The 57062-nt window shown below is 73.5% G+C and carries 49 protein-coding genes (2 of these 49 running past the window's edge); 20 read left to right on the top strand and 29 right to left on the bottom strand.

Annotated elements, in window-relative coordinates; all coding sequences use genetic code 11:
• Positions 1–354, top strand: the 3' end of a protein-coding gene (locus ACFVXG_RS03350; RefSeq protein ID WP_387923796.1) for an MFS transporter. The gene continues 891 nt to the left of window position 1, outside the view; only the last 354 of its 1245 coding nucleotides appear in the window; its start codon lies off the left edge, out of view; its stop codon occupies positions 352–354.
• A gap of 54 nt (positions 355–408) precedes the next feature.
• Here ACFVXG_RS03350 and ACFVXG_RS03345 read toward each other — a convergent pair whose 3' ends face one another.
• The 3 genes from ACFVXG_RS03345 to ACFVXG_RS03335 form a co-directional block, all read right to left on the bottom strand.
• A complete protein-coding gene (locus tag ACFVXG_RS03345) occupies positions 409–1086 on the bottom strand; it encodes a DUF4232 domain-containing protein (RefSeq protein ID WP_387923794.1) in 678 nt (225 codons plus the stop codon).
• Between the two features lie 309 nt (positions 1087–1395).
• The gene (locus ACFVXG_RS03340) at positions 1396–1725 is read right to left on the bottom strand and encodes a hypothetical protein (RefSeq protein WP_387923793.1); all 330 of its coding nucleotides are present in this window, start codon (positions 1723–1725) and stop codon (positions 1396–1398) included.
• A 263-nt stretch (positions 1726–1988) separates the two neighbouring features.
• Entirely contained in the window at positions 1989–2822 is an 834-nt protein-coding gene (locus tag ACFVXG_RS03335; protein ID WP_387923791.1) for a helix-turn-helix domain-containing protein, read from the bottom strand.
• A gap of 138 nt (positions 2823–2960) precedes the next feature.
• Between ACFVXG_RS03335 and ACFVXG_RS03330 the strand changes: the two genes are divergently transcribed.
• Both ACFVXG_RS03330 and ACFVXG_RS03325 read left to right on the top strand, forming a co-directional pair.
• On the top strand, positions 2961–3704 hold the full coding sequence (locus ACFVXG_RS03330) for an SDR family oxidoreductase (protein WP_387923789.1): 744 nt from the start codon (positions 2961–2963) through the stop codon (positions 3702–3704).
• Positions 3705–3907: 203 nt separating this feature from the next.
• Positions 3908–4351, top strand: a complete 444-nt coding sequence (locus tag ACFVXG_RS03325) for a hypothetical protein (protein ID WP_387923787.1) — start codon at positions 3908–3910, stop codon at positions 4349–4351.
• A gap of 241 nt (positions 4352–4592) precedes the next feature.
• Here ACFVXG_RS03325 and ACFVXG_RS03320 read toward each other — a convergent pair whose 3' ends face one another.
• Entirely contained in the window at positions 4593–5240 is a 648-nt protein-coding gene (locus tag ACFVXG_RS03320) for a TetR/AcrR family transcriptional regulator (RefSeq protein ID WP_387923786.1), read from the bottom strand.
• Positions 5241–5368: 128 nt separating this feature from the next.
• On the opposite strand from ACFVXG_RS03320, the gene ACFVXG_RS03315 reads away from it, so the two are divergent.
• From ACFVXG_RS03315 to ACFVXG_RS03305, 3 genes are all read left to right on the top strand, one after another.
• Positions 5369–6817: an MDR family MFS transporter gene (locus ACFVXG_RS03315; protein WP_387923784.1), complete on the top strand. Its 1449-nt coding sequence runs from the start codon at positions 5369–5371 to the stop codon at positions 6815–6817.
• Positions 6818–6880: 63 nt separating this feature from the next.
• Positions 6881–7834 carry a mycothiol conjugate amidase Mca gene (mca, locus tag ACFVXG_RS03310; protein WP_387923782.1) on the top strand — a complete coding sequence of 318 codons (954 nt, stop codon included), beginning with the start codon at positions 6881–6883 and terminating at the stop codon, positions 7832–7834.
• Between the two features lie 115 nt (positions 7835–7949).
• Positions 7950–8516 carry a PaaI family thioesterase gene (locus ACFVXG_RS03305; protein WP_387923781.1) on the top strand — a complete coding sequence of 189 codons (567 nt, stop codon included), beginning with the start codon at positions 7950–7952 and terminating at the stop codon, positions 8514–8516.
• Positions 8517–8570: 54 nt separating this feature from the next.
• Here ACFVXG_RS03305 and ACFVXG_RS03300 read toward each other — a convergent pair whose 3' ends face one another.
• The 5 genes from ACFVXG_RS03300 to ACFVXG_RS03280 form a co-directional block, all read right to left on the bottom strand.
• A complete protein-coding gene (locus ACFVXG_RS03300) occupies positions 8571–9569 on the bottom strand; it encodes a YdcF family protein (protein WP_387923779.1) in 999 nt (332 codons plus the stop codon).
• A 116-nt stretch (positions 9570–9685) separates the two neighbouring features.
• Positions 9686–11080: an alpha/beta hydrolase gene (locus ACFVXG_RS03295; protein WP_387923778.1), complete on the bottom strand. Its 1395-nt coding sequence runs from the start codon at positions 11078–11080 to the stop codon at positions 9686–9688.
• A 182-nt stretch (positions 11081–11262) separates the two neighbouring features.
• On the bottom strand, positions 11263–12225 hold the full coding sequence (pip, locus tag ACFVXG_RS03290) for a prolyl aminopeptidase (protein WP_387923776.1): 963 nt from the start codon (positions 12223–12225) through the stop codon (positions 11263–11265).
• A 62-nt stretch (positions 12226–12287) separates the two neighbouring features.
• Positions 12288–12713 (bottom strand): hypothetical protein, encoded by a 426-nt coding sequence (locus tag ACFVXG_RS03285; RefSeq protein ID WP_387923775.1) that lies wholly within the window; start codon positions 12711–12713, stop codon positions 12288–12290.
• Positions 12714–12783: 70 nt separating this feature from the next.
• Positions 12784–13461, bottom strand: coding sequence for a TetR/AcrR family transcriptional regulator C-terminal domain-containing protein (locus tag ACFVXG_RS03280; protein WP_387923773.1), 678 nt, complete (start codon positions 13459–13461; stop codon positions 12784–12786).
• 179 nt (positions 13462–13640) lie between these two features.
• On the opposite strand from ACFVXG_RS03280, the gene ACFVXG_RS03275 reads away from it, so the two are divergent.
• Positions 13641–15209 (top strand): MFS transporter, encoded by a 1569-nt coding sequence (locus ACFVXG_RS03275; RefSeq protein WP_387923771.1) that lies wholly within the window; start codon positions 13641–13643, stop codon positions 15207–15209.
• Positions 15210–15347: 138 nt separating this feature from the next.
• Here the strand turns inward: ACFVXG_RS03275 and ACFVXG_RS03270 are convergent, their stop codons facing one another.
• From ACFVXG_RS03270 to ACFVXG_RS03220, 11 genes are all read right to left on the bottom strand, one after another.
• Positions 15348–16202: a lysophospholipid acyltransferase family protein gene (locus tag ACFVXG_RS03270; RefSeq protein WP_387923769.1), complete on the bottom strand. Its 855-nt coding sequence runs from the start codon at positions 16200–16202 to the stop codon at positions 15348–15350.
• The gene (locus ACFVXG_RS03265) at positions 16199–17035 is read right to left on the bottom strand and encodes a GNAT family N-acetyltransferase (RefSeq protein WP_387923768.1); all 837 of its coding nucleotides are present in this window, start codon (positions 17033–17035) and stop codon (positions 16199–16201) included. The genes ACFVXG_RS03270 and ACFVXG_RS03265 overlap by 4 nt, the downstream gene beginning before the upstream one ends.
• 315 nt (positions 17036–17350) lie before the next feature.
• The gene (locus ACFVXG_RS03260) at positions 17351–18730 is read right to left on the bottom strand and encodes a serine hydrolase domain-containing protein (protein ID WP_387923766.1); all 1380 of its coding nucleotides are present in this window, start codon (positions 18728–18730) and stop codon (positions 17351–17353) included.
• Positions 18731–18788: 58 nt separating this feature from the next.
• Entirely contained in the window at positions 18789–20285 is a 1497-nt protein-coding gene (locus tag ACFVXG_RS03255; RefSeq protein ID WP_387923764.1) for a M1 family metallopeptidase, read from the bottom strand.
• Between the two features lie 56 nt (positions 20286–20341).
• Positions 20342–24301 (bottom strand): Pls/PosA family non-ribosomal peptide synthetase, encoded by a 3960-nt coding sequence (locus tag ACFVXG_RS03250; protein ID WP_387923762.1) that lies wholly within the window; start codon positions 24299–24301, stop codon positions 20342–20344.
• 379 nt (positions 24302–24680) lie between these two features.
• A complete protein-coding gene (locus ACFVXG_RS03245; RefSeq protein WP_387923760.1) occupies positions 24681–25547 on the bottom strand; it encodes an NmrA family NAD(P)-binding protein in 867 nt (288 codons plus the stop codon).
• Positions 25544–26020 (bottom strand): hypothetical protein, encoded by a 477-nt coding sequence (locus ACFVXG_RS03240; RefSeq protein WP_387923758.1) that lies wholly within the window; start codon positions 26018–26020, stop codon positions 25544–25546. Before ACFVXG_RS03240 ends, ACFVXG_RS03245 begins: the two co-directional genes overlap by 4 nt.
• 172 nt (positions 26021–26192) lie before the next feature.
• Complete coding sequence (locus ACFVXG_RS03235) at positions 26193–26714, bottom strand: MarR family winged helix-turn-helix transcriptional regulator (RefSeq protein WP_387923757.1); 522 nt, start codon at positions 26712–26714, stop codon at positions 26193–26195.
• Between the two features lie 31 nt (positions 26715–26745).
• Positions 26746–27789 (bottom strand): nucleotidyl transferase AbiEii/AbiGii toxin family protein, encoded by a 1044-nt coding sequence (locus ACFVXG_RS03230; protein ID WP_387923755.1) that lies wholly within the window; start codon positions 27787–27789, stop codon positions 26746–26748.
• 431 nt (positions 27790–28220) lie between these two features.
• On the bottom strand, positions 28221–29915 hold the full coding sequence (locus ACFVXG_RS03225) for an LCP family protein (RefSeq protein WP_387923753.1): 1695 nt from the start codon (positions 29913–29915) through the stop codon (positions 28221–28223).
• Between the two features lie 146 nt (positions 29916–30061).
• Complete coding sequence (locus tag ACFVXG_RS03220; protein ID WP_387923752.1) at positions 30062–30553, bottom strand: YcxB family protein; 492 nt, start codon at positions 30551–30553, stop codon at positions 30062–30064.
• Between the two features lie 377 nt (positions 30554–30930).
• On the opposite strand from ACFVXG_RS03220, the gene ACFVXG_RS03215 reads away from it, so the two are divergent.
• Positions 30931–31617, top strand: coding sequence for an alpha/beta fold hydrolase (locus ACFVXG_RS03215; RefSeq protein WP_387923750.1), 687 nt, complete (start codon positions 30931–30933; stop codon positions 31615–31617).
• A 33-nt stretch (positions 31618–31650) separates the two neighbouring features.
• Here the strand turns inward: ACFVXG_RS03215 and ACFVXG_RS03210 are convergent, their stop codons facing one another.
• The gene (locus ACFVXG_RS03210) at positions 31651–32859 is read right to left on the bottom strand and encodes a response regulator (protein ID WP_387923748.1); all 1209 of its coding nucleotides are present in this window, start codon (positions 32857–32859) and stop codon (positions 31651–31653) included.
• Positions 32860–33005: 146 nt separating this feature from the next.
• Positions 33006–33221, bottom strand: coding sequence for a hypothetical protein (locus ACFVXG_RS03205; protein WP_387923746.1), 216 nt, complete (start codon positions 33219–33221; stop codon positions 33006–33008).
• 380 nt (positions 33222–33601) lie between these two features.
• On the opposite strand from ACFVXG_RS03205, the gene ACFVXG_RS03200 reads away from it, so the two are divergent.
• Both ACFVXG_RS03200 and ACFVXG_RS03195 read left to right on the top strand, forming a co-directional pair.
• Complete coding sequence (locus tag ACFVXG_RS03200; protein ID WP_387923744.1) at positions 33602–34315, top strand: DUF4232 domain-containing protein; 714 nt, start codon at positions 33602–33604, stop codon at positions 34313–34315.
• Between the two features lie 123 nt (positions 34316–34438).
• Positions 34439–34567 (top strand): hypothetical protein, encoded by a 129-nt coding sequence (locus ACFVXG_RS03195; RefSeq protein ID WP_387923742.1) that lies wholly within the window; start codon positions 34439–34441, stop codon positions 34565–34567.
• A gap of 108 nt (positions 34568–34675) precedes the next feature.
• On the opposite strand, the gene ACFVXG_RS03190 is transcribed toward ACFVXG_RS03195, so the two are convergent.
• Positions 34676–36166, bottom strand: coding sequence for a purine-cytosine permease family protein (locus tag ACFVXG_RS03190; protein WP_387923740.1), 1491 nt, complete (start codon positions 36164–36166; stop codon positions 34676–34678).
• 233 nt (positions 36167–36399) lie between these two features.
• Positions 36400–37581: an FAD-dependent monooxygenase gene (locus ACFVXG_RS03185; RefSeq protein WP_387923738.1), complete on the bottom strand. Its 1182-nt coding sequence runs from the start codon at positions 37579–37581 to the stop codon at positions 36400–36402.
• Between the two features lie 287 nt (positions 37582–37868).
• Between ACFVXG_RS03185 and ACFVXG_RS03180 the strand changes: the two genes are divergently transcribed.
• Positions 37869–38420, top strand: a complete 552-nt coding sequence (locus ACFVXG_RS03180; RefSeq protein ID WP_387923736.1) for a TetR/AcrR family transcriptional regulator — start codon at positions 37869–37871, stop codon at positions 38418–38420.
• 96 nt (positions 38421–38516) lie between these two features.
• A complete protein-coding gene (locus ACFVXG_RS03175) occupies positions 38517–39269 on the top strand; it encodes an aminoglycoside phosphotransferase family protein (RefSeq protein WP_387923734.1) in 753 nt (250 codons plus the stop codon).
• A 62-nt stretch (positions 39270–39331) separates the two neighbouring features.
• Here the strand turns inward: ACFVXG_RS03175 and ACFVXG_RS03170 are convergent, their stop codons facing one another.
• Positions 39332–39673 carry a TetR/AcrR family transcriptional regulator C-terminal domain-containing protein gene (locus ACFVXG_RS03170; RefSeq protein WP_387923732.1) on the bottom strand — a complete coding sequence of 114 codons (342 nt, stop codon included), beginning with the start codon at positions 39671–39673 and terminating at the stop codon, positions 39332–39334.
• Positions 39674–39826: 153 nt separating this feature from the next.
• On the opposite strand from ACFVXG_RS03170, the gene ACFVXG_RS03165 reads away from it, so the two are divergent.
• Positions 39827–41449 carry an alpha/beta hydrolase gene (locus tag ACFVXG_RS03165; protein ID WP_387923730.1) on the top strand — a complete coding sequence of 541 codons (1623 nt, stop codon included), beginning with the start codon at positions 39827–39829 and terminating at the stop codon, positions 41447–41449.
• Positions 41450–41804: 355 nt separating this feature from the next.
• Positions 41805–43325, top strand: a complete 1521-nt coding sequence (locus tag ACFVXG_RS03160) for an FAD-binding oxidoreductase (RefSeq protein WP_387923728.1) — start codon at positions 41805–41807, stop codon at positions 43323–43325.
• Between the two features lie 112 nt (positions 43326–43437).
• On the opposite strand, the gene ACFVXG_RS03155 is transcribed toward ACFVXG_RS03160, so the two are convergent.
• Positions 43438–44172 (bottom strand): ABC transporter ATP-binding protein, encoded by a 735-nt coding sequence (locus ACFVXG_RS03155; RefSeq protein WP_387923726.1) that lies wholly within the window; start codon positions 44170–44172, stop codon positions 43438–43440.
• Between the two features lie 405 nt (positions 44173–44577).
• Between ACFVXG_RS03155 and ACFVXG_RS03150 the strand changes: the two genes are divergently transcribed.
• The 3 genes from ACFVXG_RS03150 to ACFVXG_RS03140 all read left to right on the top strand — a co-directional run bounded on the left by ACFVXG_RS03150 (position 44578) and on the right by ACFVXG_RS03140 (position 51831).
• Positions 44578–47910, top strand: a complete 3333-nt coding sequence (locus ACFVXG_RS03150) for an FtsX-like permease family protein (protein ID WP_387923724.1) — start codon at positions 44578–44580, stop codon at positions 47908–47910.
• Positions 47907–50720: a hypothetical protein gene (locus ACFVXG_RS03145; protein WP_387923723.1), complete on the top strand. Its 2814-nt coding sequence runs from the start codon at positions 47907–47909 to the stop codon at positions 50718–50720. Before ACFVXG_RS03150 ends, ACFVXG_RS03145 begins: the two co-directional genes overlap by 4 nt.
• A gap of 121 nt (positions 50721–50841) precedes the next feature.
• Positions 50842–51831: an ABC transporter ATP-binding protein gene (locus ACFVXG_RS03140; RefSeq protein WP_387923722.1), complete on the top strand. Its 990-nt coding sequence runs from the start codon at positions 50842–50844 to the stop codon at positions 51829–51831.
• 41 nt (positions 51832–51872) lie between these two features.
• Here the strand turns inward: ACFVXG_RS03140 and ACFVXG_RS03135 are convergent, their stop codons facing one another.
• Both ACFVXG_RS03135 and ACFVXG_RS03130 read right to left on the bottom strand, forming a co-directional pair.
• Complete coding sequence (locus tag ACFVXG_RS03135) at positions 51873–52055, bottom strand: hypothetical protein (RefSeq protein WP_350507285.1); 183 nt, start codon at positions 52053–52055, stop codon at positions 51873–51875.
• A gap of 151 nt (positions 52056–52206) precedes the next feature.
• Complete coding sequence (locus tag ACFVXG_RS03130; protein WP_387923719.1) at positions 52207–53796, bottom strand: AMP-binding protein; 1590 nt, start codon at positions 53794–53796, stop codon at positions 52207–52209.
• Between the two features lie 178 nt (positions 53797–53974).
• Here ACFVXG_RS03130 and ACFVXG_RS03125 point away from each other — a divergent pair, with 178 nt between their 5' ends.
• Entirely contained in the window at positions 53975–54613 is a 639-nt protein-coding gene (locus tag ACFVXG_RS03125) for an AAA family ATPase (RefSeq protein WP_387923718.1), read from the top strand.
• A 357-nt stretch (positions 54614–54970) separates the two neighbouring features.
• Here the strand turns inward: ACFVXG_RS03125 and ACFVXG_RS03120 are convergent, their stop codons facing one another.
• Positions 54971–55975 carry a hypothetical protein gene (locus ACFVXG_RS03120; protein WP_387923716.1) on the bottom strand — a complete coding sequence of 335 codons (1005 nt, stop codon included), beginning with the start codon at positions 55973–55975 and terminating at the stop codon, positions 54971–54973.
• Positions 55976–56106: 131 nt separating this feature from the next.
• Here ACFVXG_RS03120 and ACFVXG_RS03115 point away from each other — a divergent pair, with 131 nt between their 5' ends.
• Together ACFVXG_RS03115 and ACFVXG_RS03110 are read left to right on the top strand one after the other, a co-directional pair.
• Positions 56107–56691: an O-methyltransferase gene (locus ACFVXG_RS03115; protein WP_387923714.1), complete on the top strand. Its 585-nt coding sequence runs from the start codon at positions 56107–56109 to the stop codon at positions 56689–56691.
• A 30-nt stretch (positions 56692–56721) separates the two neighbouring features.
• Positions 56722–57062, top strand: partial view of a GNAT family N-acetyltransferase gene (locus ACFVXG_RS03110; RefSeq protein ID WP_387923712.1) — the 5' portion only. Its footprint extends 205 nt past the window's final position; 341 of the gene's 546 nt are visible here — the first part of the coding sequence; its start codon is at positions 56722–56724; its stop codon lies off the right edge, out of view.

The raw sequence follows: 57062 nt of genomic DNA, 5'->3' as shown, positions 1-57062 counted from the left end.
CCCCGCACCTTCCTCGTCACCGGCTTCACGGCCTTCGCCCTGGCCTACCTCGCCCTGCTGCCGCAGGCCGGCTGGCTGTCCCTGCTGCTCTTCACGGTGCCGGCCACCCTCGCCGAGATGCTCATCGGACCGAGCCTGGACGAGCTGGCCGTCACCACCGCCCCCCACCACCGCACGGGCCGCGCCCTCGGCCTCCTCGGCCTGGCCGGCGCCATCGGCTCCCCCCTCGGTGCCGTTCTGGGCACCCGTCTGCTCCAGTCCCTGCAGGGCGGCCCCGGCGTCTGGCTCACCGTCACCGTCGCTGCAGCCCTGGCTGCTGCCGCCTGCCTCCTCCTCCCGCCCCAGCGCCGGTGACCGCGCCCCCGCCCGGGGGGTGCGGTCCCGAATCTCGACGGCTCTCAGCGGGTCTCAGCGGGCGAGTGGCGGGCTCATCCGGACTTCCTGGCCGCAGACGGTGACCTCCGCCGGCTTGCCGCCTTGGTCCACCACCGGAACCCGTACGGCAGCGCCCCCGCCCGGTGCGGTCACCTCGGCGGCACCGGCGGTGACCAGGGGGTTGCAGTTACCGCTGTCCGGCCCCTTGCCGTTCATCTCCGAGTAGCGCAGCGCGATCACCGCCCCCTTGCCCGGGCCCAGCGTCACCGCGGCGGGGCTGCCCTTCCCGACGCCAGTGGCCTGCGGGCCCTTGCCCTGGTGGAACTCCAGCTTCGGATAGCCGGCCAGGGTGCAGCCCCGGGAGCCGGAGTTGACGGCGACGAGCTCGGCGTTCGGCGCGTCGGCCGTGCCGTCCCCGCCTCCGGAGCCGAGCCGGGTGATGGTCCACTTCAGCTCCGTGGCACGGCACTTGGCGCTGCTCGAGCCGGCTGGGTCGGACGGCGCCCCGGAGGGCGAGGAGGTCGAGGAGATCGAGGAAGCGGACGGGTCGGAGGTCGGCGTGGTGGACCGGCCCGTAGTCGGCGCGGCGGACACCGTCGCCGACCCGGCGGCCTTCGGCGGGTCGGCCGAGTCGTCGGAACCGCAGGCCGTCAGGCCGAATCCGGCCAGCACCGCGGACACGGAAACCGTCAACAGGAAGCGCGAGCGCATGGATCCCCCCGGATCGTCAGGACAGCCGACGGGCCGCCCCTGCCGGCCCCGGCTGCGCATCGTCAGGGCTGAAGACACCGGGAATGACCGACCGGTTGCGCCGGAGCGACATGGGGATGTCCCACCGTGGTCCCCGAGCACGGATGCATCGCCCTCCTCGCCGCCGGGTCCGGCCTGACGGCGAGCGCCTTCAGTCGATCTGCCAATCGGCCAAGGCGAATTCCCCGGGAAGAACAGGTGGCGCGTGCAGCGGCTGTTCCCATCGAGACCCCACATGTCGCCGTGTGCTGTGCTCAGGTCGATGCACCATCAGATGCCGCACCCAAGGGTCACAAGTGGCAGGACGTGCGGCGGGCGGTCCACCTCGTAGTCGGGGTGTGGTGACGACACCTCCCGGTAGAGCAAGAGAAGGGATCTCTCGTCGCTGTACCACTTGCCCGTGTCGGTGAGAGAGACGATTCCGGAGCCAACTCCGAATCCACCGTTGGCGACTTCGCAGTAGATCCTTCGCGGCAGCGGCGGCATCGGGCACCCGACCGTGACTTCGAACTCGTCCGCGGCCTCGACGGGTGCGGGCAACTCGTTGCGGTCCGCGAACTCTCGGATCCTGGCTACGATCTCGTCGTCGGTCCAGGCCACAGCAGCTGTCGTGGTCGGAACGGTAGAGCACGCCGCCGACAGTTCGCGCCGAGTCATGGCTGGCTACGCGGAGCCGCACGGCGAGAGTTCCGGGAAGCCGCCGTGGTGATCTCCAGGTCGTCAGCAGGACACGCTTGCGGAGGAGGTCGAGCTCGGCGCGGCCGAATATCAGGGCGCCCGCGATCGCGTCCGCCGCTGCGGCGGGGGCGTCGACGGGAACGGCCGGTCCCCGGGTGGCACGCGCCGTCAGGCGTTGCGGCTGCTCAGGCGGGCGGCTGGGCGGGCCCGGCGTGTTGGGCGAGCCGGTTCAGGCGTCGGGCGTCGGGGCTGCCCGGCTCGGCCGTGCCGACCAGGAGGTGCTGACCGGGCGCGGCCTGGACGTCGAAGGTCTGGTAGCCGAGGGTCAGCTGCCCGACTCGTGGATGGCGGAAGGTCTTGCTCCGGCTCCCGAGCCGGCCGACGTCCTGGCGGCTCCACAGTGCCGCGAAGTCCTCGCTGTCCGCGCGCAGGCCGTCGACCAGGGTGGCGGTGCGAGGGTCCTGCCGGTCGTGGCCGTGGGCCAGTCGCAGCGCGGCGACGGTGTCGCGGGCCACGGCGGGCCAGTCGGCGAACAGGTCCCGGGCCGCCGGGTCGCAGAACAGGGAGCGGACCATGCCGCGCCGGTCCGCGAGCGGGGAGAGCAGGGCGTCGGCGAGTGCGTTCGAGGCGAGGACGTCCAGTCGCCGGTTGACCACGTACGCCACCGCCGACGGGAACGCGTCCATCAGGCGCAGCAGTTCAGGTGCGACCAACTCCTCGCCCGGGGTCTGGGCGGGGGCGCTCGGCACCAGCCCGGCGAGGCGGTAGGCGTGCCAGCAGGCGTCGGATCCGAGGTTCAGGGCCCGCGCGAGGGCGTCCACGACCTGGCCGGAGGGATGCCGCTCGCGGCCCTGCTCCAGCCGGGTGTAGTAGTCGGCGCTGACTCCCGCCAGGACGGCGACCTCCTCGCGCCGCAGTCCGCTCACCCGGCGGCCCCGGGAGGTCGGCAGCCCCACGTCGGCCGGGCTGAGCCGGGAGCGGCGCGCCAGGAGGAATTCGCCCAGTTCGTAGCGGCTCATCCCTTGATCGTACGTCGCCGGTTCCTGGGAGCGGCGCACCCAGGAAGACCCGTCCTGCCGCCTGCGCACGATCGGAAACATGCTGGTGGCACGGGCCGGCGCACCTCCGGTCCGCGCCGTCCCGAAGGGATCATCGCCATGCTCTGCCCGTCCACCGCGTCCGATTCGAAGGTGGTCCTGATCACCGGTGCCAGCAGCGGCATCGGCGAGGCCGCCGCCCGACTGCTCGCCGCCGACGGCCATCACGTCGTCCTCGGGGCGCGGCGCACCGAACAGCTCGCCGCCCTCGCCGAGTCCATCGAGGCCGGGGCGGGCAGCGCCCTCCCGCACCTGCTGGACGTGACCGACCCGGCAAGCGTGCAGTCCTTCGTCGAGGCTGCCCACGACCGTTACGGGCGGGTCGACGTCCTGGTCAACAACGCCGGCGTGATGCCGCTGTCGCGGCTGGACGCGCTGCGGATCGACGAGTGGAACCGCATGATCGACGTGAACCTGCGCGGGGTCCTGCACGGCATTGCGGCCGTTCTGCCGATCATGCGCGCCCAACGCGGCGGACACATCGTGAACATCGCCTCGGTGTCCGGTCTTCGGGTCGATCCGACCGCGGCCGTCTACAGCGCCACCAAGCACGCCGTCCGGGCCCTGTCGGAGGGGCTGCGCCAGGAGAGCCGGGAACTGCGGGTGACCGTGATCAGCCCGGGCCTGACCCGCAGCGAGCTGACCGGGTCCATCGGCGACAGCGCCGTCCGGGAGGCGGTGGAGGGACAGATGGGCATCGCGATCCCCGCCGCCGCGATCGCCGAGGCGATCCGTTACGCGATCGACCAGCCGGCCGAGGTGGACGTCAACGAACTCGTCGTCCGGCCCACGGCCCAGGGGTGAGGGGCCGGCGCACCGTCAGGTCCGAACGGCCTTGCCAGCGCTGGCACATGGGGGTTCGCGTGCTCATGGCGACTGTTACAGGACAGTGACGTTCCGCACACAACCGGTGGCGCCGAGTAGGACGTCCTTCAGATGACAGCATCCGAATCGCACCGACCGTGCCTTCGGACCGAACGACCACCTCCCCTGAAAGGGGTGCACCCGTGATCGTCTCCAAGCGGAACTCCATGCGCCTGGCCGCCGTCGCCACCCTCGGCACGCTGCTCCTCGGAGCGGCGGGCACCGCCATGGCCGCCACCCCGGCCGCCCCGGCCGTCGCCGCGACCCCGGTCGCCGCCTCCGCGCCCGCGCCCGCGCCTGCGCCTGCGGTCGCGTCCGCCTCCATCACCGCCAAGCCGTCGGTCGCCTCGGTCAACGCCTGGCAGCTGTTCCGGGTCACCGGCGCCACCAGCGGCCTCAAGGCCGGCAGCACGGTGACCCTCCAGCAGAAGCAGCACGGCAAGTGGGTCACCCTGCCGGCTTCCGTGCAGACCACCCGCAACGGCTCCTACTCGCTCGGCGTCAAGCTCGGCATCAAGGGCCTGAACGAGCTGCGGATCATCAGCGGGAACACCGCCTCGCCGGTGTTCACCGTGACCGTGCGCTGACCCGCGCTCCACTGAGCGGGTAAGCGCCGACGCTTGATCCGTGGCGCGGGGGCGGGGGCAGCCCGCCCGTACCGTGCGTCTCCCGGCGGCCCGCCGCGTGCAACCTCCTTGCACGCGGCGGGCCGCCGGCGTTCCCGGTGACGGCACCGTGCCTCGGCGGTGGCGGTGGCGGTGGCGGTGGCCGTGGCGGTCGGGCCGGCTGCGCATCCCGATCGCCTCCGCTGGTCCCGGGGGGCGCGTGTCAGTCCTCGCGGACGGCGTAGGAGCCGAGTGCGCCCTCCAGTCGGTCGAAGGCCCGGACGGCCGAGGGGTGTACGGCGGCGGCGATGGTGGGGTGGTCCTCGCCCGCCAGGGTGCGGCGGAAGATCTCGGCGAGCACGGCCCGGTCGACGGCGGCGAGCAGGGCGGCGGCGACCCTGCTCTCGAAGTCGACGGGTATCGCGTGCACGGCTTCGGCGAGGGCCTCGGCGAGTGCGGCCTCGCCCTGGTCGTTCAGCTCCCGGAGCCGGGCACCGAGGGCGGGGCTCTCGGCGATGGTCCGGGCGAAGTCCGGGCCGGAGAAGCCGAGTCGGGGGTCGTGGCGGTCGAGCCCGGCCAGGCATTCGCGGCGGAGCGCGGCGAGGGCGGACTCGCCGGGGGCGCGCTGGACGACGGCGCGGGCGAGCCGGTCGGCGAGTTCCTCGTGCAGGTCGAAGAAGAGGTCCTCCTTGCGCGGGAAGTGGTTGGTGACGGTCATCTTGGCGACCCCGGCGGCGGTCGCGACCTCGGCGATGGTCGTCCGGTCGAAGCCGCGCTCGATGAAGAGCCTGGTCGCGGCGTGCGAGATCGCCTCACGGGTGCGGCGCTTGTTGAGCTCGCGGAGGTTCGGAGCGGTCCCGGTGTCGGTCATGGCAGCGAGCCTAGCGCAGTTCGCTGGGTCGGTCACAGTAATTAGGCTTGACCTAATCAGTGGGTCCGTCCTAAGTTCTTCCCAGGCAGTCGGAGCGGCTGCCGGAGGAGCGAGCCAGGGGAGGGCACATGACCATCTCGGTCACGAAGAAGGGCGGGCCGGGGGCGGCCGGGGCGATGCGGCCGGAGCCGTTGCCGCCGGGCCTGATGAAGATGGGCGTGGTGCTCGCGCTGGGCCCGATCCTGGCCCTGCTGGACACCACGATCGTCAATGTCGGCATCGACGCCGTCACGCGTGACCTGCACAGCTCGATGGCGGCGGTGCAGTGGGTGGCGACGGGGTACTTGCTGGCGATATCCCTGACCATGCCGCTCTCGGGCTGGGCGGTCGGCCGGTTCGGGGCCCGGCGGGCCTGGCTGGCCTCGGTGGTGCTGTTCGTGCTCGGATCCGCGCTGTGCGGCCTGGCCTGGTCGACGGGCAGCCTGATCGCCTTCCGGGTGGTGCAGGGCATCGGCGGCGGGATGATCCAGCCGCTGGGGCAGGCGATCATGGTGCAGGCGGCCGGGCCGTCCCGGATCGGTCGGGTGATGGGCACCCTGCTGCTCCCGATCAGCCTGGCCCCGGTCCTGGGGCCGATCCTCGGCGGGCTGGTGCTGGAGCACCTGGACTGGCGCTGGATGTTCCTGCTGAACGTGCCGGTGGGGCTGTTGACGGTGCTGCTGGCAGCCCGGTGGCTCCCCGCCGCGGACCGGTCCGGACTCCCGGCGCCCCGGCTGGACGTGACGGGTCTGGCGCTGCTGTCGCCGGGGCTGACGGCTCTGGTCTACGGCCTCGCCACGATCGGTGCGGGCGGTGCGGCCGGTCCGGTGGCGGTCGCGGCGGGGGCGGTGCTGCTGGTGGCCTACGGGTGGCACGCGCTGCGGGTCGGGCGTCGCGAGGGTCGGGCGCCGCTGATCGACCTGCGGCTGTTCGCCCGGCGGGGCTTCGCGGTGGCGACGGCGAACAGCTTCCTGCAGGGCGCCGTGCTGTACAGCTCGATGTTCCTGGTGCCGCTCTACTACCAGCAGGTGGAGCACACCGGAGCGGTGGCGGCCGGGCTGCTGCTCGCGCCGCAGGCGCTCGGCACGGCGGTCACCTCGCTGATCTCCGGCCGAATAGCCGACCGGTTCGCGCCGCGCCCGCTGATCCTGATCGGCATCGGCTGCTCGCTGCTCGGCACCCTCGCCTTCACCCAGCTGGGCCGTGGGGCCGGCCCGGCGGACTGGCTGGTCGTCGGCTCGCTGGCGCTGCGCGGAGTGGGCATGGGGATCGTCGTGATCCCCGGCATGGCGGCGGTGTACAGCAGCGTCGACAAGGCCCAGGTGCCTGCAGCCGCCGGAGCGGTGAACGTGCTCAACCGGCTCGGCGGGGCGCTCGGCACGGCGGTGCTGACCCTGGTGCTCCAGCAGGCGCAGACGGGGCACCCGGGCAGTGCCGGGGCGGCCTTCGGTACGACCTTCTGGTGGGTGCTGGCCCTGTCGGCACTCTCCATCGCGCCGGCCCTGCTCTACCCGGGCACCGCTCGCAAGTCGGCCTGACCAGGCCCTAACCAGAGATCATTCTGCAGTTCCCCTTCCGAACTCATGACCTTGGAGGCATCTGTGTTCACCAAGCACCCAGGCGGCCTACGTCTGCTCACCGTGCACGCCCACCCCGATGACGAATCCAGCAAGGGGGCGGCCACCCTTGCCCGGTACGCACTGGAGGGCGTGGACGTCCTGGTCGCGACCTGTACCGGCGGAGAGCGCGGTTCGGTGCTCAACCCGGCGCTGGACCGCCCGGAGGTCCGCGCCGACCTCACCCGGATCCGGCGTGAGGAGATGGCGGCCGCGCGTGAAATCCTCGGCGTGCGCCAGCAGTTCCTCGGTTTCGTCGACTCCGGGATGCCGGGCCCGGACGAACCGCTGCCCGACGACTGCTTCGCCGCCCAGCCGGTGGAGGCCGCGGCGGCGCCGCTGGTCGAGCTGATCCGGGAGTTCCGTCCACACGTCCTGATCACCTACGACGAGACCGGCGGGTACCCGCACCCGGACCATGTGATGACCCACAAGGTCGCCGTGGAGGCCTTCGAGGCCGCAGCGGACCCGGCGCGCTACCCGGACGCCGGCGAACCCTGGCAGACGGCGAAGCTCTACTACCACCTGGCGCTCTCCCGGCCTTGGTTCCAGGCGCTGCACGACGCCATGACGGAGCGCGGGATCGACTCGGCGATGGGCGAGTTGCTCGCCGGGTGGCCCGACACCCCACCCGCCCTGGCGACCACCACCCGGATCGCCTGTGCCGAGCAGTTCGCCGTCCGGGACGCGGCGATGCTGGCGCACGCCACCCAGGTCCAGCCCGGCGTCGCGTTCATGGCCCACCCGCGGGACATCGAACGCGAGGTCTGGCCGACCGAGGACTACTACCTGGCGCGCAGCTTCGTCGCAGGGTCCGACGGGCCCAACGGTCCCGACGGCTCTGGCAGGGCGGCCGGCGCCGGTGAGGCAGGTGCTGTCGAGACCGACCTGTTCGCGGGGCTACGGGTGGGCCGGGGAGCCGGGGAGGAGGCGCGATGAGTGGGGAATGAGGAAGAAGCCGGGCGGGGCGGCCCATGGCCCCGGGTCGGGGAAGGGTGTGGGTGTGGGCGGGGGAGGGCTTGAGTCGGGCCTTCGGAGAGGGCAGGTTGATCTCATGACGAATACTCAGCCCGCCGCAGCGCCCGCCCCAGCCCCAGCCGAGCAGCAGCGCCCGGCCGTCCAGGAACAGCGCACCCGGACCCACACCTGGACGCCCGGTCCGCCGATCGCCGAGTTCTCACACCTCACCGGTGAGGAGATCCTGTCGGAGTGGATCGCCGGGCGGCTCCCGGAGCCTTCGATCTGCAGCACGATGGGGTTCCACCTGACCGAGGCGAAGCGGGGGACGGCGGTGTTCGAGGGGGAGTTGGGGGACCACCTCCTCAACCCGATGAACACCGTGCACGGCGGGTACCTGGCCACTCTGCTCGACTCGGCGCTCGGCTGCGCCGTGCTGAGCACGCTGCCCGCCGGGGTCGGGTACACCACCACCCAGCTGAACATCCACATGCTGCGCCCGCTGTTCGCCGACTCGGAACTGCTGCGCTGCGAGGGTGTGGTGCTGCACTCGGGGCGGACGATGGCGACGGCGGAGGCCAAGGTGCTCGGTACGGAGTCCGGCAAGCTCTATGCCCACGCCACCACCACCTGCGCGATCCTGATGCCCCGGCCGTCGGCCTGACGGTATCGACCCGAACACCTTTGAGGAACCGGGGGAGCCGGGAGCTGTGGGCGCTCAGAGCGCCGCCAGCACCCCGCAGAGCGCGAGGAGGCCGCAGATGCCGAAGTTGATCAGCTTGTGCGAGAGGAAGATCGCCGCGAACTCGCGGATGGTCGCGCTCGGCCAGTAGTACCGGGCGGTGGGCGAGCCGAAGACGTGCCCGTTGACGCCGGTCTTGCGGGCAGTCAACGCCGCCCGGAAGGCGTGGAAGTTGTTGGTCACCACGACGCAGTGGTAGTCGGGCTTGGCCTGCTCCATGATGGCCCTGCTGAAGAGCAGGTTCTCCTCGGTGGTGCGCGAGCGGTCCTCCCGCTCGATGTGCTCGGCCGGGAAGCCGCGTTCGACCAGGTAGTCGGCCATCGCGTGGGACTCCGGCAGGTTCTCGTCCGGGCCCTGGCCGCCCGAGGTGATCAGCACCGGCGGGTTGCCGCGTGCGGCCTGGGCCTCGTACACCTCACGACCCCGGTTGAGCCGGCTGGCCAGCAGCGGGGGGACGCGCTCGCCGCCGATCAGCCCGGAGCCGAGGACGACCACGAAGTCCACGTCCCGGCGCGGCCGGTGGCGGCCGTACAGGAAGGCGTAGCCGACGAAGCAGACGAAGAGGAAGGAGATGTAGCCGACCACCAGGACGGCGGTGCCCGCCAGGATGGCGAGCCGCGGTGAGTGGGTGACGAGGGCGGCGCCCAGCAGCGCGATGACGGCGATGATGCCGAGCCCGGCCAGTAGGGACAGCAGGTTGGCCGGGCGGGTGCCCTCCTTGCGGATCATCGTCACGCCGTTGGCGAGCAGGAACCAGACCAGGGCCACCGTTCCGACGGTGGGCAGCAGGATGATCGCCACCGCCGCGAGCTCCGCCACCAGCGTGGGTGCCTTGCGGAGTTCGGCGAGCAGGGCGAGGGAGAGGAGTGAGACGGCGATGCCGAGCAGGACGGCGTTGCTGAACTGGCGGCGGTCGCGCAGCACCCCGATTCCGAACAGCAGGAAGAACAGGGCGGCTGGGGCGTAGGCGAGCATGGGTCGTATCGTAGGGGGAGCCGACGTGTAGATCATTCGTACGAACAGCCCGGACGCTGCAGGCACCGCAGGGTCCCGGCCCCACGGTGCCCGGGGTATCCGCCGACGGCTCCCGCCTACTTCAGCAGGAAGTCGTACACCGCCTGCCGTCCGGCCGGGTTCGCCGCGCGGTTCTGCACCGAGTGCGCCGCCCCGGGCACGATCACGATCTGCGGGTGGTGCGCCGACTGGGCCTGCTGGTACAGCAGTTCGTACGGTGTGGCGATGTCCCGGTCGCCGCCGAGCAGGAGCACCGGGACGTCGGGCAGCTTGCGGTGCGCCGAGGGCACCGGCGGCACGGGCTCGCGCGGCCAGTCGAGGCAGACCAGGAGGCTGCCGAGCCCGGTCGCGGTCGCCGGGTCGAACGGCCAGGTCTGTTCGGCGGTGAGCCGCTGCCGGGTGCGCTCCAGGGCGGCCGCGCGGCCCGCGACCGGGGTGTCGGTGCTGCCCCAGGGGAAGCGGGCGTCGGCGCACACGGTGGCGGAGTGCAGCCCCTGGCTGAGGTCCTCGGCCGGGGCGGCGTCGACGACCTGGTGGACAAGGGCGAAGAAGTCCTGGAGCTTCGCGGGCTGCCCGGCAGCGGCCTCGTGCAGGATCTCCGGGACGCCGCCGAAGTCCGGGTCGATGAACTCGTAGCCGGTGAGCGCGCTGAGGATCTGCGCCCCGTTGCCGTAGCGCCGGACGGTGGCGGCGAGGTCGGCGGCCGGGTCGGTGGTGCAGCCGGTGGCCCGGCAGGCGGCCCGCAGGACCCGGGCGCTCGCGGGCATCGCGGCCAGGTCGAGCGGGTCGAAACCGCTTTGGGGCGCCACCGAGTCGAGCACCAGCCGCGCCACCCGGGAGGGGTGGGCGAGGGCGTAGCGCTCGGCGACGATGGTGCCGTAGGAGACGCCGTCCAGAGTGAGGCGCCGGGCGCCGAGGGCGCGGCGCAGCAGGTCGATGTCGGCGACGGTGTCCGCCGTGCTGTAGTGGCGGGCGTTCGGGCCGAGGGCAGTGGCGCAGTCGGCGATGGACTGCTTGCGGGGCACGGCGAGGTCGGAGGAGCCCATGTCCTCCTGGAGGCCGGGGCACTGGAGTGCGCCCCGGCCGGTGCCGCGCTGGTCGAACACCACCAGGCGGTAGTCCTTGAGGACGGGCTCCAGCTTGCCCGCCATCCGTCGGATCGAGGAGACGCTGGACTGACCCGGGCCGCCGGAGAGGAACAGCAAGTCGCCCCTGGGCGCCGTGGTGTTGCCGGTGAGGGCCACCTCGAGGTCGAGGGTGCCGGGGGTGGCGCCGCTGTGGTCGAGCGGGACGGTGAGGGTCCCGCAGATGAACTCGGGTGCGTCCGGGCAGGGCGCCTGTCCGGTGATCCCGCCGGAGCGGTCCGGTCCGGCCGTGGCTGCGAAGCCGACCCCTGGGGTGGCCAGGGTGGTGCCGGCGATCACCGCGACGGCTCCCAGCAGAGCGGTGACACGGCCGCGTGTGCTCGTCATGTTCGTCCTTCCGCTCGCGCCGCGCCCGTGCTGACGCGGTCACGCGACCAGCCTGCGCCCCGGGTCGTTCGATGGCGAGCGTTCGGACGGGGAGTCGCCGGTGACGAACCGTCAGGAAATCTTCGGGCGAGTTCGGGCGGATCCCGGCGCATCCCGGCGGATCCCGGCGAGTGCGGCCGGGCTCAGGCGAAGCGGTCGACGGCCGCGAGGAGGGCCTCGGCCATCTTCGGGCTGCCGGTGTGACCGGCCTCGTCGATCACCGTCAGCTTCGCGTCCGGCCAGGCCTTGGTCAGTTGCCAGGGGGTGTCAAGCGGTCCGCCGAGGTCGAGCCGGCCGTGGATCAGCTCGCCGGGGATCCCGGCCAGTCGGTGGGCGTCGCGCAGCAGTTGGTCGTCCGGGAGGAAGGCCCGGTGCGAGAAGTAGTGCGCCGTGATCCGGGTGAAGGCCATCAGGGCGTCGGAGGGCCGGTCGGAGTAGGCGTTCGGTTTGCCCAGCACCTCGTGCGAGATCACCGCGTCCTCCCAGGCGGCCCAGGCCTGCGCGGCGACCCGCCGGACGCCTTCCTCCGGGCTGTTGAGCTGTCGGCTGTAGGCGGCGAGCAGCTCGAACACGTCGCCGTCCCGGTCGGCGGCGGGCAGGAAGTCGCGGAACTCCTCCCAGGGGCCCGGCAGGAAGCGGCCGACGCCCCGGTAGAGCCACTCGATCTCCGCGGGGCGGGTCGTGGTGACCCCGCAGATCACGATCGCGGAGACCCGTTCCGGGTGGGCCTGCGCATAGGCGAGGATCAGCGTGGAGCCCCAGGAACCGCCGTACAGCAGCCACTTGTCGATGCCCAGGTGCTCGCGCAACCGCTCCAGGTCGGCGATCAGGTGCGCGGTGGTGTTGTGCTCCAGCCCGGTCGACGGGTCGGCGGCGTGGGGGAGGCTGCGTCCGCAGCCGCGCTGGTCGTACTGGACGACGCGGTAGCGCCGCGGGTCGAAGTACCGCCGGGAGCCCGGGTTGTGGCCCGAGCCGGGCCCGCCGTGCACCACCACGGCGGGCTTCCCGTCCGGGGCGCCGGAGGTGTTCCAGTGGATCCGCTGCCCGTCGCCGACGTCCAACAGGCCCTGGGCGTACGGCTCGTCGTGCTGGTACGGCTCGGGCATCGGGAACTCCTCCGTGGACGTTCGGGCGGGGCGCCGGGTGAGCCTACCGGGCGTCCGGGAGTTCAGAGTCCGATGTTTAGCCCGAAGGCGGTGTCGAAGGAGGCGTACCCGACGCAGAGGATCAGCCAGAGGCCGAGTACGCCCGTGATCCCGGCGGTGATCCGCCCGAGTCGGGTGCGCTGCTCCTTCGGTCGGCGCCGGTGGCGGATGCCGTGGACGAGGCCGAGCAGGCCGAGGGCGGCGAGCGCGTACCCGGCGCCGGGGCTGGCCCGGTGGAGTGTCCGGGCGAGGAAGAAGGCCCCCGCCAGCGAGGCCGTGGTGAGGGCGAGGAGGACCACCCCGCCGACGGCCTCGAGGACGAACTCGCCGAGGCACCCGGCCGAGTCGCGGGCGAGGCCGGTGGCCAGTCCGACCTGACCGCCGGGGACGGGGGTCGGGTCCCCGGGCTGGTGCCCCGCCGGTTCCTGTGCCGACTGCTGCTCGGTCATGCCCCGCCGCCCCTTTGCCCGCCCTTTACCTGGTGGGTATGGTAGCCGACCGCCGCGGCTGCGCCGCTGGTCAGCGGCGGTCGGGCGGCAGCAGGGCGGCCAGTCCGTCGAGGACGCGCTGGACGCAGAAGTCGAAGCGGGCGTCCATGTCCGGGCCGGTGATGTGGTCGGCGAGGTCCGTGAGGTTGGGGTACTGCTCCGGGGGCAGGCCGCGGAAGAGGTTCCCGGCGTCGGCGGCGATGTCCCGGCGGCTGGCGCCGAGCGCCTCGGCGGCGGAGAGCGGCGACTGCTCCTGGAGCACGAAGCCCTGGACGAAGGCGCCCAGCAGGTAGCTGGCCATGGCGGTGTCGGCGTCGGAGAACCCGGCGGAGCGGAGCCGGTCGAGCTGGTCCTCCAGCAGGTTGAACAGGTACGGCCCGGGGGCGAGGCGGCCGGCCACGACCTTGGCGGCGTCGCGGTTGCCGAGCAGCAGCCGGCGGTAGCTGGCGCAGTACTCGTACAGCTCGACCCGCCAGTCGGCCTGGCGCGGCGGGGGTTCGGCCGAGGCGAGGATCGCGTCGCTGAGCAGGTCGAGCAGTTCCTGCTTGTTGCGGACGTGCCAGTACAGCGAGGCCGCCTTGACGCCGACCTCGGCGGCGACCTTGCGCATCGAGAGCCCGTCCAGGCCGTCCCGCTCCAGGACGCGCAGCGCGGCCTGGGTGAGGGCTTCGCGGGTGAGGGCGGGGGTCGCGTCGTCGTTCTGCGGCATGGCTGTGCGGACGCCTCCGGTGGCGGGTCAACGGTGTGGCGGGTCAACAGTGCCACGCCCGCTCGGCCGGTGAATCCGCAGGTCGGGAATTCGGCTTGCGATCTAACAGTGTTAGGGGCAGTCTGTGCGTGTCACATCAGGCCCTAACACCGTTAGGGATGGAATCGGGAGGGACCTCCATGGGGGAGCCGAGTACGCGCCGCAGGAAGCAGCTGGCGCTACTGACGCTCTGCGTGGCGATGTTCATGGCCATGCTGGACAACGTCGTCGTCAACGTCGCCCTGCCCCGCATCGGGCAGGACCTGGACGCCGGGGTCAGCGGCCTCCAGCGGGTCGCCGAGGGCTACAGCCTGGTCTACGCCGCACTCGTCCTGACCGGCGGCGCGCTCGGCGACCGCCACGGCCGCACCCGGACGTTCGTGCTGGGCCTGGGCCTGTTCACGGTCGGTTCCGCGGTGGCCGCGCTCGCCGGGACGATCGGGGTGCTGGTCGGCGGCCGGATGGTCCAGGGCGTGGGGGCGGCGCTGCTCACCCCGGGCAGCCTGACCCTGCTGCGCCACGTGTTCACCGACGAGGGCGAGCGCACCAGGGCCATCGGTGTGTGGTCGGGGGTGTCCGCGCTGGGCCTGTCGATCGGCCCGGTGATCGGCGGCCCCATGGTCGAACACCTCGGCTGGGCCGCCGTGTTCTGGATCAACGTGCCGATCGGCGTGGTCGGGATGGTGCTCGCCGCCAAGGTCCTCCCGGGGATCCCGCCGCGGGCCCGGCGGATCGACTTCGGCGGCTTCGTGCTCTCGGCGGCGGGCCTCGGCCTGCTGGTGTACTCCCTGATCGAGGGTCCGGCACGGGGCTGGACCGACCTCCGGGTGGTGGGCTGCGGCGGCGCCGCCGTCGTCCTGCTGGTCGCCTTCCTGCTGCTCGAACTGCGGCTGGCCGAGCCGATGCTGGAGCTGCGGCTGTTCCGGGACGGCGCGCTGAGCGGTGCGCTGCTGAGCGGCTTCATGGTCAGCTTCGGGATGTTCGGGGCGCTGTTCTTCCTGCCGCTGATGATGCAGGGCGTGCTCGGTTGGTCCCCGTCCGGTGCGGCCTACGGCGGGCTGCCGATGACCGCGATGCTGGTGGTGGCGGGTCCGCTGTCCGGCCGCCTGGCGGCCCGGTACGGCCCCCGGCCGCCGATGGTGCTCGGGCTCGCCCTCTGCGCGGTCGGCCTCGGCGGGCTGTCGCTGTACGGCGACCACGCCCACTACCCGGAGTACCTCTGGACGCTGTTCACGCTCGGCTTCGGCATGGGCCTGACCTTCACCCCGATCTCGATCGCGGTGATGCAGCGGGTCGCTCCGGCGCAGACCGGGATGGCCTCGGCGACCGTCAACACCCTGCGCGAACTCGGCGGCGTGCTCGGGATCGCGGTGCTCGGCGCCGTCCTGACCAACCGGATGACGGATCAGCTGAGCGCTGCCCTGCACCGGCTGGGCCTCCCGGCGGAGGCCGTCGGTCCGATCGCGGCCGCGCCCACCGGTGCGGCGCACGGCGGTGCTGGCGCGAGCGGCGCGCTGCCCGCGCCGGTGCGGCAGGCGGTGGACGGCGCCTTCGTCGACGGCATCCACCTAGCGCTGCGCTGCGGCTCGGCCGCGTTGGCCGTCACCGCCGTGCTGGTCGCGGTGCTGCTGGGCCGGGCCCGTCCGCTCGTCCAGGCCGGTCCAGGCGCACCGCAGCCGGCGGAGCCGGCCGGGGCCCGCTCCGCCTGAGCGGCACCGGTCAGGCGGAGTTCGGGCGGAGTTCGGGCGGGATCCCGCACGGGATTCCGTACGGATCTCGTACGGGCTTTCGTGCGGGCTTTCGTGCGGGATTTCGTACGGTGCGTCGGAGGTGGTGGGGCCGCCGCCTCAGCGGATGCCCTCCACCGCCGCCTGGGCAGCCCGGGCCAGTTCCCGCCGGGCCCCCGCCCGGGTGGGCTGCGGTCCGGGCGGCGGGATCGGCGGCAGGAAGGTCACCTCGGCGACCAGCCCGCGCACCGCGACCACCCGGGCGAGCGAGGTGAGCAGCCCGTCGTCGCCGATGAAGGCGGGCGCACTGGTCGGCCGCCCGTCCGCGAGCCGGTAGCGGATCGTCACCGGCTGGACGAAGGCGCCCGCCTCGACCGCGGCCTGGAACAGGGCCGGCCGGAAGCGTCCGCTCTCCCGCCCGCACCAGGTCGACCCTTCCGGGAAGACGATCACCGGGTGTCCGGAGCGCAGCACCTCGGCCACCGCCGCCACGGTGTCCGGGAGCGTGCGCAGCCGGTCGCGGTCCAGGAACACGGTGCCGCCCCAGGCGACCAGCGGCCCGAGCACCGGCCACCGCCGGACCTCGGTCTTGGCCAGCGACCGGCCCGGGCGACCGGCCGCGAGCAGCGGGATGTCCAGCCAGGACACGTGGTTGGCGACCACCAGCGCCCCGTCGGCGCCGACCGCCTGCCCGCCGACGGCCCCGGACGACCCGCCGACCCCGGCCGTCCGGGCCGTCCCGAGGTGGACGGTCACCCCGAGGCTGCGCAGCACCACCCGGGCCCAGAGCCGGGTCAGCTGGTCCCGGGCGCCGTAGGGCAGCAGGCGCACCGGCAGGCTGAGCAACACTCCGGCCAGCACCGCCACCAGGCAGCCGGTCAGCCGCAGCACCCGCCGGGGGTGCGAGACCTCCGGTGCGCGTTCGCCCAGGCAGGTCTCCGGCCGGCAGGGCGCGGTGGGCAGCCAGACGCTCATGACGGGGTGCCCAGGCTGGCCGCTCCGGACAGGAAGTGCCGCAGGTAGCGCGGGTCGGTGCGCTCCAGCGACAGCAGGACGTACAGGTCGGCGCAGTTGAAGTCCGGGTCGTGGGCGGGCTCGCCGCAGACCCAGGCGCCGAGCCGCAGGTAGCCGCGGAGCAGGGCGGGCAGGGCGCCGCGCTCGGCGCGCGGCACGCCGGTGGCGTCCCAGCGGCGGTGCGGGGTGACCCGGTACTCCTCGGGGGCCAGGTACTTGGCGCTGACGGTGTCCCAGACCCGGGCCGCGGTGGCGCCGCCGTCCTCCAGGTCGATGGAGCAGCAGCCGCCGACCCAGGTGTTGCCGGTGTCGGCGAGGTAGCGCGCGATGCCGCCCCACATCAGGTTGATGACGGCGCCGTTGCCCCGGTGGTCGGGGTGGATGCAGGAGCGGCCGAGCTCGACCAGGCCGGGTCGGACGGGCGCCAGCGCGGAGAGGTCGAACTCGTTGTCGGAGTACAGCCGTCCGGCCCGGCGGGCGGCCTCGGGGCGGAGCAGCCGGTAGGTGCCGACGACGGCGCCGTCCTGGCCCTCGCGGACCAGCAGGTGGTCGCAGTACTGGTCGAAGGGGTCGACGTCGAGTCCGGCGACGGGGCTGTGCAGGACGGCGCCGAGCTCGGCGCCGAAGACCTGGTGGCGCAGCCGCTGGGCGGCGCGCACGTCGTCCTCGTCGCGGGCGAGGGAGACGGTGTAGGCGGCCGGTGCCGGGGCCGGCCGGGTGCGGGGCGCGGGGACCGCCGGGGCGTCGTGGGTGGGGGCGACTGCGGACGGAGCGTACGTGGGGACGGTGGTCATGGCGGACCCTCCAGGGCAGCACGATCGGCGGTGCCGTGGATCACCAGGGCACCGTCCCGGCCCGCAGGGGGTGGTGCATCGGGCGCGGACCGGTCCCCGTATGTGTCTCCAAGCCGGTTGGCATTCACGTTGCGGCCCGGAGGAGCGCAGATGTGCACCTGTTGAATGGGACCACCCGTGGCGGGCCTTGGCCTGCCGGTCACCTGCCCGGCACCGGGCGGTCGTTCGTCCGAGGTGGACAACGGGGGCGCGCGCCTGCAACGTGCGCGCCCCCGTGCCTCCGTGCCCCCGTGCCCCCGAGCGGTGCGCCGGGGATCAGAACGCCTGCCAGCCCCGCGGGTCGACGCCGCCCGGGACGGCGCCGTCCGGCCCGTACGGCTCGCGGGTGTAGACGAAGGAGCCGACGTCCAGGTGGCTGACCGTGCCGTCCGGGTGCCGGACCACCCGCAGGGTCTCGCCCGCGTAGTAGTTGTCCAGGCCGAGCCAGCTGCCGTCCGGCTGCGGCCGGAAGCGGGACCCCCGGCCGGTGCCGGCCAGCGGGGTCAGTTCCAGGACGCCCTCGGCGCGCAGCCGCAGCGCGTTGGGCGCGGCGCCCCAGTACCAGGGGCCGGTGAGCGCGAGCAACTCCTCGTCCACCTCGGACAGCGGGCGCCAGGGCGCGGGCAGCCGGGGCTCGTGGGTGGCCGTGATCTCGATCAACTGGGCGGTCAGCAGTGAGGTGTTGGCGGCGCCGGTGGCGTTGGACAGGGCGAAGGCGGCCAGGCCGTCCTCGGCGCTGACCCACAGGCAGGCCGTGAAGCCGGGCATCGAGCCGGTGTGGCCGTACAGCACCCGGCCCTCGTGGCGGCGCAGTTGCAGGCCGAGGCCGTAGCCGGAGGTCCAGTCGGCGTCCTCCGGGCCGACCGCGGGGCGGCGCATCTCGGCGAGGGTGTCGGACGTGAGCACCTTGTCGTCGCCGGCGGCGAGGAAGGCCGCCCAGCGGGCCAGGTCGGCACCGGTGGACCAGAGTTGGCCGGCCGGGCCCATCAGACCGGTGTCGGTGAGCGGTTCGGGCAGCATGACGTCGGCCCACGGGTGGACGGCGAAGCCCCCGGCGTGCGGGTGCTCGGGCAGCAGGGTGGTGCGGTCCATGCCGAGCGGGGCCAGCACCTCGCGGCGCAGCGCCTCGCCCCACGGCTCGCCGCGCAGTCGCTCGACCAGTGCGCCGAGCAGCGCGTAGCCGGGGTTGGAGTAGTGGTGGCGGCGCCCGGCCGGGTGCTTGAGCGGGCTCGACTCCTCCAGCAGGTCGCCGAGTTCGGGCCGCAGCGCGCCGTCGGTCCGCTCCCACCAGGGCTGGGGCGTCTCGGCGGCGAGCCCGCCGGAGTGCGCGAGCAGCTCGGCGACGGTGACGCCGTCGGCCGGGGTGCCGGGCAGGTGGCGGCCCAGCGGGTCGGCCAGGTCGAGCAGGCCCTCGTCGCGCAGCCGCAGCACCAGCACCGCGACGAAGGTCTTGGTGAGCGAGCCGATCCGGTACTGGACGTCCAGGTCCGGCGCGTGGCCCTCGATCATGCTGCGGGCACCGCTCCACACGGGTCGGCCGTCCCGCACCACCCCCGCCACCAGCGAGGGGGTGCGGCCCTCGGCCTGGGCGACGGCGATCCGGTGCAGCAGGGCGCGTCGGGTGGTCGGCAGCAGCTCGTCGGGCAGATCGGTCATGTGATCACTTGTCGGCATGCTGGGGACCCTAGCCGAGCCGACGCCGGGAGCCGGGCGATTATCCGCCCAGCCAGCCGCGCAGCCGTCCGCCGAGCCCTCCGTTCGGCTGTCCGCCCAGCCCTCCGTTCGGCTGTCCGCCCAGCCCTCCGTTCGGCTGTCCGCCCGGCTGTCCCGCTCCGTCCGTCAGCGGCGGCAGTTCCGGCTGTTCCAGCCACGCCTCGAACAGTGGGCCGAGCGGGGTGGCGGTGTACCGGGAGGCGTGCGCGAGCAGGTCGCCGGTGGCGACCACGCCGTGCCGGTTGATGCCGGTCCAGTCCCGCAGCATCGCGAAGAACGCGTCCTCGCCGAGTGCCTGCCGCAGCGCGTGCACCGCCAGGCCGCCGCGCTGGTACAGCCGGTCGTCGAACATCAGCCGGCGGCCCGGGTCGCCGAGCCTGAGGTCCTGCGGCAGCCCCGCCAGCAGCCGGTGCGCGGCGGCGGCGTGCACGGCCGCGGCCGGGCCCCCGGCGTGCTCGGACCAGAGCCACTCCGCGTACTTGGCGAAGCCCTCGTTGAGCCAGATGTGCCGCCAGTCGGCGATCGTGACGCTGTTGCCGAACCACTGGTGGGCCAGCTCGTGCGCGATCAGCCGCTCCCGTTCCCAGCCGCCGCCCAGGTGGTTGGTGCCGAAGGTGGCCACGCCCTGGGCCTCCACCGGGACGTCCAGCTCCTCGTCCGCGACCACCACCGCGTACTCGCCGAACGGGTACGGCCCGAAGACCTCGGCGAAGTACGCCATCATCTCGGGCTGCCGGGCGAAGTCCCGGGCGAAGTCCTCGGCGAGCCGCGGCGGCACGTACCCGGTCTGCGGCACCGCCGGACGGGCGGCCGACGCCACCGGCCGTTCCGGCGCCACCGGTTGGCCCGGCGCCAGGGGCTGGCCCAGCGCCACCGGCTGGTAGTGCCCGATCGAGACCGTCACCAGGTACGGCGAGGTCGGCGCGCTCTGCTCGTACACCCAGGTGGTGCTGGACGCCCGGGTGGTCCGGGTGAGCAGCCGCCCGCCGCTGAGCACCGTGAACGGGGACGGCGTGGTGACCGCCAGCTGGTACGTCGCCTTGTCCGCGGGCCGGTCGTTGCACGGGAACCAGGACGGCGCGCCGATCGGCTGGCTGGCCACCAGCGCGCCCTCGGTCAGCTCCTCCCAGCCCAGGCCGCCCCACGGGCTGCGCACCGGGCGGGGGTTGCCGGTGTAGTGCACCTCGACGGTGAAGGCCGCGCCCGCCGCGAGCGCCTTCGCCGGGCGGATCCGCAGCTTGCCGCCGCGGTGGGTGTAGCGGGCGGCCTTGCCGTCGACCAGCACCCGCCCGATCCGGAACTCGGCCAGGTCGAGCGCGAACTCGGCCAGGGCCGCGTCCGCGACCGCGCTCAGCCGGGCCGAGCCGGCCAGCCGGTTGGGCCCGGGCCGGTAGTCCAGCGCGAGTTCGTAGCGGTGCACCCGGTAGCGGTGGTCGCCGCTGGTGGGGAAGTAGGGGTCCGGGCCGGGGGCCGCGGGCTGGGCGTGCTTGGGCTTCACGGGGGCGGGCGCTTCCTGCGGGCCGGGACGGGGGGTCGTACCGGGGGGAGGGCTGGTCACGACGTGGTCTGCCACGCCTCGATGGGGTTGCCCAGCCACCGCGTGTCCGCGGGGACGGACTCGGCCCGCATCACCAGCGAGGCCGGGCCCAGCGTGCTGCGCTCGCCCACCGTGCTGCCGGGCAGCACGATCCCGCCCGGGCCCAGGGTGGCGCCCTCGCGGAGGACCACAGTATCCATCCGCATGATCCGGTCGTGGAAGAGGTGGGTCTGCACCACGCAGCCCCGGTTGACGCTGACCCCGTCGCCGAGGGTGACCAGGTCGGCCTCCGGCAGCCAGTAGCTCTCGCACCACACGCCGTGCCCGACCTTGGCACCGAGCGCCCGCAACCACAGGTTCAGCACCGGGGTGCCCGGCACCGCGCCGACCAGCCACGGCACCGCCAGCACCTCGACGAAGGTGTCGGCGAGCTCGTTGCGCCACACGAAGCCGCTCCACAGCGGGTGCTCGACCGCCCGGAACCGGCCGACCAGCAGCCACTTCGCGGCCACCGCGACCAGGCAGGCCACCCCGCCCGCGGCCAGCAGCAGCAGACCGGAGAGCAGCGCCGCCCGCACCGGGGAGCCGGCCGCCAGCCAGGACAGCGCGGCCACCGTCAGCAGCCCCAGCGCCCCCGAGGCGAGCACCGGCAGCAGCCGGGCCAGCTCGACCAGCCCGCGCGCCCAGCGCAGCCGGGCCGGCGGCTCGTAGGTCAGGCTCTGGTCGCCATGGTCCGCCGCGCGCGGCAGCCGCATCGGCGGCATGCCCAGGTACGAGCCGCCCTTCTTCGCCTTCGCCGGCGTCGCCGACAGCACGCCCACCAGGCCCCGCTTGGGCACCGAGCGGCCCGGCGCGGTCATCCCCGAGTTGCCGAGGAAGGCCCGGTCGCCGACCTTCGCCTCGCCCAGGCGCATCCAGCCGCCGCCCAGCTCGTACGGGGCGATCAGGGTGTCGTCGGCCAGGAACGCGCCGTCCCCGACGGTGGTCAGGCTGGGCAGGGCCAGCACCGTGGACACCTCGGCGCCGCGGCCGACCCGCATCCCCAGTGCCCGCAGCCACAGCGGGGTGACCAGCCCGGCGTACAGCGGGAACAGCACCTCGCGGGCCCGGTCCATCAGCTGGCTGACCGTCCACGCCTGCCAGCTGACCCGGCCGTGCAGCGGGTGCACCCCGGGCACCAGGCCGAGGCTCAGCAGCCGGACCAGCACCACCAGCTGCGCCGCGTACAGCGCGCCGTAGGCCAGGGTGGCGGGCAGCAGGCCGAGCAGGGCGCCGCCGAGCGCCGGGCCGAGGTCCGCGCCCTGGTCGACGAAGCGGGAGAGCACGGCGAGGGCGGCCGCGGCGGGCAGTACCGGGAGCAGGCCGAGCAGGGCGTCGCCCGCGCCGTACAGGGCGGCCCAGACGGGCCGGCGGGCGGGCTGCCCCTCGGGCCAGGACCACTCGGCCCGGCCGAGCTTGACGGCGGGGGCGCCGCCCCAGCGCTGGCCGGTGGGCACGTGGCCGGTGACGCTGGAGCCGGGCAGCACCTGGGCGCGCTTGCCGACCCGGGCACCGGGCAGCAGCGTCGAACGGGTGCCGACCACCGCGTCGGCGCCGACCTTGATCTGGCCGACCTCCAGTCGGTCGCCGTCCAGCCAGTAGCCGGACAGGTCGACCTCGGCCTCGACGGCGCAGCCCCGGCCCAGCTTGAGCAGCCCGGTGACCGGCGGCAGCGAGTGCAGGTCCACCTCCTTCGCGACCTTGGCGCCGAGCACCCGGGCGTAGGGGACCAGCCAGGCGCCGGACAGCCCGGTCGCGCCGCTCAGCTCGGTGAGCCGCTCGGCCGCCCACAGCCGCAGGTGCACAGCGCCGCCGCGCGGGTAGCTGCCGGGGCGCAGACCGCGCAGCAGCAGCCGGGCGCCGCCGGCCCCGATCGCGAGCCGGCCCGGCGAGCTGTACAGCACGAGCGCGCCCGCGCCGACCGCCCACCAGGAGGCGGTGGGCGCCCACGGGTAGTCGCCGAAGTGGGCGAGCAGGTTCCCGGCGGCCAGCAGGGCGACCGTCCAGCGCAGGCCGACCACGGTGAACAGCGGGATCAGCAGGAGCAGCTGGAGCAGCTTGGCCCGGGTCGGCACCAGGGTGACGGTACGGGCCTCGCCGCCGTCGGGGGCCGTGCGCTCCAGGTGGCGGGCGAGCTTGCGCAGCGTCGGGTGCTGGTAGACGTCCAGCACGGCGGCGCTCGGGTAGCGGGTGCGCAGCAGGGTGGTCAGCCGGGCGGCGGCCAGGCTGCCGCCGCCGATCGCGAAGAAGTCGTCGCGCGCGCTGGCCACCTGGACCCCGAGGATCTCGGACCACTGCTCGGCCAGCCAGGCCTCGGTGCCGTACAGCTGCTCGTTCGGCCCGGCGGCCTCCAGCTCGGGCAGCGGCCAGGGCAGGGCGTTGCGGTCGACCTTGCCGGAGGTGCGGGTGGGCAGGGTCTCGACCGGGGCGAGCAGCGGCACCAGGGCGGCGGGCAGCTCGGCGCGCAGCCGTTCGACGGCCTGCTCGCGGTCGAAGCCGTCCTGGACCACCAGGTAGCCGACCAGCAGCTGGTTGCCGCCGCGCGCGGTCCGCACGGCCGCGGCCGCGCCGGCCACGCCGGGCAGCGCCTGCAGGGCGGCGTCCACCTCGCCGAGTTCGATCCGGCGCCCGCCGAGCTTGATCTGCTCGTCGGTGCGGCCGAGGAACAGCAGACCGGCCGGGTCGGCCTGGACCAGGTCACCGCTGCGGTAGGCGCGCTCCCAGCCCAGCGAGGGCAGCGGGGCGTACTTCTCGGCGTCCTTCTCCGGGTCGAGGTAGCGGGCCAGGCCGACGCCGCCGATCACCAGCTGGCCGGTGCCGCCGGGGGCGACCGGCTGCCCGGCGTCGTCGACCACGGCGAGGTCCCAGCCGTCCAGCGGCAGGCCGATCCGGACCGGTCCCTCGCCGGTGAGCAGCGCGGCGCAGGCGACCACGGTGGCCTCGGTCGGGCCGTAGGTGTTCCACAGCTCGCGGCCCTCGGTGACCAGGCGCTGCACCAGCTCGGGCGGGCAGGCCTCGCCGCCGAAGATCAGCAGCCGGACCTCGTCGAGCGCCTCGGCGGGCCACAGCGCGGCCAGCGTCGGGACGGTGGAGACCACGGTGATCTCCTGGTCGGCCAGCCAGGGGCCCAGGTCGGCGCCGCTGCGCACCTGGGAGCGGGGGACGGGCACCAGGCAGGCGCCGTGCCGCCAGGCCAGCCACATCTCCTCGCAGGAGGCGTCGAAGGCGACCGACAGTCCGGCCATCACCCGGTCGCCCGGGCCGATCGGCTCCTCCTGGAGGAAGAGCGCGGCCTCGGCGTCGACGAAGGCGGCGGCGTTGCGGTGGGTGACCGCGACGCCCTTGGGCTTGCCGGTGGAGCCGGAGGTGAAGATGATCCACGCGTCGTCGGCGGGGGAGGGGCGGCGCTCCGGGGCGGGCGCGCGTTCCGCGGTGGGCGCGCGCTCCGCGGTGCTGCTCAGCGCGCGGTCGGCGCCGAGCACGGCGGCCACGGCGGCCTCGCCGAAGACCAGCTGGGCGCGCTCGTCCGGGTCCTCGGCGTCCACCGGGACGTAGGCGGCGCCGGCGGCGAGCACGGCGAGGATCGAGACGTACAGGTCGTTGGTGCCGGAGGGCACCCGGATGCCGACCCGGTCGCCCGGGCCGATCCCGGTGGCGGCAAGGCGGCGGCGGAGCTTCTCGACCTCGGCGGCCAGCGCCCGGTAGCTGAGCACGGTGCGCCCGTCGTCCAGGGCCGGCTCGTCGGGGTGGGCGTGCACGGTGGCGTCCAGCACGTCGACCAGGGTGCGCGGGGCGGCGGCCGGGCGGCCGGGGAGCAGGGCGTGCGGGGGTGCGGCCTGCGGTGCTTCGCCGGTCTGCGGTGCCTGACCGTCTTGCGGTGCCCGGTCGGCCAGTGGTGCCGGTGCGTGCTGCTTCGGGTGGCTCGGTTCAGCTGTCATGGCGGCCCATGCGCTCCTCGTCCTCGCCCCGTTCCTACCGCTGTCCGGCCCTTGGGGCGGCGGGATCACCGGCTTGACCGGTGACCCCACTCCGGGGCCGGAGCGGACAACCCGACCGATGGTAGCCCCGGGGCGGCGAACTGGCAGCGGCTGACAGGAGGCTCAACTCGGCCTTGACCGGCCTAACCTGACGTTACGTCAGACAACAACTGATGCTTCTTCGCATCGATGTGACGATCTGTCAGTCGAATTGACGGATCGTCAGGTCGATTTTCCGATCGTGACCCATGCCACAGTAAATACTGCTCCATCCGGGTGGCGGGCCGGGCTGCCCGGTGCTGCGCCCGGCCCGCCGGGTGTCCCCGGACGGGTCGGGCGATCAGCGGAAGTGCGGCAGGTGCTCGCCGAGGAAGGCCTCCAGGCTGCGCGGGGAGCGCCCGGTCAGACGGGTGAAGGTGTCGTCCGGCACCTCCTTGCGGACCACCGCGAGCTGCTGGATCTCCACCACGTGGCCGGCCAGCCAGTCCGGCATCCCGGCCCGGCCGACCAGGTGGGCGTGCAGCTCGCCGGGAGCCAGGTCGAGGTAGCGGACCGGCCGGCCGAGCAGCTCGCCCAACAGTGCGGTGAGCTCCGGATAGCTGTAGGCCCGCCCGCCGGTGAGCGGGTAGGTGCCGCCGGCCAGCTCCGGGCGGGTCAGCACCTCCGCCGCGGCGTCGCCGATGTCCCGGACGTCCACGTAGTTGCACCGGGCCTGCCCCATCGCGCCGTGCACCACCCCGCCGGCGGCGATGCCGGGCGCCAGGAGCAGCAGCTTCTGCAGGAAGGCGTACGGCCGCAGGACGGTCGCGGTGACGCGCAGTGACCGCAGGTGCTCCTCGATCAGGTGGTGGCCCCGGGAGACGGCGACCGGGGAGTCCGGCTCGGCGGCGGGCGCGGACACCTTGACGATGTGCTCCACGCCGCAGTCGACGGCCGCCTCGATCGCGGCCAGCTCGTGCTGCACCTGGCGCGGGCCGTTGGCCATGGTGAGGAACAGCTGGTGCGCGCCCCGGAACGCCCGGCGCAGGGACGCCGGGTCGGCGGCGTCGGCCTGGAGGGTGGTGGTCCGGGCGAGCGTACGGTCGTCGAGCGCGGCGGCCAGTCGGGCGGGGTCGCGGCTGAGGGCGCGGGTCGGTGCGCCGAGGGCGGCCAGGCTGCGCAGGGTGGCGCCTCCGGTGGCGCCTGCGGCGCCCATGACGACGATCATGACGTCTGCCTTTCGGGTCGGGTCGTGGTGGGGAGTCGGTGCTGTGCCGCCCGGGTCGGCCGGCTGCCGCGCCAGCGCCAGGTGGTGATGGTCGCGGCGATCAGAGAGGAGACCGGCAGGTCGATCGGCAGCCGGCGCGGCCAGGGGCTGTCGGCGAGCGAGGGGAGGTGCGGGAGCCAGCGCGCGGCGGCCAGGCCGACGGCGAGGCCGAGGGCGGCGGCGAACAGGCCGGAGGCGGCGGCCGCGAGCGCCCGGGGTGTGCGGGGCGGGGTGGAACGGGCCGGTCGGCGGCGGAGCGCGGCGGCCACGAGGGCGGAGGTGCCGCCGATGGTGGTGAACGCGGCGACGGTCAGTTCCGGCTGCCGGGTGACGGCCCCGCCGATTCCGGCGCTGACGGCGGGCATCGCGTAGGAGGTCAGGACCTCCCGCCACAGGACGAAGGGCGGGGGTGCGCCGGGGGCCTTCTTGCTCACGGGAACTCCTCGGTGGATCCGGTGGGTGCGGTTTGTGTGGTTTGTGGCGTTGTGATTAGGCGCCTAAGTATTTGTGCTTAGGTTCCTAACTATCAGGGCGACGAGAAGGCGGGCCGCTCGGCGGCCCGCCGTCGGGCTCGGGTGGTGCTGCTGCCTCCGGGGCGGGGGTGGGTCAGTCCTCGGTGAGGGCGTCGATGCCCGCGACGATCCGGCCCAGCAGGTCCAGGAAGGTCGCGCGCTCCGCCACGGTGAGGCCGCTGACCAGCGACTGCATCCGGGCGAAGTGTTCGGGGGCCAGCTCGCGCAGCCGCTCGGCGCCGCGCGCGGTCAGGATCACCACGTTGCCGCGGCCGTCCTCGGTGGACGGCCGGCGGGCCACCAGTCCGTCCCGCTCCAGCCCGTCGACCAGGCCGGTCACGGTCGCCCGGGAGACCCCGAGGGTGGCGGCGAGCTGGGAGGGCGACTTCTCGCCGCCGTGGTCCTCCAGGTCCGCCAGCAGGCGGTACCGGCCGGTGGAGAGTCCGAAGCGCCCGAAGTGCACCTCCCCGGCCTGGCCGAGCCGCGCGCCTGCCGCCATCAGTCGGGCCGCGACCAGGATCGCCTGCGGATCGGCCGTGAGGCCGTAGCGGGCGATCTGGCGCCGGGCCTGGTCGATGCTGGGGGCGGCCGGACTGGCCTCGGGGTGCTGCGTCATGCAAGTAATATGGCGCCTAATCAGATCCTCGTCAAGCCGGACCGGCGGCTCCTGCCCGTGGGGCACGATTGGCGGCATCAACGTGATCCTCTACCACTGAGCCCGGTTCCAGCGCCCGGCTCAGGCGCGCCAGCCACTCCTGGGCCGTGCCCCGTACCTGCGGGTGGCGCGCTCGGAAGTCCGCCCACTCCTCGGGCCGCAGTGTCACCGCGTCCAGGCGCAGGGCATCCGCGGCCGCCGTGCCGCCGGGCCCGTGGCGGAACACCGCGCGCAGCAGTCGCGGGGACAGCTTGGCGTCCTGGGTCTCCGCGAGGAGGACGGCGTCGTAGAGGTCCTTGGCCCGCACCCCGGCCTCCGTGGCGCAGTCGGCGTGCAGCCACAGCAGTTTCCAGGCGAGCGACAGCTCACGGCTCGCGGTGCGTACGGCAGTCGGCGCGGTGCCGTCGGCGCGGGGGACCGCCGTCCACACGGGGGGCTCGGGGAGCCGCTCGTCGCGGGCGAAGTCCAGTGTCACCTCGCCCGGCGGGAGGCCTTCCGCGTGCCAGGGGATGACCAGGCGGATGCTCGGGGTGTCGTACTCCGCGTAGGTCCAGGTGCCGTCGTCCCGGGCGGCCGCCGGGTCGAGCACCAGGCCCGGGGCGACCGTCGGCCGCTCGCGCACCAGCTCGAGCAGGACGGCGTGGGGCGGGCGGGTCTCCGGCTCCGCTTCCAGGATCCAGTGCAGTCCCTCGGGCGGGAGCGCCGGCCGGCGGCCCCCGGCGTCGAAATCCTCGAACGTCCAGATCTCGTACCGGGCGGCGCCGTCGGCGGCCTCCGGCCACTGCTGCACGTCCGCCACCTCCGGCACGAACGGGTACGGGTGCCCGGGGTCGACGGGGAGCAGCAGGGGCTGGGGCACGATCCAGTCGAGGTCCGCCGGCTCCCGCGCATCGGCCCCCACCCAGGCCGGCATCACCATGCTTCCCCGCAGCACCAGTTCGTCCACCAGCGGGGACCCGGCCACGAGGGCGAGGAGGTGGTCGAGCACGGCCCGGTGCGCGCCGCGCCGTCGTTCGGCTTCCGGGGAGGAGGTCATCGGACGCACGGTCTCCCGTCGGTCTCGACGGCCGGTGCAGTCGGCCGTCTCGAACTCCCCCGCGAAATCCTTCACTTGTGGTGCCCCGCGCTTGCTCGTCGGTTCGCCGGCGGCCGACTGTACCGGCCGTCACTGACAGCCGGGCGTCGTCGTCGTCGCCGTCGCTGGCATCGCGGTGCGGCCGGCCGGGACCGCGGGGACGGGGGAGGCCTGCGGTCCCGGCCGTGGGAGGCACCGGCCGACGTGGGGGCGTGGCCGGTCTGCCCAGCAGCCCCGGCAAGGGGGTGGTGGGGCTGCTGTGATCCGGAATGCTAGACCGGCCCGAGGCCCGTGAACAGAGCCTTGACCTGCGATTTTTCGGCCGCGGACATGCCAGCGGACGGGGCGCCTCCGCAGCGGCCGGTCGCTCGGTGGGCGTGGGAGAGCGGACGTCAGAAGACGCAGGGGATGCCCCCGTCGGACTGGGCGTCGACGCCGGGGCCCTGCATCGGCAGGTTGGCGGCCGGGTCGTTCGCGGCGGGCGTCGGGGCGGCCGGCCGGTCGGAGGCGACGCCGTCGAAGGAGGTGCCGAGGGTGACCACGACGCGGCCGGCGCCGGTCGAGGCGGACTCGGTGGCGGTGACGCCGTAGCGGGCGGCGATCTGGTCGGCGGCTTCCTTGGCGCCCTTGCCGTAGGTCACCGTGGTGGTCTTCGACTTGGTGTGCGCCGGGCCGGTCGCACCCTCCTTGAAGCCCATGCCGACCAGGACCTTGGCCTCATTGGATGAGGAGACCCCGGCGGCCGAGGAGGCGTTGTACACGTCCACGGTGGCCGGGGTGACGGCGTGAGTGGCCGTCGGGGCCGGGGCCGGGGCCGGGGTGGCGGTCGGGCCGCCGCTCGGGGTGTCGGCGGGGGCGGGCGCGGGAGCCGCGGCGTCGGCGCCGCCGAACACCTGCTTGACCACCTTCTGGATCTTCGCCGGGGTGACGATGTTGACATCCTGCGGCGGGTCGCCCTTCTTGTCGGGCTTGTCGAAGGTCAGGGTGTTGAACTCGACGTTGCCGCCGGTCAGGGCCGGGGCCTGCTGGGCGAAGTCCAGGACGTTCCACTCGTTGTCGATCACCAGGTCCTTCTGCACCACGCCGAACAGCTTCTGCATCGCCCCGAGGTCGTTGATCACGCCCTGGTTCTTGAGCTTGTGCATCACCGAGGAGATGAAGGCCTGCTGGCGGTGGGTGCGGGCGAAGTCGTCGGAGTTGCCGTGGCCGTCGTCCAGGTTGTGGCGCTGGCGGACGAAGGACAGCGCGTCGGCGGCGTTGAGGTGGCTGACCCCGGCAGGGAGTTTGAGGCCGGTACCGCTGCCCTCGTGGGTGGCGGTCCGGGAGATGATCGGGTCGTCCACCGGGTGGGTCAGACAGACGTCGATCGGCTTGAGCGCGTCGGCGATGTCGTAGAAGCCCATCAGGTTGACCTCGGCGATGTGGTCCACCGGCTGGTCGACGAACCTCTGCACGGTGCGGATGGTGGCCGCGCGTCCGGCGTCCCGGCCCGCCTTCTCCAGGTCAGGACCCTTGAGCCCCTTGGCCTTCGGGCTCTTGTCGAACTTGTCCTTGGCGTTGCCGTAGGCTTCCTTGATCTTGGCCATGCCCATCTCGGTGCCGTTCCCGCTGTAGGTCATGACGTAGTCGTCGCGCGGGATGGAGACCGCCTGCACCTTGCCGCCGCCCGCCGGTATGTGCAGCAGGATCAGCGAGTTGGTGTTGTAGCCGCCGATCTCGGAGTCACGGCCGGCGTGCAGCTCGTTCTCGACGATCGACGGGTCGACGTCCGAACCGTCCATGTTCTTGCGGCTGTCCAGGCCGATCAGCAGCAGGTTGACCGAGTTGTCCAGGTGCTTCGGGGCGTCCTTCTTGGTCTCCGCGATCGCGTTGGAGGTGGTCATCCCGTCGGTCAACGAGGTGTACTCGTACCAGACCACTCCGCTGGCCGCGAACACCGCGAATCCGGCCGTGGACGCCACCACCCGGCCCGCGATCAGCAGTGGTGACCGCCGCCCGCTGGTCGGTCCTCCGTCCGCCGCCTCGTGCGTGACCTGTCCACCGCTGCGCCTCCGGCCCACTCCGCCCGCCCCGTCCTCGATCGACAACTCTCCTGCTCTCCCGAGGCGCTGAGAAGCCCTGCGCGTTACGCGGAGTGTCGTAGATCACGTGCGCCCGGCTCGGAGCGGTGTCGGAACGGTCGGAGCGGTTCTCGCGCCGGACGACGGGTGTGAGCCAGGGATCAGGCAGGCCGTCAGGAGGAGCGGCGGGAGGGGCGGTAGTTGGGCCTGCTCTGCAACACCCTCATCAGTTCCCCCAGTTCATAGGGGTGGAACACGCTCTTCGGGACGGCCACGGGGAGTTCGCGGCGGGCGTACAGGAACAGGTGGTCCCGGTCGTCCGCGATGCGGGTGAAGCGCGACCAGGCGAACGCCTGCCGGAAGCCCCCGGTGGTGAAGGCGCAGCCGCTGTCGGCGAAGGCGATGGTCAGCGGACCGGGGTTCTCCGCCTGGTGACGGGCGACCCGGAGCCTGGTGGCGTACGACTGCCAGAAGGCGAGCAGGGGCGCGACCACCACCAGCACCGAGCCGAGCACCGGCTGACCTCCTGTCGCCAGCAGGACGATCCCGCAGGCCAGGAGCACCGCGCAGCACGCCCGGACGAGCGCGAAGCGGCGCCGGTTCGCCCGCCGCACCCCGTGGTACGCCTGGTCGGCCGTCAGTTCGTAGGTGACCTGGATGCTCACGGCCCGCCCCCGGTGGTTCGTCCACTGCCCCGTCGTCCCGGCATCCTGCCAGGAGCGGCGGTGGGCGCCAAGTGGCCCGGAGGTGACGGCGGGTTCGGCGTGGATCCGTTACCCCGAGCTTCTCCGCGAGCTGTTCGGCTGGTCGTGCCGGGGCGGGTCCGCAGGATCTCCAGGGTGCGCGGGGCGCGGGCGGTGGGGCTCGTTCCGGTCGGCATGTCGGTCGGCGTGGGCAGCTGTCGGAGCATCAGGAAACAGATCGTCCGGAATCGCTCCTAGCATGGGAGCGCAGCCGACCGGGCAGGCCGCGTCCACCGCGCGACGCCTCCGGCCGTCTCCTCCTCTCCTTTCTCCACCCCGACAAGGAAGTGGGTCCCACCGTGGACATCCTGCTCATCGGCGGTTTGTGGCTGGACGCCAGTGCCTGGGACGCCGTGGTGCCAGCCCTGGAGGCGCTCGGGCACCGACCGCGGCCCGTGACCCTCCCGGGCCAGGGCGACGGACGCTCGTCCGCCACCCTCGACGAGCAGCTGGCGGCGGTCCTCGCCGCCGTCGACGCGGCGGCCGGGAAGCCCCTGCTCGTGGCGCACTCGGCCGCCTGCACCCTCGGCTGGCTGGCCGCCGACGCGCACCCGGACCGGCTCGCCAAGCTGGCACTGATCGGCGGCTTCCCGCACGAGGACGGCCGCCCGTACGCCGACTTCTTCGACATCCGGGACGGCGCCATGCCCTTCCCCGGCTGGGGCCCGTTCGCGGGAGCCGACAGCGCCGACCTCGATGACGACCTCCGGCGCCGGATCGCCACCGGGGCCGTCCCCGTCCCCGAACAGGTGGCCCGGGGCGTGGTCCGGCTGACGGACCGGCGCCGCTACGGGGTACCGGTCGTGGTGGTCTGCCCCGAGTTCACCCCGGAGCAGGCCCGCGGATGGATCGCCGCCGGCGAGGCCCCGGAACTCGCCCGGGCCGAGCACGTCGACTTCGTCGACATCGACTCCGGCCACTGGCCCATGTTCACCAGGCCGACCGAGCTCGCCCACCTCCTCCACGCTGCGGCGACCGGGGGCTGACCGGGCCGGGCTCCGGCCGCGGGGGTGTCGTGGTCAGGACGGCTGGTGCGGCCGGCGGGTGCTGGGCAGGAGCCAGCCGGTGGCGGTGTGCGCGGGCTGGTCCGGGGGCACGGCGCGCGGAGTGCCGCGGTAGCTCAGGTACATGCCGGTCAGAGCAGTCACCTTGGCGCGCAGGAGCCAGGGGTCGAAGGGCTTGACGATGAAGTCGACCGCCCCGGCGTCGTAGCCGCGCAGGGTGTTCTCCGGATCGGCGCCGATCGCGGTGACGAAGATGATCGGGATGTCGCGGGTCTGCGCGCGGCTCTTGATCTGGGCCGCGGTCGCGTAGCCGTCCATGCCCGGCATCTGCACGTCCAGGACGATGACGGCGATGTCGTTGTGCTGGAGCAGCGCCTTCAGGGCGTCCGGACCGGAGGCGACGGCCAGGACGTCCCAGTCGGCGGCCGCGAGGACGGCCTCCAGGGCCACCAGGTTCGCGGGCTGGTCGTCGACCACCAGGACCCTGGGCCTGCCGGTGCCGGTGCCGGTGCCGGTCGGGGTGGGGGCGGGGGCGGGCGCCTCGATGCCCAGCGGGTCCTCGCCGGCCTGCTGCTCGGCGACGACCAACTGGCGCTCCAGCAGCTCACAGCGCGCCTCGGCGGCGAGCTGACGCCGGAGCGCCTCCCCCAACTCGTTCTCCAGCCGCGCGACTTCCTTCTCCAGGTGCTGCTTCTCCAGGAGCAGGTCCGCGTGGTCGCCGCTGTACAGGGCGATCTCGTCCGCGCGGGCGCGCTCTCGCGCCCAGTCGCTCTCCAACTGGTTGAGGCGCAGCTCCAGATCGGCGATGCGGTGGTTCTTGTCGAGCAGGGCGTCGCCCAGGACGTCGCTGTGGGCGGCCGAGCGCCGCGACAGCCGGTCGGCCTCGGCCAGTTGGAACTGCAGCTGCTGCACGGCGTGGCCCACCGAGGCGCTGGTCTCCTGCGCGGCCGTGTGCAGGGAGCGGAGGAGCTCGATCGTCTCCGGGGTGGCGACGCTGCCCCGGTCGGCGCCCACGTCGGTGAGCAGGTCCTGGACGAACTGCCAGGACGGGATCCGCTGCCCGGACAGGTAGCGGGAGAGCGCCCCCGGGCTCAGATGCCGGCGCGAGCTGTAGCGGCGCACCGACACCGCGGGCCACAGCCCGGCGAACAGGCTGCGCAGGGCCTCGGCGAAGGCACGGCACTCCTCGTTCAGGTCGGGGCTCAGCGGCTGCAGGTTCCCCACCCGGTCACCCCCCGGTGTCCTACGGCCTCCACGACGGCACCATCCTTGCAGTATCTGGCGTTGCAGTAGCTGGCGTTGCGGTATCGGGCCTTGCGGTATCGGGTCGGTTGCGGCCCGGGACCCGGAGAGCCCGGGCCGCGCACGCATCAGGAAGCGGACTCGTTCTCCGCCGGCTCCTGCTCCGGACCGGCGACGAGCCGGTCGACGAACGGCACAGCGACGCCGAAGGCCCCGGCACCGTACAGGACGCACTGCGCCGCGTGCACGCCCCCGGCGGCGGCCAGGACGCCCGCGCCTATTCCCGTGAGCACGCCGATCAGCAGCACCAGAGTCGCCCTGGTCGACAGCAGCGCACGCCGCACCGTGAACCTCCTCGATCCGTGGCGGCCTCCGCCGACCACGACCTGTCCGCCAGCCGGACCGGTCTGACGGTGCGTCACAGCATGGCCAGTCCGGCCACCGTTGCGCCCCCGTTTCCGGGGCGGCAACACCAATCGGCAACACCGCGCGGTGTTCGGGCCCGGGGTGGTGGCCGGTCCCGCTGTGCCAGCGTCCGTCCGTTTCCCCCGGCGTCCCGTTCCACCGTTCCAGGGGTGTTCCGTTCCCGCTGGTCAGAGCCCTGTTCTCCGTTCCACCGTCCCCATCGGGGCGCCGGGTGTGGTGGCCGGGACGGACCGTTGCGCAAGCTTCGGTCAGCCGGTCGACGAACCGTTCGACCGCATGCCGAAAGGGGCCCGAGCACATGTCCGTCCGTACCTCCCGCACCCGTCTGGCCACCGTTGCCGCGAGCGTCGTGCTCGCCGCCTTCTCGGTCACCGCGTGCACCGACAACGGGGACACCGGGGACATCGCGTCGACGAGCGGTCCGACGCTGCGGCCCACTGTGCCCGCCTCGCCGACGTCCGTCGCCCCGGTCGGCACCACCGGCAAGCCTCCGGTCGCCGGGCCCGCACCGGGTAGCGCCAAGCCCAGCCCGAACGTCCCCGCGTCGAAGTCGGCCGCCGGGCAGGCCCCGGAGGCGGCCAAGCCGGTCACCTGCACGGGCGCCGACACCAGGACGACCGCCGCCCCGTTGAACCGCCCCGTGAACCACATGCTGCTCACGGTCACCAACACCGGCCCCGGCACCTGCTACCTCCACGGCTACCCGGCCGTCCGGTTCGGCGAGGCCCAGTCCGTGCCCCCGGTGATCACCGACTCGAAGCCGCAGGCCGTCGTCACGCTCAAGCCCGGCGAGTCCGGCTACGCCTCCGTGAACCTGTCCTCCACCGACGGCACCGACAACACCAACGGCTACACGGCGAACTCCCTGGAGGTCTACTTCCACGGCCCGTCCGGCAACGAGAGCGTCGGCGCGGCCGCCCACCCCTCGCTGCCCGCGAAGGGCGTGTACGTGGACGACTCCCTCAAGGTCACCTACTGGCAGCAGTCGATGGACGACGCCGTCTCCTGGTGACCCGGGCACCACCCACCGACGAGAGAACGTCGAAGAGCGCGACGAGAAGACCGACGAGAAGACCGACGAGAAGACCGACGAGAGAACGACGAGAGAACGACGAGAGAAACGGACAAACCCGCCATGCACAGCACGCCCCGCAGGATCGCCCGCCTCCTGGCCGTCTACGTCGGCGCGGCCCTCCAGATCCTCGTCCTCGGCGCCCCGGACGACCCGGAGCTCTCCCGCAGGGCCGGCCTCACCCGGCGCTGACGCCTCCTGCCGTGGGACACGGCAGCGAAAACGGGACCGCCCGGTCGCGTCGACTCGGCTGAGTCGGCGACCGGGCGGTCCCGGGGTGCGAAGGCGCGGGGCCCGAGGTCAGACGGTGACCCCGTCGGTTCGCTCCGCCTCGTCGGCGGCCTGCTCGGCGGCGGGCTGCTCGGCGGTGGCGGGGGTGTTCTCCTTGGGGGCGGGGAGCACGGCCATGATCACGCCGGAGATCACGATGGTCGCTGCCCAGGCGAGCCCGTACTTGCCGACCGGGGTGTCGGAGAGCGGGCCGGCGAACCAGTCGCACTTGGTGAAGGCGAGGCCGATCAGCAGCGCGAGCACCCAGGACACCATCGCCTGCCAGCAGAAGCCGCCCACGTACCAGTAGCGGCTGTTGCGGGTGGTGTCCATCAGCGCGGCGGCGTCGTAGCGCACCGCACGCGACCGGCGACGGAACATGTCCACCGCGTAGACGCCGATCCAGGCCGAGAAGGACACCGCGAGCAGGATCAGGAAGGTGATGAAGGAACCCAGGAAGCTCTTGGCGACCAGCATCAGCAGCAGGCCGCCGACCAGCGAGATCACGGCGTTGATGCTGACGGCCATGGCGCGCGGCAGCTTGACGCCCATGGTCTGCGCGGTGAAGCCGGCCGAGTACATGGAGAGGCTGTTGATCAGCAGCATGCCCACGATCGCGGTCAGCAGGTAGGGCACGGCCAGCCAGGTCGGGAGCAGGTCACCGAGGAAGGAGACCGGGTCCGCGGCCTGCGCCAGACCGGGCGAGGCCACCGCCATCACGGCGCCCATCAGCACCATCGGGACCATGACCAGGCCGGCGCCGGAGACCGTCACGCCGACGATCTTCTTGCCGGAGGCGGCGTGCGGCAGGTAGCGGGCGAAGTCCGGGCCGGTGGGGACCCAGCTGATGCCGCCGGCGGCGATGGTCCCGATGCCGGCGATCATCATCGCGGTGGTGCCCGCGGGCTTGGAGAAGACCTCGCTCCAGTGCATGGTCGCGATCAGGTAGCCCAGCACCAGGACGCTGAAGATGCCGAAGAGGTACGTCGACCAGGTGTTGCAGACGTTCAGCGCCTTGCGGCCCATGCCGGACACCAGGAAGGTGCAGGCGACGAAGGCGAAGAGCGTGATCACGATCAGCGCGGTGTTGCTCTTGATGCCGAAGAGCAGGTCGAGCACCGTCAGCACGGCGTAGGCACCGGTGACGGCGTTGATCGTCTCCCAGCCGAACCGCGCGATCCAGAGGATCGCGCCCGGGAAGAGGTTCCCGCGCACCCCGAAGGTGGCCCGGGAGAGGGTCGCGCCCGGCGCCCCGCCCCACTTGCCGGAGACCGACAGCACGCCGACCATGCCGAACGAGGCGAGTGCGGCGCACGCGGCGACGATCAGGACCTGCCAGAAGTTCAGCTGGTTGAACACCACCAGGGCCGCGCCCATGGTGAGCAGCAGCACGCTGATGTTCGCCGCGACCCAGGTCGGGAAGAGCTCGCGGACTCTGCCCCCGCGCTCGTGGTCGGGGACGGGTTCGATACCGCGGGTCTCTATCGCGCCGTCGGTGTCGACGGTGGACAGGTTGTCCATGAGGGTGGCTCCGGGCGTGTGAAGCGGGAGTAAATCGGGCAAGTGGAACATTTATGGAACTCTTCGCGCGTAGCGCGGGAGTTGAGTCATCCTACTTTGTTCCGGATGCAGCTCGATTGCCCCGTCTCCGCTGCTCCTCCCTACCCCGCCCTGCCTCCACCGCCGACTACCGACTACCGACTACCGGCGACCGACTGCCGACTGCCGACTGCCGACTGCCGGCCGCGCAGCCGTCAGGCCGCGGTGGCGGGGGCGATCCGGGGTGCGGTCCAGTCGGCGTGCTTGAGGACGGTCCGCATCATCGCGCCGGGCGGGGTGAGCCGGATCGCCGCGTTGCGCAGGCCGACCGCGAGCGGGTTGGCGAGCTGCTGGCCCATCCGGCCGGCCCGGCGGGCGTCGCGGGCCACGGCCTGGCTGCGCGGGCGGCGGACCGCGTCGTAGCGGGCGAGCGCGCCCGCCACGGTCGGGCTCCCGGCGATCGCCGCGGCGAGGGTCACCGCGTCCTCCAGGGCCTGGCAGGCGCCCTGGCCGAGGTGGGGCGTCATGGCGTGCGCCGCGTCGCCGAGCAGTGCCACCCGGCCCGAGACGTACGAGGGCAGCGGGGTGACCAGCGCATTGACGTCGTGGTGCAGGACCGCCTCCGGGCTGGTGGCCGCCAGCAGCGCGGGGATCGGGTCGTGCCAGCGGGCGAAGCGGCGGCGGACCTCGGTCAGCGGCTCCCGGTAGCGGACCCCGGCCGGGGCGTTGATCACGGCGTGCCACTCGGCCCGGCCGTCCGGGAAGGCGATGTGGCCGAACTCGGCGCCGTGGCCCCAGGTCAGCTCGAAGTCGGCGGTCAGCCCCTCGACCGGGCGCTCGGTGATCGCCCGCAGCACCGTCGAGCCGCTGTATGCCGGGCCGGGGTGAGCAGGGAAGAGGCGTCGCCGGATCCGGCTGTGGATGCCGTCGGCCGCCACCACGAGGTCGGCGGTGAGGGTCGTGTCGCCGTGGCTCACCCGGATCCGGTCGGGATCGGAGGTGTCCAGGTCGGTCACCTCCGAGCCGATCACCAGGGCCTCGGCGGGCAGGGCCTCGCGCAGGATCCGGTGGAGGTCCGCCCGGGGGATGCCGATGATCGGCGCGCCCAGCTCGCGTTCCAGTGCCGCGCCGTCCATCGCGGCGAGCCGGCGGCCGTCCGGCGTGCTGGTGCCGCCGGTGTACTGCCGCCGCGATGCCGCCTCGATCGCCTCGGCCACGCCGAGCGCGGCGAGCGCCCGCATCCCGTTGGCCGCCAGCGAGATGCCGGCTCCGGCGTCGTCCAGGACGGCGGCCCGCTCGATCACGGTCACGTCCCATCCCGCCAGCCGGAGTCCGATCGCGGCCGCCAGTCCGCCGATCCCGCCCCCGACCACCACCGCGCTGTTGCTGCTGCTCATGACCGGCCCTTCCCCTGCTGCTGCGCTGTCTTCTACAGCTGTAGAAGGAGCGTACTACGGGCTTGCGGGAGACGGCGGAGGGGAGGGGCAGCGGTGGCGGGGCCGGGCGGCCGGATGCGCGAGTCGGGGCGCCGTCCCGGTAGAAAGGGGGGATGCGGCGAGATCGGGACCAGGGGCAGGATCAGGGCGGTACGGGCGGTTCGGGCAGTACGCGTGCTCCGGCCGGCGTGGGGGGTGCGGGGGATGTGGGGGGCGCGCCCGGCGCAGCGAGGCCGGACCGGCGGACCGTGCTGGCGGACGCGGCGATCGGCGTGCTCGCGGACGCGGGCGTGCGGGGGCTGACCCACCGGGCGGTGGACGCGGCGGCCGGCTTGCCGGTCGGCACCACCTCGGCCTACCTGCGGACCAGGCAGGCGCTGCTGACCGCGCTGGTGCGACGGCTGGTCGAGTTGGACCAGGGGGAGTTGCAGACCCTGGGGGAGCGGGCGGCGATCCGCTCGGCGGACGAACTGGTGCAGAACATCGGTGAGTTGATGCAGCGTCGGCTGACCGGAGAGGGGCGGCGGCGCTCGCTCGCCCGGTACGCCTGCGCGGTGGAGAGCGTGCGCGACCCCGAGCTACGGGAGATCCTCGTGCCGCGGGAGAACGCGGGCCGGGCCGTGGTCCGGACCTTCCTCGCCGAGCAGGGCGTCGCCGACCCGGACGGGCGGACCGCCACGCTGCTGGCCTGCATCGACGGACTGGTCTTCGACCGCCTGGTCGGCGGGGGCGAGACCGGGTCCGACGAGCTCCAGGGCCTGGTGGCGGCTGCCCTGCGCGGGGCGGCGGTCGGTTTCTGAACGTGAAGCCTGCTGGACTCGAATGCGTGCTGCTGGTCAGCGCCGTGGCGCGATAACCGGTTGCACCACGGTGGGTTTCCTCGCCACGGTTGCCCGGTGACTACACCAGATCTCGGACGGGTCGAGCGCATCGGCAACACGGTGCACCGGCCGACCGGACCGTGGACCCCGGCGGTCCACGGCCTGCTCCACCACCTGGAGGCCGTCGGCTACGAGTACGCGCCCCGCGTGCTCGGCTTCGACGATCAGGGCCGCGAGGTACTGACCTGGATCGGCGGCGAATCCGGTCCGGACGGTTGGGCCAAGGTCGTCAACGACCAAGGCCTGATCATCTTCGCCCACCTCCTGCGCGACTACCACGACGCCGTGGCCGGATACCGGCCTCCGGACACCACACGCTGGTCCACCACCACCGCCGGGCCCGTCGACGATGAAGTGATCTGTCACGGCGACTTCGGGCCTTGGAACACCGTGTGGAGCGGTACCCAGCCGGTCGGCATCATCGACTGGGACCACGCGCGGCCGGCGCCACGGCTGCACGACGTGGCGTACGCGCTCGAGTACGCGGCGCCGTTCCGCGACGACGACATGTGCACCCGGTGGCTGCGCTACCCGCAGCCGCCCGACCGGCGTCACCGCCTCGAGGTGTTCGCCGCCGCCTACGGCCTCACCGACACGGCGGGCCTGGTCGATGCCGTGCTCACCGTCCAGGAGCGCGGTATCGGTGCTGTCCGGCGCCTGGCCGAGGAGGGTCACGAGCCCCAGGCGACCTGGGTCGCCGAGGGGTACCTGGACGAGCTCCGGGCCCGCGTCGCATGGAGCCGCGCCAATCGGCACCTGATCGACTGACCAGGTTGAACTCGCTTGGCCGGTGGCCGGGTTGGGGCGGGCTGGCCAGTAGGGCGTACTCCCTACCAGACACCTCCCTTCCCGGCTTCCAGTTCGGCGGCGTAGCCGGCCAGCAGGATGCGCAGCGTGCGGTGGAAGCGCTGTTCGGAGTCCAGCCCCTCGCCGGTGGCGAAGGCCCGGGCGAGGTGGGGGTAGGTGGTCCCGTCCAGGGCGGAGAACTGCGCGGGCTGGGGTTCGGTGCCCTCGTGGTGGGGGGTCTCGCCGACCTCGCTCAGGGTGTGGCCGAGGACAACCTGTCGCAGCCGATCGCCGAATAGCGCGATCGACCCCCGGGCCGTGGGTGATGCCGGACGCCCACGGCCCGGCCGACAGACGCCGATCCTCCTCCGGTTGGTATGAACCACCGTCAGGTCAATCAACCGTCAAGTTGGTTCATTCACAGAATGTTCCGGGCGAGTGCGACATGAAGTCCGGAACAATTCCGCCGCCACGAGGTCTTCACACGGAGATCTCTGCCTGACAGGCTGGGGCCGCCCTTTCAGTACGGAGGAGGTTCCTTGTCCCGCATATCCACGTTGGCCGGAGCGGTCACCTGCGCGCTCGCCCTTGTCACCGGAACCGCCGTGGCCGCGTCGGCCGCGCCATTCGACCAGGCCCCCGGTGCGGCGGCCGCCGAAGCGAAGGTCGACCCCGTCGACTGGAAGCCTTGTAACCCCGACCCGAGCAAGCCGGACCCGGGCGGCTTCGACTGTGCCGTCTACCCCGTGCCGCTGGACTACGACAACCCGTCGGGCGAGAAGGTCGGCATCGCCATGATGCGGCACCGCGCGAGCGACCCGTCGAAGCGGATCGGCTCGCTGTTCCTCAACCCGGGCGGCCCCGGCGGCAGCGGCTACATGTGGGCGACCACCACCCGCTTCGGCGCCGAGGTGCAGTCCAAGTTCGACCTGGTCGGCTTCGACCCCCGCGGTGTGGCCCGGAGCAACCCGCTCAAGTGCTTCAAGACCCAGGAAGCGGCCGACGCGGTCAACAACCGCATGGTGGGCGTGCCCGTCACCAAGGCCGAGATCGACGACACCCTGGACGCCGACCAGGACTACACCGATGCCTGCAGCCAGAATGCCGGCCCGCTGATCGAGCACATGTCGACCATCAACGTGGTCCGCGACCTCGACCGGATGCGCCGCGCCGTCGGCGACTCCCAGCTCACCTTCGCCGGGTTCTCCTACGGCACCCTGATCGGTTCGACGTACGCCGCCATGTACCCGAACAAGGTGCGCGCGATCATCGTCGACGGCAACGTCGACCCCAACCTGCGCCTGCACAACGGCCTGGAGTACGACCGCCAGCGGGCGGGCGGCTTCGAGATCGCCCTGGACGAGTTCCTGAAGCGCTGCCAGGCCGCCGGTGCCCCGCGCTGCGCCTTCGGTGACGGTGACACCCGCGCCAAGTTCGACGAGCTCCGCGACCACCTGCGGACCAGCCCGATCACGCTGTCGAACGGCTCCAAGGTGACGCTGAGCAGCTTCACCAGCGAGGTGGCCAGCGCGCTGTACTCGCAGGCCAAGCTGGCTCCGCTGGCGAAGTCGATGCAGGCCACCTACCAGGTGATGCAGAAGCCGGCCGCGGCCGCCCTGCTGGCGCCGAAGGCGACCGTCGCGGACGACGAGGCCAACCAGCTCACGGTGAACGTCCCGCGGGCGCTGCGCGAGGCCCCGGCCGACTCCGAGTACGCCGGTGACGACTCCTACATGGGCGTCAACTGCCAGGACAAGCCGTACCCGTCGAACGACCGGGTGTTCGCCAACGTCGCCCGTGCGTGGGAGAAGGAGTCGCCGACCTTCGGCCGCTACCAGGCCTTCGACGCCCCGGCGTGCGCGAGCTGGCCGGCGCCGGCCCGGGACGCCGAGCGGTTCAGCGGCCCCTGGAACAAGAAGACGTCCAACACCGTGATGGTGGTCGGCAACCTCTACGACCCGGCCACCCAGTACAAGTTCGCCCAGCGGATGCAGCAGGAGCTGGGCAACGCCGTGCTGGTCAGCGTCGACGCCATCGAGCACTGCGCCGTCGGTCGCAGCAAGGCGCTGAACGCGCTGGTGACCCGCTACCTGGTGGACGGCACCGCGCCGCAGCCGGGCCAGCTGCTCAAGCCGGACGCCGAGATCTTCCCGGCGGCCTGAGGGATCTCCCCTCGAACGACCGGCCGTTGAGGCCGGGGCTGTGGTGGTCGACGCTTGCGTCGGCCACCACAGTCGTGTGCGGCGGCCGAGGCCCCGGAGTGCGTGGAGAACTCGGAGAGCGCGGTAGAAGATCGTCATCGAACCTCCCGGTGGAGCGGATTCCTGTGAGTTGTGGTGGACCGTAGTCGATGCCACTGACAATCGCCATCCGATTTGGCTCTGCGACAGTTCGTCGAGGGGGCACTAGAAATGACGTACAGTCACATTAATTCGTAAATGAATTCACAAAGCCGAATGCGGCTGTTAGCGTGCCGCTCGCCATACTCTCTCGAGCCTGAGAAAGTGGGGGAAGGGCATGCGAAACGAATTCTCCGACCGGACGATCCTGCCGGGCGATCCCCGTTACCGGACGCTGAGCCAGGGTTTCAACCAGCGCTGGCACAGCAGCCCGGCGTACATCCGGCTGGTGGCGGACGAGGCCGATGCGGTGGCCGAGTTGAACCGGGCGCTGGACGGCGGGCTGCGGCCGACCGTGCGCGGCGGCGGGCACTGCTACGAGGGCTTCGTCGACAACGACCGGGGCGTGATCCTCGACCTCAGCACCATGCGCGGGGTGGCCGCCTCGACCGACAAGTTCGGTCGGCGCACGTACTGCGTCGAGGGCGGCGCCACCAACTGGGACGTCTACACCACGCTGTTCCGAGAGCACGCCGTCACCCTGCCCGCCGGCTCCTGCTACTCGGTCGGCGCGGGCGGGCACATCTGCGGCGGCGGGTTCGGGGTGCTGTCCCGCCGGCACGGCCTCACGGTGGACCACCTCGTCCAGGTCGACGTGGTCACCGTCCGGGGCGGCCGTGCCGCGGTGACCAGCGCGCACCGCGAGGACGCGAGCGGCTCACCCGAGCAGGACCTCTTCTGGGCCCACACCGGCGGTGGCGGCGGGAACTTCGGGGTGGTGCTGCGCTACCACTTCGCGCCCGACGTGCCGCAGCCGCCACCGCGGGTCTGGATCAGCAGTATCGCCTGGCCCTGGGCCGAACTGATCGACCGGCCCAGCGACTTCGAGGCCCTGCTGACCAACTTCGGCGCCTTCCTGGCCGAGCACAGCGGGCCGTGCGAGCCGGTCTACAACGGGCTGTTCGCGATCCTCAAGCTGACCCACCAATCCAACGGGAACGTCGTGCTGTTCAGCCAGTGGGACGGCGACGACCCGGCGCCGCTGGACGCCTTCACGGCTGCCGTCGAGCGGGGGGTGGTGACCCGCTCGACGGCCCAGACCCACAGCGTCGCCGGGCTGTTCCTGCCCTACCCGGAGAAGCGGCGCCAACTGCCCTGGTTCCAGGCCACCATGACGCTCAACCCCTCGGGTGACAACCTGCGCGGCAAGTACAAGTCCGCCTACCACCGGGAGCCGTTCGACCGGGCTCGGATCGCCACCCTCTGGGACTGGCTGACGCGGGACGTGCGGGGGGTGGACCTCACCAGGACCTTGGTGCAGATCGACTCCTACGGCTGCCGGATCAACGCCCGCGGGCCTGAGGAGACCGCCGTGGCGCAGCGGGACTCGATCATGAAGCTGCAGTACCAGACCTATTGGACCGACCCGGCGGAGGACTCCGACCACCTGGCCTATCTGAGAGGGCTCTACCAGGAGGTCTACCGGGAGACGGGCGGAGTCCCGGAGATCGACACCGTGACGGACGGCGCCTACGTCAACTACCCGGACGTCGACCTGGGTACGGCGGACGAGCCCGACCCGGCCTACCCGAGGCTCTACTACAAGGAGAACTACCGACGGCTGCAACGAACGAAGGCCTACTGGGACGGAGAGGAGGTGTTCCACCATGCCCAGTCGATCCGGCCGGCCCTCGCCTGAGCCGCGACGCCCGGTGCGCTGAGCCCGGTGGGTTGAGCCGGTGCGTTGAGCTCAGGGCACTGAGCCCCGAGCGGCAGGCTGCACCCGGCCCGCAGCCCGCCGCCCGCCGGCGCTACGCCGCCTGCTCCGCCCCCTCCTCGACGATCCGTCCGTCGTGGAGCTCGATCACCCGGTCGGCGAGGCCCATCAACGTCGGGTCGTGGGTGGCGACCAGGACGGTGACGCCCTCGCTGCGGACCACGGCGCGCAGCAGCTCCATGATCGAGCGGCCGGTCTCCGAGTCCAGCTGGCCGGTGGGCTCGTCGGCGATGATCAGGCCGGGGTCGTTGGCCAGCGCGCGGGCGATCGCGACGCGCTGCTGCTGGCCGCCGGAGAGCTCGCCGGGCCGCTGGTTGGCGTGGTCGGCGAGGCCGACCAGGGCCAGCAGGGTGTGCGCGCGCTCCTCGCGCTCGGCCGGCGGGACCTTGCGCAGCCGCATCGGCACGCCGACGTTCTCGGCGGCGGTGAGCATCGGGATCAGTCCGAAGGACTGGAAGACGAAGCCGATCCGCTCCCGCCGCAGGGCGAGCCGGCCGTCCTCGTCCAGACCGCCGAGGTCGATGCCGTCCAGCGCGATGCTGCCACCGGTCGGCGCGTCCAGGCCGCCGACCAGGTTGAGCAGGGTGGTCTTGCCGGAGCCGGAACGGCCCTTGAGCGCGGTGAGTTCACCGCGCTCGATCGAGAAACTGATGCCGCGCAGCGCGTGGACGGTCCGCTCGCCGCTGCCGAAGCTGCGCCGCAGATCGGACACGGCCACCATCGGGCCGGTGGTCGTCAGGGCGGTGTCGGCGGCCTGGTCTTGCGTCATGCGGCGTCCCCCTGGGGCGGTGACTACCCGGTTCTGTTCGGGTCAACGGATGAGGTGGTTACGCGGGTTCAGCATCCCGAGCAGAGAATTCGCAAAAGAGAAGTTCCCTGGTCAGAAGGAGGTCGATGAACCCGAGGTGATGAAGTGTGCATGGCATTTTGGAGGCTCGTCCCCGGTGGGGATGCCACCAATACGAGGAATTTGCTCATTGGTTACTTGATTCGCGCAAGTCCCTTCCGTTCCCGGATCGAATCTGACAGCATCGTCCGCTATCCGGCGACCGAATGCCGGTGATCACTGCGCCGGTACGTCCGTGGGGTGTTCGTCCGTGACCGATGAGGGTCCGGATCGGATCGACGGGTGGGGCCGGAACGCGACCGGGGATGCGACCGGGGGAGGAACTTGATGCTCGGCTTCGTCGTGCGCAGACTGCGCGGGCGACTGCCGCTGGCTGCTGCCGTCCTGCTGACGGTACTGATCACCACAGCGGTGCTGACCGCTTTGGTGACCTTCAACAGCGGTGTCGACCAGGCCGGCCTGCGGCAGGCGCTCCAGGGTCCGGGCCACGCCCGGACCACGGTGGTGGTGACCGCGGAACACGGCCTCGACCAGCGGCAGAAGGACGAGGAGGCACTCTCCTCCTACCGGCAGAAGCTCTTCGGCGACCTGCCCGTGCGCACCGACAGCCTGCTGCGCAGCCGCTCCTACGGCCTGCCCGGCGGCGACGCCGCGGCGGCCGGGAGCGCCGCGACCGCCGGCTCGCCGGGAGGTGCCCCGGCCGGTGCCCCGGCGGGCGGTCAGTCCAGCACGGCCAACGCGGATCTGACGGTCCTCGCCGATCTCGACCGCGCCCGGGTGAGCCTGGTCGCCGGTGCCTGGCCGGGCGCCGCCACCGGGCCCGTCAAGTCCGCCGTCCCGCAGGTCGCTGTCCCGCAGACCATGCTGACCCGGCTCGGCCTCACCGCCCAGGCGCTGCCCGCGGACGTCCGGCTCACCGACCGGCTCGACAGCACGCCGCTGACCGTCCGGGTCACCGGCACCTACCGGGCGGTCGACCCGTTCGCCGGGTACTGGCGCATCGACCCGGTCGGCGGCCATGAGATCGAGATCCGTAGCTTCACCACCTACGGCCCGATGATGGTCGACCAGAGCGCCTTCACGACCGGCGGCCTGCCGCAGAGCAGCCGCGGTTGGCTGCTCGACGCCGACTTCGCGGGCGTCGACCAGTCCACGGCCGAGGCCATCGGCGACCGGTCCCAGCGCCTGGGCGACGACCTGCGGAAGACCGCCGGCCTCACCACCACCACCGAATTCCCTGGCTTGGTCAACGAGTTGTCGGCCAGTCTGATGGTCGCCCGGTCCACCCTGCTGATCGGGGCCCTCCAGCTCGCCGTGCTCGCCGCGGCGGCCCTGCTGCTGGTCGTCCGGCTGATCTCGACCCGCCAGGAGCGGGAGAACGAGCTGCTCGCCGCCCGCGGTGCCTCCGGCGCCCGGCTCGGCGGCTTCACCGCCCTGGAGTCGGTGCTGCTGGCCCTCCCGGCCGCGGTGTTCGCGCCCCTGCTCACGCCGTTCCTGGTCCGCGTCCTGGCCGGCCTCGGCCGGTCCCACCAGGTCGCCCTGGACACCCAACTGCGCTGGACGCTCTGGCCGGTGGCCGTGCTCTGCGCCCTCCTCTGCATCCTGCTGGCCACCGTGCCCAGCCTGCTGCGCGGCGCCGGCGCCGCCCTGCGCCGCCGGGCCGGCCGCCGCCAGGCGATGGTCTCCGGCATCGCCCGCAACGGCGGGGACCTCGCGGTGCTCGCCCTGGCCGTGCTCGCCTACCAGCAACTCGACCAGTACGGCGGCGGGTTGTCCGCCGACTCGGCCGGCCGGCTCGGCGTCGACCCGCTGCTGGTCGCCACCCCCACCCTGGCCCTGTGCGCGGGAACCCTGGTGGTGCTGCGGCTGCTGCCCCTGGTCGCCCGGCTGGGCGCCCGGGTCGCCGCCCGGGGCAGCGGCCTCGGGCCGGCCATGGTCGGCTGGCAGTTGGCCCGTCAGCCCGCCCGGGCCACCGGGCCGGTGCTGCTGCTGGTGATGGCCGTGGCCACCGGGGTGCTCGCGCTCGGCCAGCACGCCACCTGGACCGCCTCCCAGTACGACCAGGCCTCCTTCAACACGGCCGGCGGGCTGCGCATCTCGGCCTCGCACACCGCGCCGATGGGCCAGGGCGGCCACTACGGCACGCTGCCCGGCGGCGACCGGCTGATCCCGGTGGACCGCGAGGACCAGGCGCTCTCGAACGGCACCGGGCAGATGCTCGCGGTGGACACCGCCGCCCTCGTCGACCGCGTCCCGTTCCGCGACGACCTGCTCGGCGGGTCCGACCGGGCGAAGGCGTTCGGCACCCTCGCCCAGCCGGCGCCGACCGGCGCGAAGGCCGGCGTCACGCTGCCCGGCCGCCCGCTGCGGGTCGACGCCGACCTGGCCGTCCGGCAGGTGTTCGGCAGCGGCGCCCCCAATGCGCCGGTCCCGTCCCCGCCGGAGGTGACGCTGCTGCTCCGGGACCGCTTCGGCTACGTCCACAAGGCCCCGTTCGCCGATGTCCCGGCCGGCGGTGAGCAGCGCGCCTCGGCCCCGCTGAGCACGCTGGTCGGCGCCCCGGTGGGCTCCGTCGCCGCGCCGCTGACCCTGGTCGGGGCGACCGTCTCCTTCGGCGACCGGATCACGGGCGAGGTGACCGTCGGCCGGCTGGCCGTGTCGGACAGCGTGGACGGCCCCGCCGCCGACGTCCCGGTGCCGGCCGGCCTCTCCTGGAAGGGCGACGTGTTCGACGGACCGGCACTCAAGCCCGGGGCCGCGCCGCCGGTCACCGTACGGCCCGAACCGGCCGACGCCGGGCGGCTGTTCACCATCGACTACGTCCCGTCGAAGGTCCCCCTGCGGGCCGTCCTCGGCATCGCCGGAGCGGAGGCGCCGAGCGCCCTGACCGGCGTCGCCACCCAGGACTACCTGAAGCTCGTCGGCGCGTCGGTCGGCGACGTCGTCCGGGTGCCGTTCGCCGGAGCCGTCGTCCAGGTCAAGATCACCGGAGCGGTCCAGGCCGTGCCGGCGACCGGGCGCAGCGCACTGGTCGTCGACCTGGCGACCACCGCGCGGCTGCTGGCCGCCCAGGGCCGCGTCCTGCCCACCCGCACCGAGTGGTGGCTGCCCGCCACGGGGCCGGGCGACCGCGCTCCGGCCGAGCTGGCCGCCGCCCTGCGGGCCGCCCCGGGCTCCCAGGACGTCCAGCTCTACGACGAGGTCTCCGCAGGAATGCTCAGCGACCCGGTGGGCGCCGCCCCGCAGAACGCGCTGATGGCCATCGCGCTCGTCACCGCCCTGCTCGCCGCGATCGGCTTCGTCGCCGCCGTGGCCGGCTCCGCCCACGAGCGCGCCCGGGACTCCGCGCTGCTGCTCGCCCTGGGCGCACCCCGCAAGCAGGTGACCCGCACCGTCGCCGTCGAACAGGCGCTGCTGGTCGGACTCGGGGGGACGGTCGGGCTCGCCCTCGGCGCCCTCCTCGTCCACCTGATCGTCCCGTTCGTCGTCCTGACGCCCGCGGCCCACCGGCCGATGCCGGAGGCGCTGATCGAGCTGCCCCTCGGTCAGGCCCTGCTGTTCGCGGCCGCGATCGCCGTCGCCCCGCTGCTGTCGGCCTTCCTCATCGGACGCCGCCGTCGGGACGTGGCCAACCGGCTGCGCCACGTGGAGGAGATGTGACCACCCAGGCCGGCACCCGCGTGCCCACCCCCGACACCGCCCACCGCCCCGCGAGCTGGGTCCGCACCAGGCTGCGGGCGAGCCCGCTGGCCGCGCTGCTGATGGCGGCCCTCGCCTTCGTCACGGTCTTCCTGGCGGCGGCCTTCCCCCGCATCGCGGACCGGGGCGCTGACGCGGCGCTCCAGGACTACGTCAGCCAGAAGGGCCTCAACCAGGGCAGCCTGCAGACCACTTCCAAGGTCCTCGACGACGACGACGCGGGCAAGCTCGACCGGGTGCAGCAGACCGTGGCCGAGGCGATCGGACGGCAGCTGCCGCTGGCCCGCTCGGGCCAGGCCTACGGCGCCCGCGCCCTGGGCGACCGCAATATGGGCAATCCGGAGTACGCCCGGTTCTCCGAGCACGTCACCGACCCGGTCCTCGGCCTGCTCTACCTGCACGACCTGGCCGCCCGGGCCACCCTCACCGACGGCACCTGGCCGAGGCCCGCTGCCGTCGGCGCTCCGCTGCCGATCGTGATCAGCAAGAAGGCCGCCGAGACCATCCACATCAAGCTCGGTGACGTCATCGACAACGGCGTCGAGGGTTCGGGCGCCAAGCGGACCACCGTGGTGGTCGGCCTCTACCAGGTCAACGACCCCCAGGACCCGTTCTGGGACGACCTCGGTTGCCCGGCCCGCGCCTGCCTGAGGACCGACCCGGGGTTCGAGCACTGGATGACCAGCGGATTCGTCGACGGTGCCAGCCTGCCCGCGATGGCCCACTGGGGGTCGAACGCCGAGATCTTCTGGCGGCTGCCCGTCGACACCGCCGCGCTGCACGCCGACCGGATCGACCGCACCCGCGGCATCCTCAGCTCCTTCCTGACCGGGCGCGACGCCACGGCCCTGGCCAACGCGACCGGGCGCGCCGACCTGCACACCAGCTCCGGCCTGCCCGACATCCTCACCAAGGCGGACGAGCGCTACCAGGCCTCGCTGCCGCTCAGCACGATCGGCCCGGCCGGCGTCGCGGGCGTCGCCACCGTGGTGCTGTTCCTGGCCGCCGCCCTCAGCACCGACCGGCGCACCGCCGAGATCAGGCTGCTCCAGGCCCGCGGCGGTTCCCTCACCGGGGTGCTGCGACGGCTGGTCGGCGAGGGCGCGGTCACCGTCCTGCCGGCCGCCGTGCTCGGAACGGCCCTCGCCCTGGTGCTGCTGCCCACCCCCCGCTGGGACCGCTCGGTGCTGGCGGCCCTGGCCGCGACCCTGATCGCGCTGCTGGCCTTCCCGGCCCGCGCGGCCCTGCTGTGGGCACGCCGACGGGCGGCCGGGGGCGGCCGACGCCGACTGGTCGGTGAACTCGCCGTCCTGGCGGTGACCGTCGCGGCCGTGGCGGAGGTCCGCCGCCGGGGCGTCGGCACCGGCTCCGGGCTGGATCCGCTGCTGGTCGCCGCCCCGCTCCTGCTCGCCGTCACCGGCGGGCTGCTGCTGGCCCGGATCGAACCGGTGGCGGTCGGCTGGCTGGCCGCCCTCGCCGGACGGGGGCGCGGACTGATCGGCTTCCTCGGCCTGGCCCGGGCCGCCCGCGACAGCTCGGGCCGCCGCAAGCCCTCCGCGCTGCCGCTGCTCGCCCTGCTGATCGCCGTCACCACGACCGGCTTCGGCGCCACCGTGCTCGACACCGTCGACCACGTGCGGACCCGCGCCGCGCGCATCGCCACCGGCGGGGACATCGGCGTCTCCCTCCCGGGCTACGCCGCCCTGACCGATTCGTTCACCAAGGCCGCCGGCGAGCTGCCCGGCGTCCGGGCCTCGACCGCGGTCTGGGTCGAACCCAGGGCCCGCATCCTCGGTGCCGACCAGACCTACTTCGAGGCCTACCTGGTGGAGGTGGTCGATCCGGCGGCGTACGCCGAGATCGCCCGGACCCTCGGGGCGGGCGAGTTCGATCCCGCGAAGCTGGCCGGGACGCCCGGCGGCCCGGACACCCCGGTGCCCGCGCTGGTCAGCCGCGACCTGGGCAAGCGCCTGGCCGAAGGGTCGTCCCAGGTGCGCACGCCCAACGGCAACGACCTGCGCCTCACCGTCGCCGCGACCGTCGGCGCCACCCCCGCGCTGCCGGATCCGGGCAAGCCGTTCGTCGTCGTCCCCGCCGGCCCCGCCTGGGACCGCGTGCCGGACGCCCGGCGGGTGAACCAGTGGTTCGCCGTCGGCGACGTCGACCCCGAAGGGGTCAGGGCGGTGCTGCGGAACAACGGCGGGGCCCAGCCGGTCGGCATGGCCAAGCTGATCGCGGAGGACGCCGCGGCCGTCGGCAAGGCCACCCACGGGCTGCCCGCCGGATACACGGTGCACAGCAGCCGGGAGACCCTCGTCGCGCTCGGCGACGACCCGCTGCAGCACGCCGCCGGGCAGCTGTTCTGGTACGCGGCCGCGGCCGGGGCCGGGTACGCCCTGCTCGCCGTGCTGCTGACGCTGTTCCGGGCCGCGCCCGACCGCACGGCCCTGCTCGCCCGGCTGCGCACCATGGGCCTGCGGCCCCGTCAGGGGCTGGCGCTGATCGTCACCGAGGCGCTGCCGCAGACCCTCGCGGCGGCCGTCGGCGGCGGCCTGGTCGCGGTTGCGGCGGTCGCCCTGCTGGGCGGTGCCTTCGACATCTCGACCCTGGTCGGCGCCAAGGTCGGGGAGGTCATCACCCCCGTGCTGATGCCGGTGCTGCTGCCCACCGCGGGCCTGGCCCTGCTGGTCGGCCTCGGGGTGGTGGTGGAGACGCTGGTCGCCGGCCGGCGCCAGATCGCCACCGAGTTGCGGGCGGGGGAGCAGGCGTGACAGCGGGACCAGCGGCACGGGCCGCGACAGTGGAGAACACCGGGAGCCGGCCGCGCGTCGGTACCAGCCGGAGCAGCCGGACCGTCCGGATCAGCCAGACCGTCGAGACAGGAGACCAGCCGTGAAGAGCACCCCCCAGGAGCGGCCGACGGTCGAGGCCCCCAGCCTCCAGGAGCTCCGCCAGCGGGCCCTGGCCGCCGCCTCGCCCAAGGCGTACGGAGCGGGCGCGGCCATCGTCTGCGACCGGCTGGTCCGGATCTTCAGCGCCGAGGGGATCGAGGTCCAGGCGCTGCAGGGCCTGGAACTGACCATTCAGCAGGGAGACCTGGTCGCCCTGGTCGGTGCCTCCGGCAGCGGCAAGTCCACCCTGCTGACCATCCTCGCCGGGCTGGACGTGCCGACCGCGGGCACCGCCACCGTCGCGGGCTGTGACCTGCTGGAGATGTCCGCGAAGGAGCGGCTGCGCTACCGGCGGGAGGTGGTCGGCTTCATCTGGCAGCAGACCGCCCGCAACCTGCTGCCGTTCCTGACCGCCGCCGAGAACATCGCCCTGCCGATGCAGCTGCGCGGCCGCCGGGCCGGGGCCGCTGGTTCGAAGCAGCAGGCCGCCCGGGTGGCCGAGCTGATGGAGGCGCTGGAGATCGGGAACCTCGCCCACCGGCGCCCCAACGAGCTCTCCGGCGGCCAGCAGCAGCGGGTCGCGATCGCGGTCGCGATGGCCAACAACCCGCCGGTGCTGCTCGCCGACGAGCCGACCGGTGAGCTGGACTCCGAGACCGCGGGGGTGATCTTCGAGTCCTTCCGCACCGTCAACCGGGAGCTCGGCACCACCGTCGTGATCGTCACCCACGACCCGATGGTCGCGGGCGAGGTCCGCCGCACGGTGGCCATCCGGGACGGGCGGACCAGCAGCGAGGTGCTGCGCCGCACCGTGACGGACGAGCACGGCGAGGAGTCGGTCAACGAGCGCGAGTACGTGATGCTGGACCGCACCGGGCGGGTGCAGCTGCCGGTCAAGTTCCTGGAGGCGCTCGGCATGGAGCACCGGGTGGCGGTCGACCTCGCGGCCGATCACATCGAGGTCCGCCCGGACGACATCGCGGGGAGCTGACCGGGGGCTGACCGGCGGGGGCTGATCCGGGCGAGCCGGGCTCAGCCGTCGCCGCCCGTCCGCGGGAAGAGGCCGCTGCCCTCGGCGTCCCTCCGGAGGTCGGGCGGCGCGGCGCCGCCGGCGCGCTCCCCCCGGGAGGGGGAGGTGCAGCGGGCGAAGACAAGCAGGGCACCGGCCGCCACGGCGAGGATGCCCACTGCGGTCAGGACGCGTAGCCAGGTCAAGGGAGTGCCTCCTGGGGACGGTGCGAGGGAGCGCCGCCGGGGTGTATCGGTAGCTCGGCCCGCACGGTCGAGTCGCCCACGGTCGGTTCTTCCCGCCGAGCGCCGCGCAACAGGTGGCCTGCGCGGGCGCTCGAAGCACAGCAGGGGCGCGTCACACCACTTCGTGCGCCCCCGGGGCGGTGGCGGTCTGCCCGGTCTGCCTGGTCCTCCCGGGCGGTTCGGCCCTCCCGGTCCTTCCGGTCCGCTCCTCGGCCAGGGCGTGCAGGGCCGGCAGGTCGGGTTTACCGAGCCCGTTCAGCGGGATCGCCGGGAGGACCAGGACGGTGTCCGGGGCACACCGGGCGTCCCCGTGGTCGCGGGCCCAGCGGCGCAGCTGGTCCGCCGTCACCCGCGCGTGCGGCGCGACGGCGACCGCGGCGTGCACCCGCTCCAGACCGTCCGGGTCGGTGGCGGTGAACATCACCGCCTCGCGGACGTCCGGGTGGGTCCGCAGCGGCTCCTCGACCTGATGGGGGAACACATTGTGCCCCTCGACGATCGCCATCGAGTCCCGTCGGCCCGCCACCGTCAGGTAGCCGGCCGCGTCCAGGCTGCCAAGGTCACCGGTGTGCAGCCAGCCCTCCCGCAGCACCCGCGCCGTCAGCTCCGGGTCCCGCCAGTAGCCGGCCATCGCGGTCGGGGTGCGGACGCAGATCTCCCCCGTGCGGCCCGGCGGCAGTGGTGCGCCCTCCTCGTCCAGGATCCGCACCTCGGTGTCCGGGTACGGGCGCCCGGCGGTGGTCAGCAGCCGCGGGTCCAGGTGCTCGTCCGGGCTCAGCCGGGCGACCGGCCCGCACTCCGTCAGGCTGTACGTCTGGTGCAGCACCCGGCCCAGCCGCCGGGTCGCCTCCGCCAGCCGGCGCGGCGACGGGGAACAGCCGGTGTAGCCGACCCGGCGCAGGCTGCCGGTGTCCGTCGTGGCCAGCAGCGGGTGGTCCAGCAGCCGGTAGAGCAGGTGCGGCGGCAGGTACATCCGGGACACCCGGTGCCGCTCCACGGCCGCCAGCACCTCCTCGGCGGCGAAGCCCTGCTGCAGCACCACCGCGCCCCCGGCCGCCAGGGCGAAGTCGGCGCTCGTGCCGCCGCCGTGGCTCAGCGGGGTGCAGAGCAGGAAGCATGCGCCGGACAGCAGCGCGGGCCGGGGCGGGCGGGCGAAGCGGCGCAGCACGCCCTTCGGCCGACCGGTGGTGCCGCTGGTGAACCGGACGGCCATCACGTCCTCGGGGAGGCAACGCGGCTCCAGCGGGGCGGGGGAGCAGGCCGCGGCGAGCTCCGGCAGGTCCGTGCCGAAGGGCGCCGGGCCGAGGGCGAACACGCCCGCGGCGGGCAGCGCCCGCGCCACCGCCCCGGCCGCGGCGGCGTACCGCAGGGGGTCGAAGACCAGCGCGTCGGTCTCCGCGAACCCGGCCAGCGCCACCAACTCGGCGACCGGGAGGTCCGGGTAGGGCATGGCCACCCGGCAGCCCAGCAGATTGGCGGCCAGCCGCACCAGCAGCGCCTCCGGGGTGTTCCCGGCGAGCACGGTGACCCCGTCCCCGCGCCCGAGCCCGGCCCGCTCCAGCGCGCGGGCCGTCCGGTACACCTGGTCCAGGCACTCCTGAGCGGTCAGCGCCGCCCCGTCGTGGTGCAGGGCGGGCCGCCCCGGATCCCGGGCCAGCCCGTCCAGCACCAGCTCGGTGTACGTCCCACCAGCCTCTATCATGCCCACCCTTCCCACGACTGACGAGGCGTCAGCCTAGTGGCTGGCGGCACCACGGGTGCGCGGCAGTGGTCCGGGCTGCGACCGCTCCGGGGCCTGGGTGTTCGTGGAGCGCCCTGGGTGCCCGTCGGTGCGCTCGCCGATCTTGTTAGGGTCGGTCGGAAGGACGGACGGGGGCGCGGTGGGCGGCGGGGTGGAGACGGCGGTGGTGGCGCCGCGCGGGGTGCTCGACCTGCGGGGCGAGGCCGGGGCGCGGTTCGTCGTGAGGTACCCGGCCGGGGCCGTGGTGGTGGTGTCGGGCCTGCCGGGGGCCGGCAAGAGCACCCTGCTGCGCCGCTGGGCGGCCACCGGGGAGGCCGCGACGGTGGACCCGCGGACCGTGCACGAGGCCTGCGAGGCGGTGATGCCCGCGCGCCTGCCGTACGCGGTCTACCGGCCCTGGGCGCGGCTGGAGCACTTCCGGCTGCTCCGCGCCTCGGTGCGGCGCGGTGGCCCGCTGCTGGTGCACGACTGCGGCAGCCGCGCCTGGATGCGCCGCTGGCTGGCCCGGGAGGCGGCCCGGCAGGGCCGGGAACTGCACCTGGTGCTGCTCGACGTCGGCGCCGCCACCGCCCTCGACGGCCAGCGGGCCCGCGGACGGCACGCCTCCGCCCGGGTCTTCGCCCGTCACCACCGGGGCCTGACGCGGCTGTCGGCGGCGTTCACCCGGTACACGCGGTCCGGTGGGCCGCTGCCCACCCCGGAGGCGGCGTCCGTGCTGCTGCTGGACGCCGCCTCCCGGTCGAGGGCGGCGACGGTCGCCTTCGGGGCGCAGCGCTGAGGCCCAGTCGCGGGCCCGGCGCTCCGCCTCCGCGTGCCACCAGCCGGGCGGGCTCGGGCCGTTGACGACGGCGCTCGGCTGGTCGGGGTGGAGCCCGAGCGGGCGCAGGGCGTCGGCGGCCACCGCCACCTCGATCCGGCACTGCCGGCTGCCGTCCGGTGTGCGCACCTGGAGCGCGCTCCAGCGGATCTCCTCCGCCGGGAAGGGCGTCCAGTCGACGCCCCGGTCACGTAGTCAAGCGCGGACGGCGGCGGCGGGGGTGGGGCGGCCGGTCCGGTTCCGGTTCGAGGCGATGGTGATCCACTCGGTCATGGCGTCGAGCGTACTGCCGGCCCGGTCAGTCCCGGGCGGGCCCGGTCACTCCGGGGCGGGCGCGTAGGCCCGGGCGACGGCGGTGAAGGCCGCCTTGGGCGTGGTGCGGCCGTCCGGCCAGGAGCGGACCAGGCCGTAGCCGACCGTGTCGAGGTCCTCGGACGGGTCGTCGGAGGCCGGGTAGGCGGGGGTCACGTACGTGAAGACGAAGGCGCCGGCCAGCCCGATGTCCGTGAACAGGTCGAGCAGTGAGGTGAGTTCAGCGGCCTGGGTGGCTTCGTCGCGGACCAGGCCGGGGCGCGGCCGCCGGGTGCCGTTCGAGCGGTCGACGAGGGTCCAGGCGCGGCTGCCGTGGTCGGCGGCCCCGGTGAACGCCGCGCAGCCGAACTCGGCCGCGACCACCGGCTTCCCGTGCTCGTGCAACGCTGCCAGGGCGGCCCGGAGGGTGTCGGCGTTGCCGGCGTCGCGGTAGGCGTCGACGGCCACCAGGTCGAACGGCGCCCAGTCGACGTCCTCCCAGAGCCCGGCGGCGTAGGTGACCGGACCGGCGAAGTGCTGCCGCGCCGTGGCGACCGCCTCGGCCAGCAGGGCGTTGAACCGGACCGGCGGCGGACCCGCCGCGAAGAACTCGGGCGGCCAGCCCATCGGGTCCGCGAGCGCGGCCAGTCGGGCGGCGATGTCCTCACCGGGTACCAGCCCGGCCATGAAGACGCTCAGCTCGCAGCCGATGACCAGGGTGACGTCCCCACCCGCACGGTGGAGGTCCCCGGCGACCTCGGACGCGGCGGTGATCAGCCCGAGGGTCGCCGCCTGGTCGGCGTTCGGCGCCATCGGGGAGAGCCAGACCGCCAGGCCCAATCCGACGGCCGTCTCCGCGGCCGACCGCAGCCTGGTGAGGTCGTCGCCGGTGATCCGTACCGCCGTGCAGTGCAGTTCGCCCGCGATGGCGGCGAGTTCGCGTTCCAGCGTCGCCCGGGTGAGCTCCGGTCGGGTGGTGGACCCGTCGACGGTCGGGGTGCCGGTGTCGTAGGTGATGCCCTTGATCTTCACCCCACCAAGTGTGCCCGGGAGGAGGTCGATCGCCCGGACCGGGGGTGGTGGAGCGGCATGATGGTCCGTCCGGAATCGGAGCCGGAGCCGGAGCCGTACCCGGAGTCTGAGTCGAAAGGGGATGAGGGCGGATGACGGACGACGCGGAACGGAGCGTTCCCGAGCGGGTGTTGGCGGCCGAGCGGGGCGCCGCCCGGCTGGGGTTCGGCAAGAGCTGCACCCGGGAGGTCGGCCGGCTGCTGGCGGTCGCCTCCGCGGCCAAGCCGGGCGGGACGGTCGCCGAGAGCGGCACGGGTGCGGGCGTCGGCACGGCCTGGCTGCGCAGTGGGCTCGGTCCGGGCGGGCGGCTGGTCACAGTGGAGCGGGACGCGCAACTCGCGCGGCGAGCAGCGGAGTTGTTCGAGGGGGACGAGCGGGTACGGGTGCTGCACGGGGACTGGCGGCTGCTGGAGGAACACGCGCCGTTCGACGTGTTCTTCTGCGACGGCGGCGGCAAGCGCGACGACCCCGACCGCGTGGTCGAGCTGCTCGCCCCCGGCGGTCTGCTGCTCATGGACGACTTCACGCCCTCACCGCACTGGCCGCCCCGCTACGGCGGCGAGGTCGACCGGCTGCGCCTGCACTACCTGACGCACCCGGCGCTGGAGGCGAGCGAAGTGCTGACCACGCCGGGCAGTTCGGCCGTCCTGGCGGTGCGGCGGGCCTGGCGGGCCTGACCGCGGCACCGTGGCGGGGATGATGGGCGGATGGTGACGATCGAGACCTCCCGGCTGATCCTGCGGCGCTGGCGCGAGGGCGACGTGCCGGTGATGGCCGAGGTGAACGCCGACCCCGAGGTGATGCGGTGGATCGGCGACGGGAAGGTCCTCACGCCGGAACGGACCCGCGCGGCGATCGAGCGGATCGAGCGGTCCTGGGACGCCGAGGGCTTCGGGCTGTTCGCGGTGGAACTGCGGGAGAGCGGTGAACTCGCCGGGTTCGCCGGCCTGTCGGTGCCGTCCTTCCTGCCCGAGGTGCTGCCCGCCGTGGAGATCGGCTGGCGGCTCGGCCGGCCGTTCTGGGGCCGGGGCATCGCCACCGAGGCGGC

The sequence above is a fragment of the Kitasatospora sp. NPDC058162 genome (assembly GCF_042884005.1).
Taxonomy (GTDB): domain Bacteria; phylum Actinomycetota; class Actinomycetes; order Streptomycetales; family Streptomycetaceae; genus Kitasatospora.
The sequence above is the reverse complement of the archived record's forward strand: the minus strand, read 5'-3'. Positions and strand labels throughout refer to the sequence as shown.

Coding starts and splice junctions, on each gene's coding strand:
- ACFVXG_RS03345 (WP_387923794.1), bottom strand. CDS start 1,086: ATGCGCTCGCGCTTCCTGTTGACGGTTTCCGTGTCCGCGGTGCTGGCC.
- ACFVXG_RS03335 (WP_387923791.1), bottom strand. CDS start 2,822: ATGAGCCGCTACGAACTGGGCGAATTCCTCCTGGCGCGCCGCTCCCGG.
- ACFVXG_RS03330 (WP_387923789.1), top strand. CDS start 2,961: ATGCTCTGCCCGTCCACCGCGTCCGATTCGAAGGTGGTCCTGATCACC.
- ACFVXG_RS03320 (WP_387923786.1), bottom strand. CDS start 5,240: ATGACCGACACCGGGACCGCTCCGAACCTCCGCGAGCTCAACAAGCGC.
- ACFVXG_RS03315 (WP_387923784.1), top strand. CDS start 5,369: ATGACCATCTCGGTCACGAAGAAGGGCGGGCCGGGGGCGGCCGGGGCG.
- ACFVXG_RS03305 (WP_387923781.1), top strand. CDS start 7,950: ATGACGAATACTCAGCCCGCCGCAGCGCCCGCCCCAGCCCCAGCCGAG.
- ACFVXG_RS03300 (WP_387923779.1), bottom strand. CDS start 9,569: ATGCTCGCCTACGCCCCAGCCGCCCTGTTCTTCCTGCTGTTCGGAATC.
- ACFVXG_RS03295 (WP_387923778.1), bottom strand. CDS start 11,080: ATGACGAGCACACGCGGCCGTGTCACCGCTCTGCTGGGAGCCGTCGCG.
- pip (WP_387923776.1), bottom strand. CDS start 12,225: ATGCCCGAGCCGTACCAGCACGACGAGCCGTACGCCCAGGGCCTGTTG.
- ACFVXG_RS03285 (WP_387923775.1), bottom strand. CDS start 12,713: ATGACCGAGCAGCAGTCGGCACAGGAACCGGCGGGGCACCAGCCCGGG.
- ACFVXG_RS03280 (WP_387923773.1), bottom strand. CDS start 13,461: ATGCCGCAGAACGACGACGCGACCCCCGCCCTCACCCGCGAAGCCCTC.
- ACFVXG_RS03275 (WP_387923771.1), top strand. CDS start 13,641: ATGGGGGAGCCGAGTACGCGCCGCAGGAAGCAGCTGGCGCTACTGACG.
- ACFVXG_RS03270 (WP_387923769.1), bottom strand. CDS start 16,202: ATGAGCGTCTGGCTGCCCACCGCGCCCTGCCGGCCGGAGACCTGCCTG.
- ACFVXG_RS03265 (WP_387923768.1), bottom strand. CDS start 17,035: ATGACCACCGTCCCCACGTACGCTCCGTCCGCAGTCGCCCCCACCCAC.
- ACFVXG_RS03260 (WP_387923766.1), bottom strand. CDS start 18,730: ATGACCGATCTGCCCGACGAGCTGCTGCCGACCACCCGACGCGCCCTG.
- ACFVXG_RS03250 (WP_387923762.1), bottom strand. CDS start 24,301: ATGACAGCTGAACCGAGCCACCCGAAGCAGCACGCACCGGCACCACTG.
- ACFVXG_RS03245 (WP_387923760.1), bottom strand. CDS start 25,547: ATGATCGTCGTCATGGGCGCCGCAGGCGCCACCGGAGGCGCCACCCTG.
- ACFVXG_RS03235 (WP_387923757.1), bottom strand. CDS start 26,714: ATGACGCAGCACCCCGAGGCCAGTCCGGCCGCCCCCAGCATCGACCAG.
- ACFVXG_RS03230 (WP_387923755.1), bottom strand. CDS start 27,789: ATGACCTCCTCCCCGGAAGCCGAACGACGGCGCGGCGCGCACCGGGCC.
- ACFVXG_RS03200 (WP_387923744.1), top strand. CDS start 33,602: ATGTCCGTCCGTACCTCCCGCACCCGTCTGGCCACCGTTGCCGCGAGC.
- ACFVXG_RS03195 (WP_387923742.1), top strand. CDS start 34,439: ATGCACAGCACGCCCCGCAGGATCGCCCGCCTCCTGGCCGTCTACGTC.
- ACFVXG_RS03190 (WP_387923740.1), bottom strand. CDS start 36,166: ATGGACAACCTGTCCACCGTCGACACCGACGGCGCGATAGAGACCCGC.
- ACFVXG_RS03185 (WP_387923738.1), bottom strand. CDS start 37,581: ATGAGCAGCAGCAACAGCGCGGTGGTGGTCGGGGGCGGGATCGGCGGA.
- ACFVXG_RS03160 (WP_387923728.1), top strand. CDS start 41,805: ATGCGAAACGAATTCTCCGACCGGACGATCCTGCCGGGCGATCCCCGT.
- ACFVXG_RS03155 (WP_387923726.1), bottom strand. CDS start 44,172: ATGACGCAAGACCAGGCCGCCGACACCGCCCTGACGACCACCGGCCCG.
- ACFVXG_RS03150 (WP_387923724.1), top strand. CDS start 44,578: ATGCTCGGCTTCGTCGTGCGCAGACTGCGCGGGCGACTGCCGCTGGCT.
- ACFVXG_RS03130 (WP_387923719.1), bottom strand. CDS start 53,796: ATGATAGAGGCTGGTGGGACGTACACCGAGCTGGTGCTGGACGGGCTG.
- ACFVXG_RS03115 (WP_387923714.1), top strand. CDS start 56,107: ATGACGGACGACGCGGAACGGAGCGTTCCCGAGCGGGTGTTGGCGGCC.